The 45,073-nt window shown below is 32.6% G+C and carries 43 protein-coding genes and 1 pseudogene; 13 read left to right on the forward strand and 31 right to left on the reverse strand.

Going from position 1 to position 45,073, the window contains the following annotated elements; all coding sequences use genetic code 11:
* From DW761_RS13635 to DW761_RS13645, 3 genes are all read right to left on the reverse strand, one after another.
* On the reverse strand, positions 1-587 hold a 587-nt coding region (locus DW761_RS13635; RefSeq protein ID WP_199485635.1), incomplete at its 3' end, for an integrase DNA-binding domain-containing protein.
* 78 nt (positions 588-665) lie between these two features.
* Complete coding sequence (locus DW761_RS13640) at positions 666-869, reverse strand: excisionase (RefSeq protein ID WP_117518467.1); 204 nt, start codon at positions 867-869, stop codon at positions 666-668.
* Positions 869-1,879, reverse strand: a complete 1,011-nt coding sequence (locus tag DW761_RS13645) for a replication initiation factor domain-containing protein (RefSeq protein WP_008790132.1) — start codon at positions 1,877-1,879, stop codon at positions 869-871. Before DW761_RS13645 ends, DW761_RS13640 begins: the two co-directional genes overlap by 1 nt.
* 537 nt (positions 1,880-2,416) lie before the next feature.
* Here DW761_RS13645 and DW761_RS13650 point away from each other — a divergent pair.
* The 5 genes from DW761_RS13650 (at position 2,417) to DW761_RS13675 (ending at position 6,207) form a co-directional block, all read left to right on the forward strand.
* Positions 2,417-3,088 carry a helix-turn-helix domain-containing protein gene (locus DW761_RS13650; RefSeq protein ID WP_009587591.1) on the forward strand — a complete coding sequence of 224 codons (672 nt, stop codon included), beginning with the start codon at positions 2,417-2,419 and terminating at the stop codon, positions 3,086-3,088.
* A 277-nt stretch (positions 3,089-3,365) separates the two neighbouring features.
* Entirely contained in the window at positions 3,366-4,142 is a 777-nt protein-coding gene (locus DW761_RS13660; protein WP_009587605.1) for a hypothetical protein, read from the forward strand.
* Between the two features lie 55 nt (positions 4,143-4,197).
* Complete coding sequence (locus DW761_RS13665) at positions 4,198-4,800, forward strand: Type 1 glutamine amidotransferase-like domain-containing protein (RefSeq protein WP_010775385.1); 603 nt, start codon at positions 4,198-4,200, stop codon at positions 4,798-4,800.
* A 62-nt stretch (positions 4,801-4,862) separates the two neighbouring features.
* Positions 4,863-5,606: a hypothetical protein gene (locus DW761_RS13670; protein WP_009587569.1), complete on the forward strand. Its 744-nt coding sequence runs from the start codon at positions 4,863-4,865 to the stop codon at positions 5,604-5,606.
* An 82-nt stretch (positions 5,607-5,688) separates the two neighbouring features.
* Entirely contained in the window at positions 5,689-6,207 is a 519-nt protein-coding gene (locus tag DW761_RS13675) for a hypothetical protein (RefSeq protein ID WP_119217062.1), read from the forward strand.
* A 183-nt stretch (positions 6,208-6,390) separates the two neighbouring features.
* Here the strand turns inward: DW761_RS13675 and DW761_RS13680 are convergent, their stop codons facing one another.
* The 8 genes from DW761_RS13680 to hrcA form a co-directional block, all read right to left on the reverse strand.
* The gene (locus tag DW761_RS13680) at positions 6,391-7,875 is read right to left on the reverse strand and encodes a DEAD/DEAH box helicase family protein (RefSeq protein WP_117518468.1); all 1,485 of its coding nucleotides are present in this window, start codon (positions 7,873-7,875) and stop codon (positions 6,391-6,393) included.
* Positions 7,876-7,879: 4 nt separating this feature from the next.
* The gene (locus tag DW761_RS13685; RefSeq protein WP_117518469.1) at positions 7,880-8,569 is read right to left on the reverse strand and encodes a hypothetical protein; all 690 of its coding nucleotides are present in this window, start codon (positions 8,567-8,569) and stop codon (positions 7,880-7,882) included.
* An 11-nt stretch (positions 8,570-8,580) separates the two neighbouring features.
* Complete coding sequence (locus DW761_RS13690) at positions 8,581-9,822, reverse strand: hypothetical protein (RefSeq protein WP_117518470.1); 1,242 nt, start codon at positions 9,820-9,822, stop codon at positions 8,581-8,583.
* 197 nt (positions 9,823-10,019) lie between these two features.
* Positions 10,020-11,135, reverse strand: coding sequence for a molecular chaperone DnaJ (gene dnaJ / locus DW761_RS13695; RefSeq protein WP_117518471.1), 1,116 nt, complete (start codon positions 11,133-11,135; stop codon positions 10,020-10,022).
* 14 nt (positions 11,136-11,149) lie between these two features.
* On the reverse strand, positions 11,150-12,400 hold the full coding sequence (locus tag DW761_RS13700; protein WP_233513101.1) for a polysaccharide deacetylase family protein: 1,251 nt from the start codon (positions 12,398-12,400) through the stop codon (positions 11,150-11,152).
* A complete protein-coding gene (gene dnaK / locus DW761_RS13705) occupies positions 12,384-14,195 on the reverse strand; it encodes a molecular chaperone DnaK (protein ID WP_117451963.1) in 1,812 nt (603 codons plus the stop codon). The genes DW761_RS13700 and dnaK overlap by 17 nt, the downstream gene beginning before the upstream one ends.
* A 15-nt stretch (positions 14,196-14,210) precedes the next feature.
* Entirely contained in the window at positions 14,211-14,846 is a 636-nt protein-coding gene (gene grpE / locus DW761_RS13710) for a nucleotide exchange factor GrpE (RefSeq protein WP_117451961.1), read from the reverse strand.
* A gap of 9 nt (positions 14,847-14,855) precedes the next feature.
* Positions 14,856-15,869, reverse strand: a complete 1,014-nt coding sequence (gene hrcA, locus DW761_RS13715; protein WP_117451959.1) for a heat-inducible transcriptional repressor HrcA — start codon at positions 15,867-15,869, stop codon at positions 14,856-14,858.
* A 308-nt stretch (positions 15,870-16,177) separates the two neighbouring features.
* Here hrcA and pgeF point away from each other — a divergent pair, with 308 nt between their 5' ends.
* On the forward strand, positions 16,178-16,948 hold the full coding sequence (gene pgeF / locus DW761_RS13720; RefSeq protein WP_117518472.1) for a peptidoglycan editing factor PgeF: 771 nt from the start codon (positions 16,178-16,180) through the stop codon (positions 16,946-16,948).
* Positions 16,949-17,048: 100 nt separating this feature from the next.
* The gene (locus tag DW761_RS13725) at positions 17,049-18,503 is read left to right on the forward strand and encodes a M81 family metallopeptidase (RefSeq protein WP_117518473.1); all 1,455 of its coding nucleotides are present in this window, start codon (positions 17,049-17,051) and stop codon (positions 18,501-18,503) included.
* 144 nt (positions 18,504-18,647) lie between these two features.
* On the opposite strand, the gene DW761_RS13730 is transcribed toward DW761_RS13725, so the two are convergent.
* A complete protein-coding gene (locus tag DW761_RS13730) occupies positions 18,648-19,832 on the reverse strand; it encodes a cation diffusion facilitator family transporter (protein WP_117451953.1) in 1,185 nt (394 codons plus the stop codon).
* A gap of 69 nt (positions 19,833-19,901) precedes the next feature.
* On the opposite strand from DW761_RS13730, the gene DW761_RS13735 reads away from it, so the two are divergent.
* Both DW761_RS13735 and DW761_RS13740 read left to right on the forward strand, forming a co-directional pair.
* Positions 19,902-20,840, forward strand: a complete 939-nt coding sequence (locus DW761_RS13735; protein ID WP_117518474.1) for a hypothetical protein — start codon at positions 19,902-19,904, stop codon at positions 20,838-20,840.
* Positions 20,841-20,867: 27 nt separating this feature from the next.
* A complete protein-coding gene (locus DW761_RS13740; RefSeq protein WP_117518475.1) occupies positions 20,868-21,725 on the forward strand; it encodes an NAD(P)-dependent oxidoreductase in 858 nt (285 codons plus the stop codon).
* Between the two features lie 6 nt (positions 21,726-21,731).
* Here DW761_RS13740 and DW761_RS13745 read toward each other — a convergent pair whose 3' ends face one another.
* The 4 genes from DW761_RS13745 to DW761_RS13760 form a co-directional block, all read right to left on the reverse strand.
* Complete coding sequence (locus DW761_RS13745) at positions 21,732-22,976, reverse strand: DUF6179 domain-containing protein (protein ID WP_117518476.1); 1,245 nt, start codon at positions 22,974-22,976, stop codon at positions 21,732-21,734.
* Positions 22,969-23,367, reverse strand: a complete 399-nt coding sequence (locus tag DW761_RS13750) for a DUF6323 family protein (protein ID WP_117518477.1) — start codon at positions 23,365-23,367, stop codon at positions 22,969-22,971. The genes DW761_RS13745 and DW761_RS13750 overlap by 8 nt, the downstream gene beginning before the upstream one ends.
* A gap of 288 nt (positions 23,368-23,655) precedes the next feature.
* Positions 23,656-24,081, reverse strand: a complete 426-nt coding sequence (locus tag DW761_RS13755) for a transposase (protein ID WP_158553811.1) — start codon at positions 24,079-24,081, stop codon at positions 23,656-23,658.
* 70 nt (positions 24,082-24,151) lie between these two features.
* Positions 24,152-24,496, reverse strand: a complete 345-nt coding sequence (locus DW761_RS13760; RefSeq protein ID WP_147323327.1) for a hypothetical protein — start codon at positions 24,494-24,496, stop codon at positions 24,152-24,154.
* A 31-nt stretch (positions 24,497-24,527) separates the two neighbouring features.
* Here DW761_RS13760 and DW761_RS13765 point away from each other — a divergent pair, with 31 nt between their 5' ends.
* Positions 24,528-24,749: a hypothetical protein gene (locus DW761_RS13765; protein WP_117518480.1), complete on the forward strand. Its 222-nt coding sequence runs from the start codon at positions 24,528-24,530 to the stop codon at positions 24,747-24,749.
* 561 nt (positions 24,750-25,310) lie between these two features.
* A pseudogene (locus tag DW761_RS13770) lies at positions 25,311-25,532 on the forward strand (glutamyl-tRNA amidotransferase); the annotation flags it as partial.
* 63 nt (positions 25,533-25,595) lie between these two features.
* Here the strand turns inward: DW761_RS13770 and DW761_RS13775 are convergent.
* From DW761_RS13775 to DW761_RS13785, 3 genes are all read right to left on the reverse strand, one after another.
* Positions 25,596-26,966 (reverse strand): hypothetical protein, encoded by a 1,371-nt coding sequence (locus DW761_RS13775; protein WP_117518481.1) that lies wholly within the window; start codon positions 26,964-26,966, stop codon positions 25,596-25,598.
* A gap of 440 nt (positions 26,967-27,406) precedes the next feature.
* Positions 27,407-27,931, reverse strand: coding sequence for a nitroreductase family protein (locus tag DW761_RS13780; protein WP_117518482.1), 525 nt, complete (start codon positions 27,929-27,931; stop codon positions 27,407-27,409).
* A 74-nt stretch (positions 27,932-28,005) separates the two neighbouring features.
* Positions 28,006-28,386 carry a desulfoferrodoxin family protein gene (locus DW761_RS13785; protein WP_117518483.1) on the reverse strand — a complete coding sequence of 127 codons (381 nt, stop codon included), beginning with the start codon at positions 28,384-28,386 and terminating at the stop codon, positions 28,006-28,008.
* A 141-nt stretch (positions 28,387-28,527) separates the two neighbouring features.
* On the opposite strand from DW761_RS13785, the gene DW761_RS13790 reads away from it, so the two are divergent.
* A complete protein-coding gene (locus DW761_RS13790; protein WP_117518484.1) occupies positions 28,528-29,409 on the forward strand; it encodes an RluA family pseudouridine synthase in 882 nt (293 codons plus the stop codon).
* A gap of 5 nt (positions 29,410-29,414) precedes the next feature.
* Here the strand turns inward: DW761_RS13790 and DW761_RS13795 are convergent, their stop codons facing one another.
* The gene (locus DW761_RS13795) at positions 29,415-30,755 is read right to left on the reverse strand and encodes a sensor domain-containing diguanylate cyclase (RefSeq protein ID WP_117518485.1); all 1,341 of its coding nucleotides are present in this window, start codon (positions 30,753-30,755) and stop codon (positions 29,415-29,417) included.
* 266 nt (positions 30,756-31,021) lie between these two features.
* Between DW761_RS13795 and DW761_RS13800 the strand changes: the two genes are divergently transcribed.
* Positions 31,022-32,344 carry a class II D-tagatose-bisphosphate aldolase, non-catalytic subunit gene (locus tag DW761_RS13800; protein WP_117451935.1) on the forward strand — a complete coding sequence of 441 codons (1,323 nt, stop codon included), beginning with the start codon at positions 31,022-31,024 and terminating at the stop codon, positions 32,342-32,344.
* Between the two features lie 186 nt (positions 32,345-32,530).
* On the opposite strand, the gene DW761_RS13810 is transcribed toward DW761_RS13800, so the two are convergent.
* From DW761_RS13810 to DW761_RS13860, 11 genes are all read right to left on the reverse strand, one after another.
* The gene (locus DW761_RS13810) at positions 32,531-33,730 is read right to left on the reverse strand and encodes an ATP-binding protein (protein WP_117518487.1); all 1,200 of its coding nucleotides are present in this window, start codon (positions 33,728-33,730) and stop codon (positions 32,531-32,533) included.
* 213 nt (positions 33,731-33,943) lie between these two features.
* The gene (locus DW761_RS13815; protein ID WP_117518488.1) at positions 33,944-35,821 is read right to left on the reverse strand and encodes a hypothetical protein; all 1,878 of its coding nucleotides are present in this window, start codon (positions 35,819-35,821) and stop codon (positions 33,944-33,946) included.
* Positions 35,822-35,844: 23 nt separating this feature from the next.
* Positions 35,845-36,423: a hypothetical protein gene (locus DW761_RS13820; protein ID WP_117518489.1), complete on the reverse strand. Its 579-nt coding sequence runs from the start codon at positions 36,421-36,423 to the stop codon at positions 35,845-35,847.
* A gap of 82 nt (positions 36,424-36,505) precedes the next feature.
* Positions 36,506-37,306 carry an ABC transporter permease gene (locus DW761_RS13825; RefSeq protein ID WP_117518490.1) on the reverse strand — a complete coding sequence of 267 codons (801 nt, stop codon included), beginning with the start codon at positions 37,304-37,306 and terminating at the stop codon, positions 36,506-36,508.
* Between the two features lie 21 nt (positions 37,307-37,327).
* Positions 37,328-39,208 (reverse strand): leucine-rich repeat protein, encoded by a 1,881-nt coding sequence (locus DW761_RS13830; RefSeq protein WP_233513102.1) that lies wholly within the window; start codon positions 39,206-39,208, stop codon positions 37,328-37,330.
* Between the two features lie 31 nt (positions 39,209-39,239).
* On the reverse strand, positions 39,240-40,034 hold the full coding sequence (grpE, locus tag DW761_RS13835) for a nucleotide exchange factor GrpE (protein ID WP_233513103.1): 795 nt from the start codon (positions 40,032-40,034) through the stop codon (positions 39,240-39,242).
* Between the two features lie 65 nt (positions 40,035-40,099).
* Positions 40,100-41,599 (reverse strand): Hsp70 family protein, encoded by a 1,500-nt coding sequence (locus DW761_RS13840; RefSeq protein WP_117518493.1) that lies wholly within the window; start codon positions 41,597-41,599, stop codon positions 40,100-40,102.
* Between the two features lie 71 nt (positions 41,600-41,670).
* Positions 41,671-42,405: a hypothetical protein gene (locus DW761_RS13845; RefSeq protein WP_117518494.1), complete on the reverse strand. Its 735-nt coding sequence runs from the start codon at positions 42,403-42,405 to the stop codon at positions 41,671-41,673.
* 4 nt (positions 42,406-42,409) lie between these two features.
* On the reverse strand, positions 42,410-43,057 hold the full coding sequence (locus DW761_RS13850) for a hypothetical protein (RefSeq protein ID WP_117518495.1): 648 nt from the start codon (positions 43,055-43,057) through the stop codon (positions 42,410-42,412).
* A 132-nt stretch (positions 43,058-43,189) separates the two neighbouring features.
* Positions 43,190-44,611, reverse strand: coding sequence for an LCP family protein (locus DW761_RS13855; protein ID WP_117518496.1), 1,422 nt, complete (start codon positions 44,609-44,611; stop codon positions 43,190-43,192).
* 43 nt (positions 44,612-44,654) lie between these two features.
* A complete protein-coding gene (locus DW761_RS13860) occupies positions 44,655-44,984 on the reverse strand; it encodes a hypothetical protein (protein ID WP_117518497.1) in 330 nt (109 codons plus the stop codon).
* Between the last annotated feature and the right edge of the window lie 89 nt (positions 44,985-45,073).

A 45,073-nucleotide genomic window follows, 5' to 3' on the forward strand; every position in this document is an offset into this window, starting at 1 on the left:
TCCTGTTCCTCTGTCAATGCGACTTTCTCTTTGGTATCATTTTCTAGGACTTCACTTAACTTGAAATCAAAGGGATTTTTCCTTACACAATCGTCTTGTATGGCGATATAGAATGACGCTTTTAATGAGCGTTTATGATTGTTAATGGTATTGTAGGAAAAGCCTTTGTCTTTCATGCGTAACGCCCATTCTTTAGCGTCAGAGGGTTTGATTGTATCAATGCTCCTAGCACCTAACTTGTCCTCTTTCAATAACCGCATGAGTTGTTCCCGTTGTTTCTGTGTGCTTTTCTTCACATTTGCCCTCTGTGCGTTCTGTTTGGCATAAAGTTGGCAAAGCGTCATTTTCTTGCCTGTGCTGTCGATACCGTCCTCAATATCCCGTCTTATCTGCTGTTCCAGTTCTCGAAGTGAGGGTTTTTCCCGCTTTCCCTTTGGTGTCGGGTCTGTTGGTGTCAATCTCCAAGCATACACATATTTTGTGTTTCCAAATGCGTCTACATATTTATATAAGTATTTTCCGTCTGTTCGTTGGCTCTCTCCAGTATGCAGGATACGACCTTTGTTATCCCGTCTTTTTTCTTTCATGGTGTCTGCTCCTTTCCTTGTTGGAAAGAGCCTTGATATGACTTGTGTTCATCATAACACATACAAGGCTCATTTGCATTAGATTGCGTCCAATTTGTCGATAACCTGTTCAAACTGTCGGCGTTTAATCTGTATGCGGTTGCCATTCATAATGAGCCAGCCAGCGTCCTTGTTTTCCTCTGCCAATCGTCTTAACTTGTTTTCTCCGATACGGAAATCCTTTGACGCTTCTTCAATGGTAAGGGTGTATTTTTCCCATACGGGGATATCGTTGTTATTCATCAGATACCCCCTTTCCCATGTTTCGTGTCATACTGGATATAAGGGATAAGGTCGGTACGGTTTATCCTCTGTAAATGGGCGGTTAATTTACTGGAAAGGGAATTGCTGTATCTTGCCTTATCAAGCATAGTTCCCACTTTTTCCAGTCCACCTAATGCGTCATGTTCTTCCAAGAAGTAAAAACTTTTGACAGCGGAAATCACGCCACCCTCTGTGAGCCATTGCTGTGTTTCCTCAAGGGAATTTTGCTGTTTTGGTACTTGCAGTTTTAAGACTTCCACAGCCCCTAAAAAGCGTTCCCAAAACCGACAAGTTTTCCACCTGCTCTTATTGCTTTCGTTTCTGTTTGGTACGACAAAGCGTAGGTTGTTTGCCAATAGACCGAAAGCCAGTTCTCCAAGTTCCAGCGGTCTTTCCTTGAATGTCATGGCAAAAGCATGAGCCTTATCATCACGCAGTTGCATTTCTGTCCGTTTCCAACTGCCGACTTCATCAAGTGTCTTATTATGTTTTGAACAGACTTCCTTATCCTTATCATAAAAGCGGTAGGACAATCCCGATTTTCCAGCACCGATATAAACAGTCTTTGCGGTGTCGAAATCATCAAACTTACTTTCATCAAAGTGGTAGCCCTCACTATTCGAGATAAATTCCTCTTTTTCGCATTTCTTCTTTATCTGCTCTATGGTAAAAAATGGTTTTTCGTTCTTATCATCAATGGCAATATCAAGTCTTGTGAAATGGAAATTATCCCGTCCGTATCTTCGCTCACAGCGTCGGAACATATCCCCAAAGGTATAATTCCTACTGTCGAGAATACGGAAAATATCATCACAACCTCTGCCAGTCATAACAAGATAACAGCCTAACCCTTGTGGGTTGTCCTCTGTTTTTCTTGCGTCCCCCGATACATAAATATCTCCAATCTGCCAGCGTGCTTGATAGGTTTTGTATTTAATGCTTGCCGGATAGACATTGAAAATATCAGTCGGTAAACCTAAAATGTGCATGATTACATCTTCAGTGGTTGCAGTATCAAATACAATGCTGATGTAATCAATCTTAACGGATAAATTTTTGTGTGTAGTTATAGTGCATTTCTCCTTTCGTACTTCCCGTTTTTTTGCGGAGTAAAAATCGTGTTTTTTCCTTTATTTATCACAGTTTCTAGGTACTATGACATGTATGCGCAGGGCGGTGTTACATATACGCCCTTTACGAACGCCTAAAGGCGCTCCCTTTCCAAAAGGAACTGTCTGTCCGAACACGTCTGGGGGACGTGCCCCGTCCAGCCAGCCCCTTTTGGAAACCACTATTTTCGGTCTGACAGTCCATGCTTATTCATGCTATCAAAGTGAAAATATATCTTCTCTATGCTTACTCAAGCGTGTGATTGACCCTAGCGTGCTTAATCACTCCATCTGATACGATAATAACGCCATTAGAATTACTTGTCAAGAAGTTTTTGTTGACTTTTGGATATATATTAAGTATGATATGCTTATAAATGCCAAGAGAAGCAACGAAAGGAGCGGTTATACTAAGTTATGGAGCATTATGAAAAGAAAATCAGTTTCTTAGGAGAAAACATACAGACCATAAGAAAACACAGAGGAATGAAACAACAGGAACTTGCGGACAAAATCGGTATCAATATGCAGAGCCTTTCCAAGATTGAACGTGGTGTGAATTATCCTACCTTTGATACATTAGAGAAGATAATGGACGTGCTGGGTGTAACGCCCAATGAATTATTGTCGGGAGAATGGAAGTATATCGACCATACCGAGCCATATATTATGGATATTATTAAACGGGAACAGGACTTCAATGTTTCCTTAGATTATCTGTCTGAAAATGAATTTTTCGATGATGAAAACGAATACAAATTTTACATGGAAACCATATTGATTAGGTACATCAGCAATTATCTTTCTAATGAGGTTGTAGAAGTGGAAGAACTTATGGAAATCAAACAGTTGATACAGCGTCAAAAAATAGAACGCATGATGAAAGTACATAAGGAAATGCGAGGTTTAGACCGATACAGAGAACAACCGAAAGAGTATAAATATCACAACCCTTATGATGACTGGATATTCCGTCAACTTGCAGATGTAGATAACAGAAAAAACATTCCTAATACTTCTCCACAAGTAGACTTTAACGAGGGAGATTATGAAGATTATCTAAAGGCGAAATGGAACAGAGGTCTTTAATTTCCTCTTGAATGGAAGATACAGCAAACAAAAAGCCCAGTAAAGAGTGCAAAGCACCACCATTGGTGGCAAGGCTCTTGACAGGGCTTTTTCTTTTCTGTGGTGGGTAATCAAGAGGAAGAAAGAAAAAGTGTGTATGTTCAATGCAGAAAATATTCAAAGGGTATGCTGATTTTTATTGTGGCGGATATATGGAACTGTTATAATATGGGTATGAAAAAAGCGACAAATTGGAATTTTTGAAAGAACAGTATTATTCATATTAAGAGGAGGCGAAATGATGAATGGACAAATGTTTCAAATTGCATCTATTGTAGCGACGAGCAAAAAAGCGTTGCAATTATCAGAACCAATTAGATTTTCTCAATTAGAATATGAGAATAAAATTGAATTTATCTTTTTACCTCAAAAGAAATTTTTAAGGACAGAAAAATATACCGCTTCTAATGTTTCATTGTGGTTTGAACAAATAAAGAAAAGTGGGATACAGGATATAAAGTTGCTATGTCCATATTCAGTAAAGGATAGACAATTTTTAGGATTTTCAAATACAACAGAAAGTTCCATTTTGTGTTTTTACAAAAGCGGAAAAGTAACATACTTTACTGCTGATTGGCAATTTGACTCTATGCAAAAAAAATGGAATATTCTATATTCAGAGCATGAGTGGACTAATCCACCATCAAAAAAACCATATTTTGAGAATAACATTAACTCATTTCGAGATGTATTATTATCGATTAAAGAATTGGCTAAAAAAATTGAGTGTGAAAATTTTGCTAATATTTTTACTTCTGCTATAAACCTTTTAGATGGCTATAGCGAATATCCAGATGAAAAGTATGGTTTGAGTTTACCACCAATTCCACAGCAAAATCTTCAAATGTTCGAAGCTGCAAGTATTTCGGATGTTTTTGGAGCAATGGGTTCGTGGAATGATAGCCCAGCATATATGGCTCACAAAAAAGGGTTATCTGAAGAATACGAAACTCTATCTTCTGAGTTGTTAAAAAATGTAAGACTTGCTATTTTGTATGCCATAAATGAATGGTAAGATTATAAACCTATATTTCATATGTGTAAATTAGAATTTATAAAGGAGAATATTGATGAAACTATTTTTATGTTCGCACTTTTCAAGTGTGGGAAGTCTGATAAAGGAAGAAATTGAAAATAAGAAAGTCGCATTTATTCCAACAGCTTCACTGCGTGAAGGCTACATCGGTTATGTCGGCTCGGCTCGAAAATTATTCAAAAAGTTGGGAGCAATCGTAACTGAAATTGATATTTCAACGGAGGCTTATTCAACGATACAGTCTGTTTTTGAAGAAGCAGATGTGATATATTTTACCGGCGGAAATTCTTTCTTTCTTATGGACCAGCTCCGTAAAACGGGAGCTGATGGGCTACTGAAAAAGGAATTGGCAAATGGAAAATTGATGATCGGCGAGTCGGCAGGCGCAATTATATGCGCTCCAAGCATCCAATATATCGAGCAAATGGATGAAAAGCCAGAGGACTACTCACAAGAAGATGATGCAGGGCTTGATTTGATTGATTTCTATGTTCTTCCGCATTATCTTACAGCACCATTTAAGAAAGTTACCGAGAAAATAATGGCTGAGTTTTCGGATTTGAATCTATGCCCAATTAACAACCGTCAGGGAATTGTAATTGATGGTGAAGGTTCAAAGGTTATTTGCAAAGACTAATTTGAAAATTCAAGTTTGTAGAACTGTATTAAATCATAAAATCACATTGGGGGGTGGCAATTATGCGATATAAAAAAATTGTATTGAGTATTATAGCAAGTGTGCTTTGTCTGGGACTATTAAATGGTTGTAGTTGCTATTCGCATGATTTTAACTCTAGTGAAGAAGCACAAAAATATATCTTATCCAAATTAAAGGGCAAATACAATGAAGAATTTATCATTACAGAAGTAAAGGAGTACAAAGAAGAAAAAATAGGATTAAACTGGATTAGGGCAAATGTTTCTAGTAAAGAAAATTCTTCTCAAATTGCTACTGTATATGCACGAAATACTGGATTTTTTGAGGATAGTTATCATGTTTATTACTATTCTGATGAAATAGAAGAACTTGCAACTCCTTTATTTCAAGATAAACCTTTTATAAGAAATTATCAACTTGAAGTACAAGGGCATACAACAACGACAGAATGGAATGGTAAGGAAAGTGTAGAAGAATATCTGAAAAAAAGAGAGTATGAAATAGAAACAAGTATATATCTTAATGAGGGAAAAACGGACGAGGAATATGCAGAAGAAATTTCCTATATCATGCAGGAAATTATAGAAAGTGATTTGGTTTTTAATATTTCAGTATATACAAATGATGATAACATTATTTTCTATTCTCTACCAGAACAGCACAGTCAACCAGATGTAGAAGCGATTTTAGAAAAAATGGAAGATGTTAAAAGACAACAAGAAACAAAAAAAGATTATAAGGAATGGAAAAAACAAAATCAAAATAATGAAACAAATTCTGATTGAATGTTGTAATAGGAGTGATTAGACAATGAAATTTTTTCTTTATTTTTTAACAATAGCATTTGGTATAGTATGTTTTGTAATTATGAAAAAGAAACGCTATAAAGTCATGCCACTTATCTGTTTGATTATGTTTATTTGTTTCATTGGCTTTGGAATTATTTCCTTAGTATATTCATTTGTTCCATATGGGGAGATATTTGTGATGCCATTAGGATCTATTGTCTTTGGTTTGATATCTATTTTGGTTGGAGTAAATGATTTGTATTCTTTATTGTGTTGTAGAAAAAAAGTGGACGGCGTGTATTGTGGCTACAACACATATTATGGTGGCAATGGTATTTCTACACAAGCTCCAGTATTTGAATATACATATAACGGAACATATTATCGTGAGCAAACAACACAGAATATATCTCATAAACGATTAAATAAGGGTATGACGCAAGGAAAAATGTATAGCATATATATTGACCCAAAACACCCAGCAGTATTTGTTCTGACTAAAAGAATTAGAATAGGAACAATAGTCGCAATAATATTAGGGTTATTTCTATTTACTGGTGGAATTGATTTCTTCTTGCCTATGCTATCGGGTCGGTAGGAGACACCTTGTTGGTAAATTGTCTGATAACTTCATATCCCTACATACAAAGCAGTTAGTCTTATGATTGACTGCTTTTTAAAAAGACACCATTTAGGTGTAATGATGTCTTTTGGGTGTTATTTTATAGTCATATCAAGGCTCATTCAATCGTGGTAAATTAGTGGTAAAATGAATGGTTTTCTATACTCCAAAATGCTTGAAAGTATAGTGGTTATGCGAATAATCCAAAATTAGATATAAAAATTGAGAAAACTTTTTATATTTTTCCATTTCATTTTCTGTCAAATCTACAAAAATTGGTTTATATAAATATCTATTTAAAAACGGTTTACCTGTAATAGGATTTATCGTGTTAAGTGCTTCAGCAATTGTAAATTCAAATGATTTATTTCCGAAATATTTTCTTATTAAATTAGTCCCATCATCATCAAACATTCTTTCTGGTGTTGCACTCAGACCAATACGATAATTATATATTGGTAATAATGCATTTCTTTGTTTCTCTGAACCAATTCCATGTACTTCATCACAGATAAACAAAACATTTAGATTCGAACTATTATTTATAGCTTTGATAAATTTGGAATCAGAAGCTGTAGCATGAGTAGTATAAATAATACCTGTAGAATACATTCCTAAAGAAAAATCTAAAATAATCTTTTCTAATTCTGTAACCCATTTATAATTTGAACCATCAATAATCATTTGAAAATCTACATTGATTTTTAACTCTTCAACATCTATCTTCCATTGTCTTGATAAAGTTCCTTGAGGTGTTGCAATTATAGTTAAAAATGATTCATTTTCCTTTAACAATTCGGTCATACATCCTAAAGCAGTTCTTGTTTTACCAGTACCAGTGGCCATTTCCATTAAAATAGATCGATTATTATTTTTCCATGCTTCAACAGCTCTTAATTGATGAGGAAATAAAGATAGTTTTAATTCATTACTATTTCTTCTTTTCACAAATCTCCTCATTATTGATAATTCATTAATATCTTTAGGCTTTCTTCTAATTATCTCATCTTTCAGAGCAGTAGGAATATCATAAACAATAGCATAATCACTTCTGTCATTATTCCAAAATTCTACAAATTTCTTCAAATCATCGTGTAAATACTCACTTTGACCATCTACCCATGACTTAAAAGTTTTAAATTCTTCAATATTATTTAACCAAGCTTGTGCTGTTTCATTAATAGAACCACTAAACGAAACCATATTGTTTTCATTATCCATCATAATACCTACTTTCTGGTGAAATAAGCTATGTTGAATATTTTTGTTAACTACTATTTTAATCTCTAATCTATCATTAGCCAAAAGCCAAGCAAATAAGCGTAAATGATCATTTTCATTGATATCATTTAAGTCAAAATTTTTATATAATATATTCGTATTTTTAAACTCACTTTGTTTTAAAATATTATAATCGTCATCTGATAATTCTGGAGAAATTAATAATTTAATTTTACCACCATTAGAAACAATAGCCTCTACACCACGCAATGCTATGCACAAACTAGAACTACTAAAAAAGCCTGCTATTCTATAATACTTAATTGAATTTTCCAATATAGGTAAATAAAAATCATTAATTAACTCATTTTCCTGTGGTCCTGTTTCATAGGATCTTTTTATTTCTATATCTTTTAAGCTCATAGTACTACCACATTATGTTATTAATAAATGAATCAGTATTACCTTCGAATATTAATTCAAATAATTTTTTAACATTACTCCTTCTTCTAATTCTCGTACTCTCAGATAAACAGTTGCACTCATCCATATAATAAACAATTCCTTTTTTGGAATTTGCAATCAAATTTTTTATTACAGGATCTCTTAATCCTAAAACTTTTAAAAGTTTAATTTGCTGATCCCTTTCTAGAAAAGCAAAACATTCTCCAAACACTGTATTTTTCACAATTGAAGGTTTGCTATCAGTTATAGTTACCAATTCAAAGTCTCGACCTAACTTTGAATGATTTTCACCGTATTTTGTTGCTGCATTAGTCTCTTCGCTTCCTACTAATGCTCTACCAATCTCAGGATATGATAGTCCCTCATTATGACCATACAATACTCTTACTAAGTTATATGTTCCATTTTCAAGATTACTAAATTGAATAACTTTTGAGCAATTTAACTCTGATATATAATTATCATCTATCAAATCAATAATTTTTTTGAAATCATAATTTAAAAGTATTCTACAAAACACTTCAACTTGTTCATTATTTCCAGAATGTAAAATTCTTAAGGTATAGTCTTTCTTTTTTAAAAACGCTTCTAAATAATCAATGTCATCATCACTATTTTTTATCGCATCTAACCAATCATCATAAAAACTCATAATCATGTCTCCTAATAACACTTCATATCTTCATATCGCATATCAAAATATTTTCTTGCAATATCAGGAAATTCCTTTTCAAAGCCTAACATACTTTTCATAGAAGAACATAAAGTTCCTTCTGTTTTATGTAGTGCTTGATTTGCTTCACAAAACTGTCTAAAGCTCATTTTCTTAATAATACTTGGTTGATTAGCCCATCTTGCAATTGTAACATATAAAGATCTATATTTAGAAACTTTCCAAGGAGCTTCATTTTTGTTTTGATATCTCATTACATAAGGTAAACATTGATATCTAAATAATAATTCAATACGCTTAAAACAGTTTTCAATATCAACATAATCCGTAGACTCAAAACCAACTAGAACATAAAATTTTATACTATGTCTATTACTTTTTTCATTATATCTAATCATTTGCAGTTTTTTATGTATTAAATCATAGTCAGATATATTATCAAAAGCAAAAGTATAATCTCCATCATACTTAGAGCCAAATAACATATCAATTTTCTCTTGAGTTAATAATCTTTCATCTAATCCTTGTTTAAATTTAAATGGTCTTTTAGTATCAATTAATTGTTGCAACATTTCTTTCCAATTAGGACACCCAAAGAAATTATCATCCAATAAACAAATTTTCTTTCTAGATTTATCAAAGAACTCTTCTAATGGACTGTGATTAAACACATGGTCATATTTTTGATTTACGCAAAATGGACATTTTCTAAAACATCCTCTTGTCATAAAGCCAATACTATATTCTTGATATTCTCGAAATTGAGCCAGAAAAGCAGTTTTATCGAATTCTTCGTTTTCACTAATAGTTTTTTCTTCTGCTTTAACTAACTCATTATTAATCCAGTCATCATATAAATGATAATCTGGCATATGGTGTTCAATTTCATCAATTAAATTTGGTGCTTTTGCGAAGAAAAAGCCTGTACCTCCAACATGAATATTTGAAGGCAAATCCGTCTTCACATTCTCCCTATCAATTCCTTCCTCAATCCATCGAGGAACAGGAGTATCTGTGAACACTTTTGAAATATAAACTGCATCATATTCTTCAAGATTATCATAATCTAATTTTAGTTCAACTTCAGCTCCTTTTTCTTTCCAATATGCAGATATTTTTTCACAAACCAAGTTCGGAAACCTATGTTTTTTTCGTCCTAATAAATCTGCATCAATAATACCTATTTTTTTCTTTTGCATAATACTTCTTAACCCTCTCATTTTATTAACCATACATTTTTAAATTTTTTATAAGAATAAATCAGCAATCATATAATCCCTCACTTTTAAACATCATGTTTAGATCATTATAATACATTATATCTTATATTTAAATGGATCCCTTTACATTTTCTTATTTTTATTAAATATATTCGAATTACATCTCCAAAATCAAAAAAAGAACCCATACCCTGGGTTCTCAATCTCACTTATTTAAACGCATTCTTAAACTTCTCAAAAGGACTCTCATGTTCCTTCTTATTCTTGATCTTTTCATACAGTTCACGCTCATCACGGCTAATCTTTGTAGGAATCTCTACCTTCACTTCCACATACTGATCACCCTGACCACCACGTGGTGATTTCACACCTTTGCCTTTTAAACGGAACTGTTGACCATATTGCGTACCTGCTGGAATGGTCAATTCCACATCACCATAAACGGTTGGCACATCCACCTTACAGCCAAGTGTCGCATCAATTGCACTGATAGGAATGGTGATACGAATATCATTTCCATCGCGTGTAAACTGTTTGTGACGGCTTACCAGAATTTCGATATATAAATCTCCATTTGGCCCTCCATTCACACCACGTTCTCCTTTATTTGGCACACGAACCTGCTGACCAGATTGAATACCTGCAGGAATCTTGATATTCAGTTTCACACGTTTATGTTCATAACCTTTACCATGACATTTTGGACATTTATTAACAATTGTCTTACCTGTACCATTACAATCCGGACAAACACTTTGACTCTGGAATACGCCAAATGGTGTACGCTGCTGTGTCGTCACATGTCCTGTACCACCGCATCGACTACATCCCTTGATATCGGATTTACTGCGTGCGCCTGTACCATTACATTCATTACATAATTCATCTACATCAATATTGATTTCTTCTTCTTTTCCAAAGATGGCATCCATAAAGTCGATTCTCATCTGCATGAAACGATCATCGCCCTTACGTGGACCATTGCTTTGACGACGGCTTCCACCGCCTCCAAAACCTCCGCCAAAGAAAGAACCGAAGATATCAGAGAAGTCACCGAATCCATCAAAACCACCAGCACCTCCGCCAAATCCACCGGCACCATCCATGCCCGCAAATCCAAACTGGTCATAAGTTGCTTTTTTCTGAGGATCACTCAGCACTTCATATGCTTCATTTACTTCTTTAAACTTTTCTTCAGCACCCGGTTCCTTGTTGACATCCGGGTGATATTTTTTTGCCATCTTACGATATGCACGTTTTATTTCATCGTCGCTTGCCCCTTTTTGAATACCAAGGACTTCATAATAATCTCTCTTATCACTCATATCGGATCACCTTCCTACTCATCAAGACTGTATATAAACTGCGATAGCCCTGATTCCCCAAAAATACGGACTCTTGGCAACTGCAGCTTATCCATACCGGGTTCTATTTTACCATAATTTGTTGTAAAAGCCATACGTACGCCGCTATCTTTCATAATTTCTAACGCACTTTCTGTCACATCACCATAAGGATAACAATATACAAAGCCTCCACCTATAATGGAAAAAGACTTTTTTGTATCCTTGATACCCGTATCCAGATCAACACAGCGAAGTGCTCCACCATGTCCACCATCACATCCACCAGTATGCATCGCATAGGAGTGTGATTGTAATTCCATACCATTTTCCTTCATTTCTTGAAAGGTATCAGGCAATGTGCCATCTTTGAATTTATTCGTAATCAGAAACAGGGTTGCTTTCATATCATATTTTTTCAACAATGGATAGGCATATTGATAAATGCTTTTTGTTCCATCATCTACTGTTAAGGATACACTTTTCTTCGGTAAACGGATTTTACCATCTAAGAAATACTCTAAATCCTGCATATAAACAGTTTGATACCCTTTTTCCTTTAAATATTTTAACTGATCTTCAAAATCATTCACTTCCAGCCAGTTCCCATTTTCTGCCTTTTCTCCATTCGCTTTCGAATAGAAATAATGATACATAAATACAGGAACATCTTTTGCGACTTCTTCTTTTGTATTTTCTACCTGCTTTGTTTCTTTAATATCCTGCTGGTCAATAAAATACATCTGATCATCAATCATAACACCAATTCGATCTTTATCTTTCATATAAATTGGATATATGTGTGCCTGATGCATCACCACTAGGTTTTTGTTTTCCATATCTTTTATAGTATAAGTATCTTTGGTTATGATAGATTCATTAAATGGAAGATACCTGCTGGTCATTTTTTGTTTAGTAAGTGCACCTGCTTCTTTTACATCTTCTGCTTTTACATAAACATCCTGATTTTTTAATTTAAAATATGCGGTATGCATATCCTGTTTATCCTCATCTTCCAGTTGCATGGTTACATTAGGATAAACTTTCGCAAATCCTTCGTATTCATCCTTGTTCAGTTGATACAATGCCGCTTCCTTGTTTACTTGAACATATGGATGATAGAATTCTGTACTATCCATGGTTTTATGCGATGTATACACATAAAACGCAAGTAGACCACAACATACAAAACCTAGCGCAAGCACTAGGATTTGTAGTCGTTTCGTCGTTTTATTTCTTTTCTTCAAATTCTGCGTCTACGACATTGTCATCGTTGTTGTTTCCAGCATCTCCACCTGGATTACCAGTATTTTGCTGCTGCTGATACATCTGGGCACTAGCTGCCTGAGCTGCTTTTTCCAAAGCTTCCAGTTTTGTCTTAACAGCTTCCATATCGTTTTCATCTAATGATTTCTGTAAATCATCACGCAGTTTCTGAGTTTCTTCTTTCTGGTTAGCATCAATCTTATCACCATTGTCTGCTAACATAGAGTCGATCTGAGCGATAAATCCTTCAGCACGGTTACGTAAATCGATTTCTTCTTTACGTTTTTCATCTTCAGCTTTGTGTTCTTCAGCTTCACGAACCATACGATCGATTTCTTCATCACTTAAACCACTTGTATTCTGAATTGTGATAGACTGTTCTTTACCTGTTCCTTTATCTTTTGCAGATACGTGAACGATACCATTAACGTCAATATCAAATGTAACTTCAATCTGAGGCACACCACGACGTGCAGGAGCGATACCGTCTAATTTAAACATACCTAACTCTTTGTTGTCGTTTGCCATTGGTCTTTCACCCTGTAATACACGGATATCTACAGCAGGCTGGTTATCAGCAGCAGTTGAGAAAATCTGTGATTTACTTGTAGGGATTGTTGTGTTACGTGGAATTAATACAGTCATCACGCCACCCATTGTTTCAATACCTAAGCTTAATGGTGTAACGTCTAACAATAATACATCTTTTACATCACCAGCGATAACACCACCCTGGATTGCTGCACCCATAGCAACTACTTCATCAGGGTTTACAGAACGGTTTGGTTCTTTACCTAATGCATTCTTAACAGCTTCCTGTACAGCAGGGATACGAGTAGATCCACCTACTAACAATACCTGGTGAATATCGTTCTTTGTTAAACCAGCATCACGTAATGCGTTACGTACTGGTTCCATTGTACGTTCTACTAAGTGTTTTGTCATTTCATCAAATTTTGCACGTGTTAATGTTGCTTCAAAGTGAAGTGGTCCATCAGCTCCAGCAGAGATAAATGGTAAGGAAATCTGTGTCTGTACCATACCTGATAAATCTTTCTTAGCTTTTTCACCAGCTTCTTTTAAACGCTGCATAGCCATTGTATCTTTTCTTAAGTCTACGCCGTTTTCTTTTTTGAATGTATCTACCATCCAGTCAACAACAACGTTATCGAAGTCATCTCCACCTAAGTGAGTATCACCATTTGTAGATAATACTTCAAATGTTCCATCAGCAAGTTCCAGGATAGAAACATCAAATGTTCCACCACCTAAGTCATAAACCAATACTTTTTGTTCACTGTCTGTCTTATCAATACCATAAGCAAGTGCTGCTGCAGTTGGTTCGTTGATAATACGTTCTACTTCCAAACCAGCAATTTTACCAGCATCTTTTGTTGCCTGACGCTGTGCATCGTTGAAATATGCAGGAACTGTAATAACAGCCTTTTCAACTTTTTCACCTAAGTAATCTTCTGCATAACCTTTCAAATACTGAAGGATCATTGCACTTACTTCCTGTGGTGTATATTGTTTGCCTTCTAATTCTACTTTTTCATTTGTACCCATTAAACGTTTGATAGAACTTACTGTGTTTTTGTTTGTTACTACCTGACGTTTTGCAGCATCACCAACGATACGTTCTCCGTTTTTGTATGCTACGACTGATGGAGTTGTACGGTTACCTTCTGGGTTTGTAATAACCTTGCAGTCCCCACCATCCATGACAGCAACACAGCTGTTTGTTGTACCTAAGTCAATACCAATAATCTTACTCATAATCGTTTCCTCCTTTTATTCGCTTACTTTAACAAGCGTTGCACGCAATACGCGGTCTTTTAACATATATCCTTTTTGTAAAACTTCGATAACCATACCAGGTTCTACGCCTTCTTTGGCTTCCTGCATCAATGCCTGATGGAAGTTTGGATCAAATGGCTTATCTTTTGCCTCAATTTCCTTTACGCCTTCCATTTCCAGAATATGCACCAGCTGCTGGTAAATCATTTCAAATCCTTTTGCGTAATTTTTTACGTTAGGATCATCTACCTTGACATCCAGTGCACGCTCTAAGTTATCAATAACCGGTAGCACTTCTGTGGCAAATCCCTGAATACGGTATTTACGAACGTTGTCAGCTTCACTTTGCAGACGTTTCTTTAAGTTTTCAGCATCTGCATATGCTTTAAAGTAAGCATTCTTACTTGCCGCAAGTTCTTCCTTCAGTTTTGCATTCTCTTCTTCTAATTCCTCGATGCGCTTTTTCTTGCCGAATTTTGCGCCTTTTTTGTCTTCTTTTTTGTTTTCTGTTTCTTCCTGTTTTTCTTCAGGAGTAGTTTCTTCACTGACCGTTTCTTTCACGTCTTCTTTTACTTCTTCACACGTTTCTTCTGCGGTCGTTTCTTTTTCTTTTACATTTTCTTCCTGCATGTTGACCTCCTATTGATTTTCTTCCCGATACAAGTCTTCGATCACTTTGCTCATATATTCCATTAAAGCAACAACTCGGTTATATTGCATACGTGTTGGACCGACAATCATCAACTCACCCTGTTCTTCATTGTTCAGCTTGAACTTACTGCTGACAACTGCAACATCATCAATCTGAATCAGGTCATTATCTCCACCAATCTGGATAGCGACATTTCCATCATGATTGGCAATCTGACGAAATAGTGAGCTGTCCTCTAACATTTTCATCAGTTCTTTCAGCTTTTCGATATCCGCAAATTCCGGTTGATACAACATGTTGGATTGACCACTGCAATATACGTTATCACTCGCAAATTTCATAAAGGCATTTACGAATGCTTCAAATAGCACTTCATGTCGTGCAACATGACTTGCTAACAGCGGTTGGATTTCCTTCATCTTATTCACAACTTCACCAATTGGCGTACCACTTAACTTATCGTTCAACAAATCACAGCATGTCTTGATATCCTTGACACTGACATCTTCTCCAAAATGGAAAGTTTTATTCTCTGTATGTCCATGATCTGTAATAAAGATGGCCACAGCACTACGTTCATTTAAGGGAACTAGCTGGATATGCTGTAAAGTCTGATACTTGCTGTCCGGTCCTAATACCACCGATGTTAACGATGTCATCTGTGATAAAATATCACAGCTTTTCTTAACGATTTCATCCATGGAATAATGGCGTTCAGAGAACACAGCTTGCAGGGAATGTTTGACACCTTCATCAAGCTGTTTCTCCATCAGATGTTCAACATAGAAACGATACCCTTTACTGCTTGGGATTCGTCCACTGGAAGTATGTGTCTTTTCCAAAAGGCCCATTTCCTCTAAGGCAGCCATTTCGTTTCGAATAGTAGCACTTGAACAAGTGAAATCCAAAAGATCTAACAGACGCTTAGAACCAACTGGCTCTGCTGTTCTTGTGAACTCATCTACAATTGCTTTAAATATTGCAATCTGTCTTTCTGTCATCTCTGGTCCACTCCTTTCTAGCACTCCACTTCTATGTCTGCTAATAGTATATGACAATATTTTAGCACTGTCAACACTTTAGTGCTAAATTACCAATAAATTTTCCTGTTGTTTGAAAAAATGCCTGTTCTATCCAGTATTTTGTACTATATCACTCATAAAAATTATCAAAACCTTAACAAACGCCTTGCCTTTATCCTTTATAATGTATATGGTTTGCATAACCGCACAAAATTTCATATACTATAGATATCAAATATTCATCGTTTGACATAGTATAATATGATAAAGAAAAAGGAAGGTAATTTATGAAAAAAATAGACTGGAATGGTGACATTCATATTCTGGCTGGGACCACATTACGTGATCTTGAAGCTTTAGAAAATAATAATATGGCGTTGCATGTTGGTGGAAACTTAGATCATGTCATAGAAAATCGAAAACATCTGTGTGATGCTTTAGGCACAGATTTGCAACATTGTGTATTCGCAAAACAGACACACAGTGATCATATTCATTGTGTAACCTTTGATGATTTAGGCAAGGGTGCTTATGAACAGGCAAGTGCCATTGATGATTGTGATGCTTTATATACAAGAGAAAGCAATGTTTTACTTGGTGTATTTCATGCGGATTGTGTTCCTGTTTTGTTATATGATCCCATTCAAAATATCATAGCAGCGATTCATAGTGGCTGGCAGGGTACGGTAAAAGAAATCACACGTAAAACCATGGAGCATCTGATCACACAGGAGCATGTGGACCCATCGCATGTGATTGCCTATATTGGGCCTGCTATCGCTTATCGAAGCTTTGAAGTAGGTCGTGATGTTATTGATCAAATTTTATCTATGAGTTTTGATACATCCGGTTATATCACATATTTATCAGATGAAAAAGCCCTGGTGAACAATCGTGGATTAAATAAACAGATGCTGCTTGATGCCGGAGTACCAATGGAAAACATCACCATCAATAAATCTGATACATTTTCACCAAATGATGCTTTGTTCAGTTATCGAAGAGATCATCACTGTGGCAGACATTTAAGCTATATTATTCGTAAAGACATCGATTAACGTCGATGTTTTTTTCTTCCTAATGGCTAGGATAGTTTTTTCTCAATTCCCCTTTTGGTTTATCCTATAATGAAGATAAGAAAAATCGAGGAGGTAGTTTATGAAGGTTTTAGTAGCGCGTTTCAGCTCAGAATCCAATGAACATTCCCGTTCATTGATGTCATTTGACAAATTTGTTTTTAAATTCGGGGAAGATTGTGTTGATTCCATGTATACCAGAGATATCTTTGAAGGGGCTGGTATTGAAATGATTCCAAGTATTGCGGCAATTGGACATCCTCATGGCCCAGTCACAAAGGATGCTTTTGATTTTATCCTAGCCAGATTAATACATGATGTGAAAGAACATTTACATGAAATTGATGGTATCTTTTTATTCTTACATGGTGCCAGCAAGGTTATTGATTTAGAAGGTGGTTCTGCGGAGCATGCATTCTTACGTGAAATCCGTAAGATTACCGGACCATATCTTCCAATTGCACTTGTGATGGACCCTCATGGAAATCTTTCACAGGAGTTGGTCGATCATGTTAATATTTTACGTTGTTATCGTGAATCACCACATACAGATACAGTAGAAACCTATCGGATCGTTGCGAAGATGTTTGTGGATTTATTAAAGCATCGTCGTCATATCAAACCGGCATATGTGAAAGTTCCTATTATCATTGGCGGAGAAAAGAGTGTTTCCAGCGATGAACCAATGGTATCCATCAATCATTTCTGTGATGAACTTGAAAAAGATGCTCGTATCATGAGTGCTTCTTTCCATATTGGATATTTACGTCATGATGGAGATAAATTAGGATGCAGTGCTGTTGTTGTGCCTAACAGTGAAAAGGATCAGGCTTATGCACAGGAAATGGCAGATAAATTATGTAAATATGCATTCTCAAAACGTCATGAATTCCACTTCCATGGTAATGTCGCTGAACCAGAGGATGCCATAAAACAAGCGGTAGAATTTGATGGTTCTCCTGTCTTTGTGACAGATTCTGGTGATAATGTTGGTTCTGGTGCTGATGGATTCAATACCTATATCTTACATCAAGTATTGAATTTAAAAGATACTCATGGAAAACAGTTTTTATTCAGTGGTATCGTAGATAAAAATGCTTACGCTTATCTATACGATAAAGAAGTCGGTACACATGTAGACTTTACATTAGGTGCCAACCTGGATGAATTATGTAAGAGTGTAGAAGTTCATGGTACCATCGTTGCCAAAGGTATCGCACATAAATTATATGAAGATCGCAAAGATATTGGAACTGCCATCACTGTGAAATTTGATGATGCGCCAGTGAGTGTCATCGTTGAATATGATGCTATCCAGTATACAGATTTAGACCAGTATCCATGTAGTCATTTAAATATTGATGATTATGATGTCATCATTCCAAAACAAGGGTATATTTCTGATGATTTCAAGAAATATGGCAAGTTATGTATCATGTCTTTGACGCAAGGTCCTACCTACCAGCGTAGTGAAAAGCTTGAATTTAAACGTATCTTACGTCCTATGTTCCCTTATGATGATTTTGAATTAGATTAATTTTTGACGAAACAGGGTATAAAAAAGAGGTTACTTCAATGATTGTATTTTAACAACCATTTGAAGAACCTCTTTTTATTATTTGTTCAAGTAGGAGCCTTTTATGACGATATCTATAAAAAGAGCCGAATATTTTCTTCAGCTCTAATCACTTATTTTATCACTTGTATATGCACGATCAAATGTCACAACCACAAAATAGGTTGGATAGCTCGCCTTTACCTTTTCTTCAATCGCTTTTAAGATATCTGTATTGCTTAATTTGATTTGAAATGGTACCACAACATCAAAAATCAGATTGCTATGTGTTACCCCTGGTACCATACGAAAATCATGCATAGACAAACGTTCATCAACACTGTGTACGGTTTCCTTGACAAATTCACGCAATTCATTTGTTAATGGATCATCTATGACAATCGGATCCATATGAATCACCATTTCTATACCCAAAGATTCTTTGATATCTTTTTCCATATTATCAATCATATCATGACTTTTTAATACATCCACTTTATGATCTACTTCCACATGCATACTAGCAAATGTTGAATGGCTTCCATAATCATGAATGACCAGATCATGCATACCAATAGCACCCGGATATGCTTCTACTTTCTTTTGAATATTTTTTACCAGTTCTTCATCTGGTGCCTTCCCCAACAATTCATCTAATGCAGATTTGATAATGCCAAAGCCTGCGATAATAATAAAACATGCCACAATAACCCCCATATATCCATCCAGATTGAAATGAATCAATGGTGAAATAATCGTAGACAATAAAACAGCACCAGTAGCCATAACATCAGATATACTGTCAGCAGCAGTTGCTTCCATGATACTGGATTTTAACAGCTTGCCATAATGTTTGTTGTAAGTATACATCCAAAGCTTCACACTGATAGAAAAAGCTAAAATCACAATAGATAACCAGCTGAATTCAATGGCATCTGGAGAAATGATTTTGGTAATACTGGATTTAATCAATTCTAAACCTAATATCAAAATAAGAGCAGCGACAACCATAGAGGCAATACATTCATATCGGGCATGACCAAAAGGATGCTTTTCATCTGCGGGTTTACTGGACAGCTTAAAACTGATAAGTGAGATAATAGAACTACCAGCATCCGAAAGGTTATTAACAGCATCCGCTGTGATGGAAACACTTTGTGCCAATGTTCCTGCGATAAATTTAAACGCAAACAGGATAATATTATTGACGATGCCCACGGTACTTGTCAGATTTCCATATGCACGACGTACATGTTCATTGTTTATATCTTCATAGTTTTTAATCATTTTTTTTGCGAGTAATGATATCATATCCAACACCTCATTTTTTCTTATCGAGTACATAGTTTAACATATTTTTGAAAATAGGAAAAGACCTTCATGTTTCTTTCTTTTCCAGCATATGGTAAAAACGGTGATGTTGTGAAAAAAATTCTGCGCTATTTCCTGTTAACAGCTTTATTATTATGTTTATGCTATGGCAGTATCTGTATCAAAATCAGTTCCCAATCTTTGACACTCTGGTTTGAAAACTTAGTGCCAAGCATGTTTGTGACTATGGTACTGATTCGTTTATTATATAAACAACAGATGTTACAGCACCTGGTTCCAGATATGATATGTCGCATGTTTGGATTAGATCAGGCATCTTTTGCGTTGGTGATCAGCAGTATGCTGTTAGGCTTTCCTAATGGTTCTTTATTTATTGAAGAAGCCTACAGGCGAAAGGAATTAGATCTACAGAGTGCGCAGCGTTTATTTCTGATCTGTTGTTTTCCTACACCTGGATTTGTGATATTAAGCTGTGGTGTTGGTTTATATCATAACGCAAAGACTGGATTTTATTTATATGTATCCTCTGTTCTTTATGGCTTTTTTATGTTGTGGCTCACAAGATCAAGAAGTATCCATACCCATCATGTAAAGCATCAAAGCACCAACAGCTTCATGCAGGATTTTAGTGCATCCTTATTAGAAAGTGGGACTTCTTTATTTATGATTGGCGGGTATTTGATGATATTTATGAGTGTCACAGGCATTGTTTTTTCCTTTTTGCCTCAACTTGTTTCTCTGCCACTTCGTATCTGTGCTGAATTTTCCAGTGGTGTCTTTCTGATACAGGCAACATCCTTGTCTACGATATGCAAATTATTGTGTACAAGTGCATTGTTAGGTTTTGGTGGATTCTGTGTGCATATGCAGATATATTCTATGTGTGATAATTGTAAAACAAAATATCGTACCTTTCTTATTTATCGTATCCTACAAAGTCTTTTATCTTGTCTGATCTTTTGTATTTTCCTTTATCTTTCTGTATAATATAAACAAAAGAAGGAGGAATTTATAATGAAGATTGCATGGATAGGAACAGGTGTCATGGGCAGTGCCATGTTAATGCATCTTGTAAAGGCAGAGCATGAGGTACATGCTTATAATCGAAGCTATGAAAAAGCTGAAAAATTAGTATCCTGTGGTGTAGCAGTACATCAGACAATAAAAGATTGTGTGAAGGATTGTGACATGGTGTTCACAATGGTAGGATATCCAAAGGATGTAGAAGAAGTCTATACATCAAAAGATGGTATTTTTGCTCATGCGAAAAAGCATGCCATTCTGATTGATATGACTACATCATCTCCAAAATTAGCGCAAACGTTATCGATAAAGGCCAAAGCACTTGCTTATCAAATGATGGATGCCCCTGTATCAGGTGGAGATAGTGGCGCAAAAGCTGGTACATTATCTATTATGTGTGGAGGCGATCAGGAAACATTTGATCAATGTAAAGCTATCTTATCACTTATGGGAACCCCGCTATATATGGGAGAAGCCGGAAGTGGACAGCATACCAAAGCATGTAATCAGATTGCAGTGGCAGGTGCTGTAGCGGCAATGAGTGAAGCCATTGTATATGCGAAAGAAAATCATTTGAATGTAGAAGCCATGCTTCAAGCAATCGCAGGTGGTGCGGCTGGCAGCTGGCAAATCAACAATACAGCACCACGTGTGTTAAAGAACGATTTTGCGCCTGGTTTTTATATCAAGCATTTTATTAAAGACATGCATATTGTACAGGAAGAAATGGGTAAACAGCATTTGGATATGCTGGATACGGTTTGCCATATGTATGAAGAACTGGCAAAAAAAGGAGAAGAAAATGCTGGTACACAGGCTTTGATTCATTACTATGAAAAGCACGAATAGTGCTTTTTATTTACGCACAGCCCCATCTTGCAAGGATATCAAACAATTCTTTATTTCCATTTTTCGATCACATGTAATCAAATACTGTATGAATACTTCCTCCCAATCCTGCATGATCGAAACCTTTTGATATAATGTATCATCCAATTCAATACGTTGATGAAACACGCAAGCTTCTTCAAAGTGGATATAAAATAAATATGCCAAAGACATGGAATCAAACATTTGAAACAACAGAAAATACTCATCTTTCGACAAAATCTGCATATCAAACAAATCGATATAATCATAGAACCCTATTTCAGAATGTAAAACAGCTTCTATCCGTTTCTGTGTATCACATTCTTCTAAATGCTTCAACAACGTAAAGAAATGCTCTGGTTCATTGAAAGCATGAATATTCACTTCAATTTCATTTCTACACATTTCATGAACGATCAATTGATCGAGCATATCCTCTTTAAGTGCCCATGTGATTTTGTTTATAAGTATCTGCCCATAGCCTGATAGATATTGTTTTATATCTGTATCAAAGATGGACAAGAAAGCCTGATACAGCTTAAAAAGATCATCTGCTTGTTTTATTATTTGTATGATCTGTTGTTTTTGTTCGTGTGATATCAAAAGCTCATAGCGATGTTTTAAGCTAAAAGAAAAGAATGCCTGCGTAATGATCAGCTCACAAAAATTAATACCTAATTCTTCAATCTCCACGCCATAAAAAACAGCATACGATGTCAGAAAATCAGACAGCTGTTCATGAAAAAGATGTAATATCCGCTCTTCCATACAAAACATCGATAAATAATATGCCACAAGATCAATTCCCTGTTTATGATACATGGCATGTTCCAAGGGCAAACCATATAATAATGGATAATCGAAATCTTCTTTACAAGATGTCGCATGGTAATGCTCATCATATGATGATAAAAAATCAGGAAGCTGTTGAGTCAGAATACTGCGATACCGTTCATTGGGCAATGGGCGCTGTTTTTTTAAATATATGTCTGCCTGTTGTCGTGTTTCTTTCACTAAGCGCTCTACTTCCTTCAAGCCAGAAGCATAGCGTATTTCAAGTGTTCCCTGTCTTGTCGCATGATCACATATAAAGGAAATACTTTTTAAAATTCTTTGATAATCTTTGATAGATATCGCTGTGGAACGATGCTTGTTTTTTTCTAAACTTAAACGTTTGGATAAAGCATAAACTTCTTTATTTTCATAAACTGATGTTGTTAAATTATTCATTTGTTTTCACCGCCTTGATACAATCCTGAAGCAATGCAAGATCAAAGATCCCATGATGTGCTATATATTGTTCATACATGATTACCACAATTTCATGATCATATCGTATGTGATCACGTCGTCTGACACCATAGTAAATATAAAGTGCCTCTTTGATACAGTTCACAAAAGAATCGTAACGGATATAAGGAGATTTTTGAAAGGTGTTTGCGATATCAAACAGAATATGGGAATCAAAATCAATCATCTGATGGATCTTACAGGCCTGTATCTGTTGCTTGCGTAAATAACTGATATCTTCTTCACTTAACCAATATCCACTTGCCTGTAGACCCCCATTGATTTGTGTGCACAACTTGTGTATTTTGTTCGTTTTTTCTATAGCATTCATAACATATCTCCTCTCGTGGATATATGTTATACCATAGACAGCTTAGAAGGTATAGTCTTGAAAAAATTGCCATTTTGTGGTATGATATAGACAAGATGAAGAGAAAAAAGTGGAAAAAATTACACTTCAGACTGTTGACATACAGAGTTATTTCCAAATTTAACATTTTGGATTTACTTCTGTTTTTTTATACTTCCTTTGATTTATGATGATGATTAAAAATAAACAGCTTTTACTCTGCTTTCCAATCCCTTATTGCCATCTTTTTTAAATTCATCGCCGCAAAAACTAATCTTGTCTCATTAAGACCTTTTTTATTCCTTTATATCTCGTGAATCGCATTCCATGTCTTTCTTTCGCATCAGCAAAGACACGTTCTATTGTACGGCTCCTCTGTGGATAATATCGTTGCCAATATTCCATTAAGCGTATCCGTTCTGCTTCATCTAAACTTTCTTGCCATATATGTTTTACTACTATCTTTGTAGTTACTGTTATACTTAAACATTTTCCTCTCGTTTGACATGTATCACATTTCTTTTTTTCACTTCGATAGGTTATATATCCTGTTTTTCTATCGATTCCTCTTAGTGTGAATATACAGCCTTGTGGTCCATGGAATACATCTGCCGCTTCATATTCAAAATCTTTCTCCCCATATTTTGTTGTGTTTTCTTCATTGTTCTTTTTCCCCTTTGGTCTCGTATAGGGCATAAATGGGGTTACTCCGCTTTCTATTATTTCCTTTGTCGTTGCTTTATACACCTCATGGAACATCGTGCTCTCATGCAGATTTGCCGGTACGATCCCTGTGTTCAATACAAAACATCTGTTTTGTCACTTTTTTCTTATTTGCATTTGCTTTTATATGTGTACTGTCCATATAGATATGTCCTAGGTATATGTAGTTACATTCCATTGCTTGCTCGATAACTTCATCAAATAGTACAGTGAAGATACTTTTCTTTTCAATAATATTTCCTTTGTCATCTTTGATTTCAATCTCTTTTGAAAATTTCCTTATATATGTTTTTGAAAAATCTGAAAAATGCGGTGTCTTTTCTTCTAATCCATAACCTATAAACCATTTGATGCTAGATTTACTTGTGCTTCTGCGCTTGTTCATCATATGTTTGGCTTTTCGTACTGGTCTAAAGAAGATGCGAAAAAAAAGCATTGATATTGATGAAATTTTCCATAGCCCTGGAGGAAAAGAAAAATATTGGGATGAAGTATCATTAAAAGAGTGTATAGATCATTATCAAATCATGGTACGCCCTGTAGAAAAAGACGATGTTATTGAAATCGATACTTATAATGAATTAAAACAAGTTAATCCATCAATAATGTTTAAAAAGAAACCTATTATAAATGAATTGTAACAGTCTGAGGTGACTCAATGTCACTTTTTTTAATTTCAAAAATTGCCTAATAATATGAAATGCTCTAGTAAGATTACAAATAATGAACATGTTTCCAGATCGAATCACATATTCAAAAGAGTTAAATGATTTATAACCTCTATCAGCGTTAAAATTGAATGAATCCTTTGTAACGGCTCAACTAATTCATTAGATGCTTATTTTCATTCATTTTTGCTTCTCCTTGAATAATAACATCATGATACATGTGAGCAAAAATATCATAATGAAAGGCTTTATGACCTTTGGCACTCTTTTGATCTACATATTGTTAGAATCATAAGAAATATAGGCAGTATCACCATCAACTGCCAATAAATGATATCCTTTATAAGTAAATTGAGTATAGTCCATAGTATCATTAAATGCATGAAACAGAAAACTAAATGCATCAACCTTGATTTTAGAGCGTTGTTGGTTAAATGTAGAAGAAGGCTAATCATTTTCAATAGATAGAATATCATCTTTAAGAGATCCTGCTACCATTTATAAAATGAACTTATGATTACATCAAAGGCAACCTTTGCCGCCAATGATCCTATTGCCGTGATCAACAGCCTTTCCGATTTTATTTTTTGTTTAATATGTACTCTCGATATGATTTTTCTTGGCTTTTGTGTAATGCAGATTGGACTCTTGCTCAAATCTCACGACACGGCACAGTGGACAAACAGTTTTCTGACCCTTACAAGTGGCGTCATCATTACCTTTGCAAAAGAGATTTTGACCCTTATCACAGGCTAATAAAAAGTTCATGGGTGGAATAGAAATCTGTACCTGCATTCAGTTATATAATCAATTTTGATGTCAACCAAAAAAATCAAGAGAGCGTTTGTCTTGAAATTTAGTATTATAAATATCAGTATATTTAAGAAAAACGGTTATTTTAGAAAGCTCTCCTCTAATAAGTGCTTTTACTTCATCATTTTCTAGATTGATTTTGAGTATTATCAATTGCCCACCAACTGGAATTGTCCAACCATCAACGCATTCAGTAAAAGCAGTCCATGATTGGTCTATAGATGGCATCATAGATATTAAGGTTGATGATTCTTTAGAAGAATTTTTAAATACTAATTTATTGATTATCAATGGACCAGTCCCAACATTTTGTATTTTAACAGTAATTTCGTTTTCGTAGTCATTAAACTTAATTGCAGATATGGGTTTCACACTATTTTTATTATGTTTAACTTGAAACATACTGAAAATAACAGTAAAAATCATTGATATAATACTGATAATTACAGCACAAATAGAAGTAATTGTTATTAAGTTATCACTACTAAAATTATTTAAATTTATTGTATTCATAGACTTATTATCCTTTGATGACATTAAAGTAAAAATACAAAAACCGCTTCCATCAGGATTTTGATTGAGAAAAGAAATATTAGCATATATGTGTATTATATCATTATATATTTTACCTTGAACATCTGAATAAGAAACAGCTAAGTAAAGTATAGGGAATTCTTTTATATCATTTTTTATATAGGTTTCTTTAATTAGCTCGTAATAAGCAAGTGGGAATGGTAAAGTATCATATTCTTTTGTTGAATTTAGTAAAAAATCAATTTTACTTTGGTCAGGTTCCCAAATACTATGTTCTATTGAGGAGGTTTTAATATTTATCATACCTTTTTCAAAAGATATATTTATATCATCATAGGAATTTAAAATATTCATAAATTGTTTTACATTTTTTTCTGTATTCCAAGCAAAAGTAATATCTTTAGCTGTTCCAACACCAATATTATAAATTTTTAGTTTAGGTAGTGCATTTATTTTAATATCATTATCTGTAATCATTTTTGAGATAATGGTCTCTACCTCTTCGCTTATAAAAGGTGATTCATTACTATCCCAAGAAATTGCTACTTCTGTATTTGCTAGAGATATATTAGGTAAATATGTTGCATTTCTGGCAGCTTGCATTTCAAACAAAGTAAGTAACACTAAAATAGTTGAAATTATAGAAATTATAATTTGGATAGTAACAATTTTAAAATTAGAACTTTTCCGTAAAAATGGATTCTGTTCTTTCAAATATTTTGTATATGCAGAATCTACAATGTCAATAGTTGTATTTACAATATCTGCAACCTGTTGATTTGTTAGTTTCCCATTTTGTATTTTTTTAAGATAGTATTTTCTTGTGTGCTTAAACAGTTTCATAAGAATATATCCAATCTGCAATTTGAATAATTTTGATAGCTCATAAATTATATCATCATTTGTCTTATTATTCAATAAATCTACATAAACTTATGATTCGTATATGATTCGAATATGATAATGTCTTAATGAAACCAAATTGATTTTGTCTTTAAAATCATTTATGATATGACCTTACTATGAAAGTGAGGTCTTTATGAGAAAGGTAAATTTAAGAATGAATGAACAATACAAATATGAGGTTATTAAAAAATTAGTTGATACACATGGAAACAAAAAGAATTACAAATAAATCTTTTTTATTTCTTGTATTCATTTAATTCTTTTTATTTTAATAAATGCGTTGGACTTAACAAAAAAAGTATAGTTTTGAAAAAATTGCCATTTTGTGGTATGATATAGACAAGATGAAGAGAAAAAAGTGGAAAAATTTCCACTTTTTATTTTACTTTGATAATGTAATCACTTTTTCTCTTTTTTGGACATGGATCTTTTTCTCTACTGTATCCAACAGCCAGTGCACCAACACCCTCATAACATCCATCAATTTTCCATTCCGCCATGAGCTGTTTTCCACGTGGTGTATCAAACATTTCCTTTTCCCGATTGATCCAGCAGGTACCAATATGTAAGCTATGTGCTGCCAGCATCATATTCAATAAAACACAGCTGGCATCCTGTATATGGGTAGCTTCCTCTCTTGGCGCAAATACCAGTATAATCACCGGCGCACCATAATATGGATCCATGACAGATTGCATAATTTCGGCATTCATGCGGCTTAATTCATCACGTATTTCTTTATTTGTGACAGCCACAATGATTGGTGATTGTCTGCCCATCGCAGTAGGTGCATAGGTTCCTGCCTCCACAATGGCATCTAGTTCCTCTTCTTTGATCATTTTCGGCAGATAAGAACGAATAGAACGGCGACTCTTTAATAACTCTAATAATTCATTTGACATAACGATCACTTCCTTACTTATATTGTAATCCTATCTAGCAAAGGACACAAGAAAAAAAGACAACCGAAGTTGCCTTATGCTTCAATATCTGTTTTCCATAATCCATGCAGATTACAGTATTCATATACGTGGATTTTACCTTTATAATCGCCTAATGCAATCACAGCTTCTGGTTTTTCACCTGGTGTTAAATTCACACGAACACTGCGTTCTCCAAATTCTGCGATAATCATCGTGATAAAGTGTTCTGGCAGCATTGGGTGTTCCATACTTCCTACCTTCACATGCAGATTGCCATCCACTACTTCTGCGACAGGTACATGTTTTTCCAGTGCACCATCTGATTCATTGGCATGAAGTTCTACCATTGGCTTGCCACAGCACATAACAGGTACGCCTTTGTCCTCTACCATTTCTACAATGTTTCCACATACTGAACATTTTAATAATTTCATATTTATTTCCTCCTTATTTTATGTTATCCTTTTCCAGGAAAGGATCATTGCTATTCTTGTGTATCCCTTGATACGCCCATAGTATAGCATTTCCAAAACCCTTATGTATATTCAAATGCTCATAAAAAAAGGAAGATCAAAATGAAACTTCAAAATCATATCTTAACGATTCCCATAAAAGAAGAAACAACAATGGATGCTGTACTTGATACATTCCATATCGCAAGAAAACAGCGTTATTTTTTATACCAGAAGCGTGTAATTCAAGTAAATGGCACTCCCCTGTATCAGTCAAAGATGTTAAAGCCTGATGATATCGTAACAATCACTTTATCACAGGAAAGCGACACGATCCATGCATGGAATACCTCCTTGTCCATCGTATATGAAGATGATATCTTCTTGATTGTAGATAAACCAAGTGGCATGCTCGTACACAGTGATGGCAATAATCAGAATCACACTTTATGCAATGCTGTAAAGGCTTATTATGATAAAACAAATCAGCAGCATCTTGTTCGCCCGATTCATCGTCTAGATGTAGAAACCAGCGGTCTGGTATTATTTTGCAAGGAGCCATTCTTTCAGCCATTATTGGATATGCAATTATCCCAAAAACAAATTAAGCGCGATTATCAGGCCATCGTACAGGGAGTCATGGAAAAACAAAGCTGGATGATACAGGCAGGCATTGCCAGAGATCGTCATAATGCTAAAAAAATGCGAATTGACAAGCATGGTAAAGCTGCCAAAACAAAAGTCAGCGTATGTCAGCAATATAAAGATTATGCACTTGTGAAATGTCAGTTGTTCACAGGAAGGACCCATCAAATCCGTGTACATTTAGCATCTATTCATCATCCTATATTATCCGATCCTTTATATGGAAAAAAAGACAAACGAATTAAGCGTTGTGCCCTGCATGCTTATCAATTAAGTTTTCCCCATCCACTTTTACAGGAAATCATCACTTGTACATGTGAGCTGCCAAAGGATATGAAAAACCTTCTTACGAATAAGTAAGAAGGCTATTTTAAGATACATACTTTGTTTCTACCAGCAAGTTTTGATTTATAAACACTGCGATCGGCTCTTTTCATTGCCTGATCAAAGGTCACATCACTATGGTAATAATAGGCAGCACCCATGGATACTGTCACATGTACTTTCTCTTTATTGAATGCAAATTCCGTGTTATCAATCAGTTTTCTTAAACGATCAATATACGCATAGATATTTTCTTTTGAAATACCTGTACAAATCAATAAGAATTCATCTCCACCCCAGCGACACAACATATCACTGTTACGGATTTCTTTTGTGATTACTTCACACACATGACGCAATACATAATCTCCCATATCATGTCCATAAGAATCATTGATACTCTTAAAGTTATCAATATCAAAGAAGATCAATGTATAGAAATCTTCACCATTCATAAATTTCTCAAAGCTACTGTGCAGTGTCATATCTGCAGTTCTTCGATTATAACTATTGGTCAAAGGATCTTTGCTGGCATTAGTTTTCAGGATTTCTTTTTCTGTGATATCCTCCATCGTGCCAATGATCATTTGATAACGTCCATGTTTATCCTTGATAGGTTTATAGTTTGTTTCAAATATATAATCCATGGGATTGCCTTTTGGCTTTACATGCACAATGGCATGTCCCGTAAGATTATCATCCATAATATGCTGTTTCAAATCATTTAATTTAGGCATGCCTAATAGATCTACAGCTTCTTCAAAACTATAAGTTCCTTCATCAATCTTTAATTTATGAAACAGTGAAGCATTTGCCAAAAACGTGTCTTCTTTTACATCATACTCCCATATAAACATATTAGATAAACTCATCAGTACATTGAATTTTTCTTCTTCCTGTACTGTCTGTCTTTGACTTCTGCTATACTTGTTATATAACTTACAGATTCCCATTACTTTTTTAATCTGACCATCCATGAAGGCACGACAGGAGGCTTCCATTTCATAAGTCAAATCACCATGTACTCTTTGAAACTGAAATACTTCTTCTCTGCTTTCCCCTTGCAGCAAATGTAAAAACGCATCGGAAATAACTTTCTGCTGATCTGTCGGTATTGCTTTTAATATCGTTGTGTATGATACGCTTACCGGCATATCCTGTGATGTTCTTCCCTTAATATAAAGGAATTGTATCATATTGGCGTTTGGATCAAATGTCCAATAGTAATCAGCACTCATTTCCAACAATTCTTTATAATTGATTGTTCCCATGGTATCCTGCTGATTTGCCTGTCCATTTTCTTTTGCGTCTATTTCGCTTTCTAGCTGGGCACATAAAGAACGTATTTTTCGAATCAGGTGTTGTTCTCTGTTTTCGATCATACCATTTCCCTCTTTCTATCCAGTCTTTCTCTATTATTATATCACGTTAAAGAATTTTCTCAACCGAAATCAAATCGCTTTCATTCCGATTTATACCTTATGATATCATATTTTTTAGATTTGTGGAGAATTATGAGATAATTTATATATTTTTGTAGATTTGTATTTTTGTGCAAATGTTTTATACAAACTAACAAGCTGATTTGAATTCGTTTACATTCGTTTGAATCGTGTTATAATTTGTTTATCAAAGGAGGGTAATTATTATGCCACAAACAAATCCATTAAAACAAATTGTTACAAAACAAAAGAAGGGAGAACCCGTTGGAATTTATTCCTGCTGTAGTGCCAATGACTATGTTATTGAAGCTGCATTGATGCGTGCCAAAGAAGAAAATTCCTGTGTGCTGATTGAAGCTACTGCAAATCAGGTTGATCAAAACGGTGGGTATACTGGAATGAAGCCTCAGGATTTCCATGACTTCGTTATGCATAAAGCTGATCAGATTGGCTTTGACAAGAGTCGTGTATTCTTAGGCGGAGATCATTTAGGTCCACTAACATTCGCTGGGAAGCCAGAAGCAGAAGCTATGAAAGATGCTGAAGAACTGGTACGCTGCTATGTAGCTGCCGGCTTTACAAAAATTCATATTGACACAAGTATGAAAGTCGCAGACGATGATCCAAACATTCGTTTAAGTGATGAAATCATTGCATCACGTGGTGCTCGTCTTGCCCGCGTTTGTGAAGATACTTATCAGGAATTATTAAAAACCAATCCAGATGCTGTTCGTCCTGTTTATATCGTTGGTAGTGAAGTACCAATTCCAGGTGGTGCACAGGAAGAAAATGCAGGTATGCAGGTGACAAAGGTTGAAGATTTTAAAGCAACTGTAAAAACATTTGAAGAAGCTTTCGCAAAAGAAGGGCTACAGGATACTTGGAAGGATGTTATCGGTGTTGTTGTACAGCCTGGTGTGGAAGAAAAAGATGCTGGATGTACAGAATATGATCGTGAAAGAGCAAAAGATCTAATGGCAAGCATCAAAGAATTCCCTAACCTGGTATTTGAAGGTCACTCTACAGACTATCAGACAAAATATAAATTAAGAGAATTGGTAGAAGATGGCGTTGGTATCTTGAAAGTAGGACCAGCTATGACATATGCAATGCGTGAAGCTTTATTTGCCCTTGCTTATATGGAAGAAATGATGTTACATGGTACTGGTAAAGAAACTTCTCACTTTATCGATACTTTAGAAGAAGCAATGCTTGCAGAACCTAAGAACTGGAACAAGCACTATCATGGCGATGACAATGCATTATGGTTCAAGCGTAAATTTAGTTTCTCTGATCGCAGCCGTTACTATATGCCTAAACCTGCTGTAGCTGCCGCAAAAGATAAACTAATCGCGAACCTGCGTGAAGAAGGTATCTCACTTGCCGTATTATCACAATTCATGCCTATCCAGTACACAAAAGTACGTGAAGGTGCATTAGAAAATGATCCTGAAGCATTGATTCGTGATCGTATCATCAACTGTATTGATGAATATCTGTTTGCTTCTCATCAGAAAGAATTATTCTAAATCATATAAAGCAAAAGAGTCGTAAGGATGGAATTCCATTTGTCCGACTCTTTTTTATTTGCCGTTTCCGGGTACTCTTTTTCACTTTTTTTGATTTTTAGTACCCGGAAACGGTATTTTACTCTTAATAGTGTAATTATAAAAAATAAAAATTCGATATTTTTAAGTTCTGATTTACTAAATTTTTCAGTATGCATCACACAACAAGAAATCAGCTACATGTACAATCTTAACTCCATTGATATTTCCACCAGCAAGTTCATCCAGTGTGACTACATATTTAGGATAATGATCTTTGATTTCCAAAAGATTTTCAATTTCTCTATCAGATTCTTCTGGCAGATTGCGACAAACTTGTACATAGATCCGCTCATCACGTTTCACTGCAACAAAATCAATTTCCTTTTTTTCATTTTTTCCAATATAAACCTGATATCCTCTTCGCCGCAATTCAAAATAAACAATATTTTCTAACATTGCAGCTACTGATTTAGGATTGAATCCCATGATACAATATTTTAATGAAGCATCCGCAAGATAAAATTTTTCTTGCGTTTTTAAAACAGATTTTCCCTGTAGATCATATCGAGGACAACGATAAATCACAAAAGCTTTTTCCAGCCATTCTAAATAATTATATACTGATTCAACAGATAACGCCCTTTTTTCACTCTTTAAGAACTTAACAATCGTATTTGCTGAAAAAGTTTTACCAACATTTTCAACAATGAATTTTACAACACGATTAAACAAATCAAAATTTGTAATATTATGTCTTTTTGTAATATCACTTGTAATTACTGAATTATATATACCTTCCACTATCTGATAGGATGATTGTTCATCAAAATCTCCTAATGCTACGATTGGAAATCCTCCCATACGAATAAATTCATTTAAGAGTTCTTTCTTTGTTAAATTACTATCTTTTTTGAATTCTATATATTCAGAAAAAGACAATGTGAACACAGGAATCGATATATATCTACCAGTCAAATAGGTTGATATTTCGCTGGACATCAATTTAGAATTAGAACCAGTCACATAAATATCAACATTTACATTCTCTAATAAACTATTGACAGCTTTTTCCCATCCATTTATTTCCTGAACTTCATCTAGTAGTAAATAATAACGCTGATCGTCAATAATTTGCATTTTGATATGATGATGCATTTCTTTATCATTCATTCCCTCGTCAAAATCTTCTGAAGTATAACGTATACAAATAATATGATCTTCTTTGATACCGTTATCAATCAAATCCTTCTTTAACATATCTAAAATTGTTGATTTTCCACAACGTCTAATTCCTACTAAAATTTTAACTAGCTGTATATCACGATATTTCCTTAAAGTATTTAAATATTCTTTTCTAATGATCATAGATGCATCCTCCTTTTTCTAAATTATATAGAAAAGTTTATTTAAGTACAATAGTTTTTATTGATTTTAAATAAAAACTACAAGTTTTCATAAAGTTTATCATCATATTAAAAAATGTGAATCAATTTTTCCCTTTAATATTTATATGCCTATTAGTTAATAAAAATTTAGGGATGAAGTAATCCCTCCATCCCTATATGCATTATGAAAATTTTATCTGAACTCATCATTTCTTGCTTTTTTGTGTGATTTTATATATTCAAATGTTTCTTCTCCTACAAAAACACAAAATAGTTTTAAAACAAAATTTTTTATTAATAAGAATATAGTTTTAAAAGTTTGTATAACTACAACCATAAAATTAAAATCAGGATTGAAAAAATACCTTAGCATTAAATAAGTCGCTACAAAAAATGTTTGGCAGGCACTTGTAATAAAATATAATTTATCATCAAAAGTATATGAATCAAAAACTTTAATAACTAATAGTACCACTAATACTTCTAAAATGAATTTTGGTAGATCAAATAAATAACAAAGACTTATTAACCCTATCATCAATACAACCTCAATTATTTTGAATTCAATTGGTATATCAATAATAAAAATGCCAAAAAACAAGAATACCAAAGCTCCTAATAAACATAAGTTCCATGGATCATTAATCGTACCCTTTTCTTCTAAAATATCCCCAATTAGTTTACAGCTTTTATGATGATAATAATTTTCAAATCTGTCCTTCACTACATTGAATAAACAATTATAATGATCTTTTTTTATCATTTTTTGCTTTTTCATTAATTCTATTGATTCTAATGTCCAAGGAATTATTGCAGAAAACTCACCATATAATGCTATGGCAATAAATAATAAAAAGAGATATAAATTTAAAGATAAATTACTACTTAATAATTCTGGAGCAAAAGCATATAGACCAATAAAAAAACGTAAAGGATAGCCTAAGCTTACAAATATAAATACCATTGCAGCATTATTTATTGTTTTTGATATTTCATATAATATTGATAAAACAAAAATAAAACTTATTCCTACAAGCAATATGAATTTCATATCATTACCATAAAATTCAATTAAAATAAACGCTAATAAAACCCTACTTATCAAAATCACTATAGAAAGAAAAATACCATTCACATCATTTTTGAAAAGTCCATGCAATCGATCATTTTTATCTTCTTCTTTATCGTTTTGTAATCCTCGTATATCATTCCATTGAAATCTTGCTTGATAAATTAAGAAATCTGTTATAAACCATATGAAGAATATTCTAAAGATATCAGAAATACTTAATAAAAAGTTTTGATTTTTAATAAGAATTGCACAGAAACTTCCTAAAATTATTAAAATACCTTTTTGAAAATCTTTTACTTTAGGATATACAAAATAGCTAATACTTCTTAAATTTATCTTTTTCTTTTCTTTATCTTTTTTAGATAATCTATTTTGTTTATTAATTAGTGCTTTCTTTAAAGAAATTTCAGACATTTTTTTTGCTTTTGTGGATGAATATATGTATATCACAAATGCTAAAGCCATATAAACAACAGTTGAACAAAATAAAAAAGTTCCTATATATGTAAAAAAGGTATTCGATTTTCCATCCATATTTATTAAATTTAAATATTGTACCGCAATCATAGTTAAACTAAAGAAAATAGCACAAAAAGTAGCAACTGAATAGTTAAAATAATTAATAATAGAATATCTGTTTTTTAAATGCTTTATATTTCTTGTAGTAACTGGTGAACTAAAACTCATCCACATCACAAAGTCCTTATAATCTTTAGTTAATTCATCTTCTAATTTTCTCATATAATGAAATCTTAAAACAGCCATAACTCCCAAGGATGTGATATATCCAAAAGCTGTACAAAAAATTGCTATACTACCTATTAAAAGAATTAACTGTTCAAATTGAGAAAACTCTGGATTGCGAAATATACTAATACCTAAAATCACACTCAATATAGTTCCAGCTGCAGATATAACTTCAATCATTTGTGATTGACCACTTCTCTCATCTTCCCTACATTGCTCTAATTCAGCTAGTTTTAAATCATTTATATCCATAGCATTATATCCCTTTCAATCAATTATCCCCCTTGTTCTTGTTTCCAACGATCCTTAAATAACTTCACATATTTATAATATGTAGATCGTTTCATTCCTATCTTTTCTCGATATACTTCATGGCTCATTTCTTTTCGCATGATAGCTTTTATATTCTCTTCAAAATCTTCTGGAAGATCTAGTCTAGGACGCCCATAAGCTCCTTCTCCAAGCTCTTTTTTCTTCAAAGCTTTCTCTATTCCCTCTCGCTGTTTAACGGCTAAACGCTCTTTTTTGATGCTTTCCACGTAATCTAGCATATCCAATAGCACATCAATGTCGATATCCTGATTTTCTTCAATCAGATGCAGTTTCGCACGTATTTCTTTTAATCGTTCCAAACGTACTTTTAACTTCTCCTCATCTGGTGAAAACATATAAAAAGATGGAACATATAACTTATCAAACTCATTCAATGTTTCCATCAATTCATTCCATACATTTCCTTTTTCATCTTCATCAATATAAACTTGTTGTTTCTTCATATTTAATTGATCTTCCAACATGTTTAATTGAAAATCTTTATTCTTCTGATTATCTATAAATGCATAAAAATATTCCATGATCACCTGTTCCTTTCTATTTTAATCATAAATATACTTTAAAGTTAATAACAATGATAAATTTATCACTTATAAGAAATTTTTATAAACCATTCTTTTTTATTTTCCAAACTCCTATATAAGTCATGAAAACAGATATTGTTATAAATAATAAGAAAACACAAACTATTTCAACAAAATGTTCTTGTGTATGAATAAAACATTCTGTTGTATTATATTTTATGTTAATCGTTTCATTGGAAGCAAGTTTCTCTAAATTTGCTATACTTCCTAATGCATCCATCCCCCATTTACTTATAGTGAAAAAAGAAAACTTTTCTAAAATTCCTTTTAGTTCAAATAATGTTCCTGGCAAAATCATTTGAATTACTAAAACAAAAGGCATTAATTCCATTGCAGTAACACTACTTTTAACAAAAGATGATAATATCAATCCTAATATATCAGACGAATAAATAATCAAAAAAATCATGATAAAATATTCAATAATAGATTTTGTTATAATACCCTCTTTGTTATAAGAAAAAGTAAAAGTGAAAACAATCATAACTATTAAAGTTTGTATAAAGCATATAAATATTTGAAAAATCAACTCTGATAAAACAAAAGATCCAACACGCATTTCATTTAAAAAATCATCAATTATTCTTTGCCTACAAGAACAAATTGTTTGTATTGAATTAAATATTCCTAACCATATACTTGCGCAGACAAGAGTAAATATACCTGATCTTGTTGCTGAATATGTTTTAAAAATATCTTCTTTTAACACAAATGACATTAAAGAAATCATTAAAAATGCTAACACTACAAATTTATATTGTTTAACATTAATCATTTCATGAAATCTAGTACTTAAAAGCGTTTTTGTTTGCTTACCCATTATAACCTCTCCCAAATTTATTTAGTTTTTTTTCATCACTTGCTGCCATCGATTTATATAATAATTAGATTGTTCTTGATTTTCTAAAATTTTGATGATATCACTGTATTTATCATTTTCTTTTAATTTAAAAAAATCTCTTGCATCTTTGGTTTCTCCAAAATATGCAACTCTGCCTATATCTTTTTCATCTACAGCTAATACAAGTAATTTATTAAAAACCTCTTCAAATTTAATTACTTGATCATTTTTCACAAAATCCTTTGGATGATGACTAACTACCGCTACAATACATCCTTCACAAGATTTTTCCCATAATTGTAAAAATAGTTGACTTGCAAATGGCTCATCTAATCCTGAATCTGGTTCATCCATCGCATATATGTAACAATTACACAAATCAGCAACAGCCATCATTAATCGTTTTTTTTCACCTCCACTTAAATTTGAAATTTTTTTATCTAAAAGATTTTCAAGATTATATTTAGCTATGGTCTTTGTATATACTTCTTTTTTTATATAAATATTTCTTAACTCCAGCTTTTTTTTAATTTCTTGTTTTACTTTTAAATTAGGATTCGATAGAGAAAATTGTGGACCATATGTAAGAAATTTCATAAAATTGCTTTTTCCTTTTTTCAAATGATATACTTTTTCATTTTTCCCATTTTTTATCTTTAATTCTGAATAAACTTTAGACTGTTTCGTTATTCCAAATATACTTTTTAATAGTGTTGATTTACCAGATCCAGAACACCCCATGATAAATACCATATCTCCAGAAGAAAAAGACAAATTAATATCTTCCAATAAGACTTTCCTTTTATAACCAGAACCATATACTTTTTTTACCTCAGTATAAAAAGTGACTTCCTTAATATATCTTTTCATTTTGATTAGAGGATTTAATAATTTTATTGTTCTACCTTTACTATACAATATATTATTTTGATTACAATAATTCTCAACTATCTTTGAATTAGATTCAATTAATATGTGATTATCTTTATTTTGACAGGCAAAAAAAGCATCTTGACCTATAAATTCAATATCATCTGGTAATTTTAAAAAGACTAATGGGTTTCCTGCAAATGCTCTTTCACCTATTTTTTTTATACTGTTTTTAAAATTCACGTCAATCAATGAATCATTAAAGAAAGATTCATCACCTATGCTAATCACATCTCCACGAAAGTTGCATGAAATTAAGTCAGAGCAATTACAAAAAGCACGACTATCTATTGTGATAATTCCACTTAATGATATACTTTTAAGGTTTTTGCAATTTTCAAAAGCAGATTCATTTATTACAATTATATCTTTATCAAAATTTATCGAGGTAATTATTTGATTATTTTTAAATGTTTCCTTTTCAATATAAACAATATCAGAATTAAATGTTAAAGCGCCATCTTCGTCGATATGATAATCAAAAATTCTATCAGTTAAAATCTCATATTTTATCAAATTGTTTTTACAATATTCGATAAAATACTTTTTTTCATAAAATTTTAAAACTATTTTGTTTCCTATTTGTCCGCAATCTTTGAATGCAGACTCTCCAATAAATTCTACACTATCTGGAAGATAAACTTCATTAATCAAACAACAAAAAAAAGCATAATCTCCTATATATTTTAACGATTCAGGAAATGTAATATTCTCAATTTTAGTTTCTACAAAAGCGTAATCTCCTATATATTCTAAATCACCTAATATTATAATTTTTCGTAAAGAAGAACAGTTTTCAAATGCCGACTCTTCTATTCGTTTTACACCTATAGGTAGTATAATTTCTTCTAATTTATCACAATTTTTAAAACATTCTTTACTGATTACTTTTATATTAGACGATAATATAGCTTTTTTAAAACTTTGATTTTTAAAATTTCCATCTTTCAAAAAAACTATATCATCTGAAATTATCAAACAATCATTTACTATGCTTATACCCATGATTTGATTCCTTTATCTTAACAAATGATTTTCTTAGGAGAATGTCTTTATATCTAAAACATGGACTTATTACTTCAATCACTTTATAATTCTTATTTTCGAAATCATAATTTACCCCAATATCAACTTCCATAATTTCTGGATTAAAAGAATCACCAATTTTCGGATTTTCTTCAACTATACTAAAATTTTTAATTTTTTGTTTTAATAATATTTTATGCCCATTTAATCTATCACATATTTGATCTGTTTCTAAAATACCTTCTTCAATATTTTTAGTTATAAGATCAATAGAATCTAGTAATTCTAATAATCCTTGCAGTTGCAATTCCTTATAAGAATTATCAATTTTAATAATATCTTGGACAACTGATTTTATACAAATTTTAAAAATATTCTCATCTATTTTTTCACAATTAGCTAAATTTTTAATGAGATCCAAACTAGAATTAATATATTCTTTTTCTTTATTGATACAATAAACTTTATTTTGAAAAGAAATTAATGATTTAATCATATTAGTATATTCATCAATATATTCTATTTTATTTTTCTCTTGTCCATTATCAATTTTATTTTCATTATCACAATTTGTTGATAACTTCTCTTTATTTCTTTCTAGTTTATTATCTGCTTCATTAATTCTTAATTCTAGATTACTATTTTCTTCATTATTCTCATTATTATCCAGTTCTAGAACCACTTGTTCTTGTTCAGATTTTTTTTGTTCTACTATTTTCTCTTTTGATTCCTCGATATACTCGTTTTTCATTGTGTTCACTTTTATAATCATCCTTTTTATTAGTCTAATGAATTTCTTTATACATTTAATCATTATTATATACCATCTTCAAATACCTTTACACTAAAATTCTGGTCTAGATGATTATCACTATGAACAGATAAAGTCAAAATCCCCATTTCATCTAAAGTATAAATCACATCCATATTAGTCCCTTTTGGAACAATATAATTAAATACAAATCTGAACTGTTTTAATAACTTTTGACTTCTGATTTCACTATAATCTTCCTCACCTTCTTTAATATTTCCTTCATAAACTGTATAAATTACTGAATCAGTAGCAGTATGTGTACAAAAATTTTTTGATTTCACAACAGGTAAATATTCATTATAGTATATAACATTACTAATCTTTTCAATTTCTGAATTTCCTATAAAACATCTTGTACCATAGCTGTGATTTGTTTTTAATATTGTTGATACACTTTCGTTTTCTTTATACAATATATCTCCAAATGCTATTGCCGATTCAGGATAATGTAGATTTATACTCATTGTAGGAAAGACTCTTGAAAGATTTTCCTTTATCATAGGCATATATGTACTTCCACCACATAATATAATTTGAGATATTGGATAATCGCTATTATCATTGATTAATGTTTCACATACTGTTAACGTTTTTTCTATTAATTGCTTTGTTTCTTCTTCAAAATCAGTTCTTCTAATGATAATACTATAGCCACAATTTAATACAAATATTGATTCATCAGCTTCACTTAATCGCATTTTTAATTCTTCAACTTTATGCAAAAATTTTATATAATCTCTTTCTTTTTGCTTTATTTTTTTTAATTCATTCAATCCATCGTCACTTAAGTTTTCATATTCTAAGCGTTTTATAATGTGATTTCCTAATAATTCATCCCATTGATCTCCACCTAAATTTTTAATTCCCTGATGATCAATAACAGTTAAGTCCCCTAAAATACCTTTATGTACAATAGCTGCATCAAAAGTTCCCCCACCTAAATCATATACAAGAACATTATCATTTGTCTCTATATTTTTTTCCTTCATAATATAAAAATAATGAATTGCAGCCGCTACAGGTTCCTCAATCATTGCAATTACTTTTATAAATTTATCTGTTCCTTTTATGCTTATATTTTCTACTGCCTTTTTAATTTTACTTTTATATTTTTCAGAAAACCCTACTGGAAAAGATAAAACAACTTCATCTACTGCATCTTCATAAATACTCTCAAGTTTTATATTTACTATATCATTTATTAAATGCTCAATGTATTTTTGTACAATATACATTTTTTCAAATGATATTCCATCTATTACTACATTTTCTTCTTCATTATCTAAAACTACCTTTATTGATTTTATGAAATTATTGGGAAAAACATCAATATAATCTTTACATCTACTCCCATAAATTTCTCCAGTATTTGATTTATAAAAAAATAAAGATGGTTCAGGCTGATTGTTTTTCATGATATTTATTAATTTACCATCCCCTTCAATACTATAGAATGCGCAATACGAATTTGTTGTCCCAAAGTCAATTCCTATTCTTGACATAAAATTATCCTCCTCTATTTTTAATTTTATGATAATTCCTATTTCTATCAGCTAAACGATTATTAATTGTTTTATTTTCTGTGATTTATATTTTTCTCATACCATTCTCTTCCTCTTTTTCCACATTCATCTCTTATTTTATCCCTTAGTTTGGCAGTATTAGTTTGCAACTCTACCATTTCCTCATATAACTTTTGCGATGCTTCTCCTAATAATTTTGCTAATTTTTTATATTCTTGTAACTCTTTATTTTTCACTTTTTTATTTTTCTTTTCCAATTGATTAATAGCTTTTAAAAGATCTTTTTGTTGCTTTTTTGAAACTTTATAATCATCGTATGCTTGGTTTCCTAGCAACATACATCTAAAATGTAAATTTGTATATCGATGAAATTTACTTTTTTCTAAATGCTTTTTAATTTCATATTCTAAATTTGCTTGCAATATGTTAGATAATTCATTTAAATCATTAAATCTTTTTCTCCACGCATTATTTACAGTAATATATCCTTTTATTTCAGCTTTTCTTATTATATCTTTACTATAGTTAAGTTGTTTATTGATTTTCGTAATTTCAGAATCATATCTTTTAATTTTTAGATCTTGTTTACTTTTACATTTTCTAATTACTTTCTTAATTTTATATTTCTTGTATACCTTAAGTATAATCATTAGAACTAAAAAGATAACAATAAGCATAAAAGTAATTACTATATATTCTTTTTTTATATCAAAAGTATTACTTAAATAATCTAACATTTGTAAAATTTTGAATTTTATTGTATTCCATATTTCTTTTGCCCACATAATTTTAGTCCTTCATATAGATTTCATATAGCTTAATATATTTATTAGAATAATCCTGAGAAATTTTCTCTCTCAAGTGTAATAAGAATAAATACTCAGTTTTATATTCTCCAAATAAGGGTTCATTATTTGTTTTTTGTATAATCTTTTTTAAACTTGTTTCAATTTCTTGTAAAAAATATTGTTCTTGCTCTTTAAACTCTTTCATTAATTGATCATATTTCCTACAATTCTCAGCAAACTTTTTATCTTTTTGAGTAAAAGTTTCTTGCAATTCTTTCAACTTAAGATCATAGTTTAATAGCAGTTCTTTCTCTTGATAATCATATTCACGATCGATTGCTTCTAATTTTGTTTCCACACTAGCTTCAATTGTCTTTACATAACATTTCTCCTTAGATTGAATATATTGTACTATCACATCAGCATCTAATTCTGCTTTTTTTTCATCTACTTTTAATCTTTTGCTATCCATAATTAGCTCTCCCACATCTTTTACAAAAGATGGTAAAATGGATAATCTAGAATAATTTAATACTTCATTGTTTTTACTATTTAGAAACTCAGATATTTCTGTAATTGTAGAAATATCAAAACAATTTGATATTGATTCGAAATTTTTTGTCATTAAATCGTTATCTTCAGCCTTCATATAACGAACCTCCTCATTGTTATAAACAATGTTTAAAATATATCATTGATCCTATAGTATAAATCAATTTAAAAAATACAAAGAAGAAATAATCTCGCTTAAAATAATCATATTTCTTCCTTAATATTTTTTTCATTCTATGATTTCATTTTTTTCTATTTTTCTCATCATCTCTACCGCTTCATGTACACTATCCATATTCGGATATGCCACATAGGCATTAAATCCATTGGCTGGTGTCCAATCACTTCCACCTGTGCCACTGACACTGATCTGTTTAATATTCCAGCCTGCCATATCATCTAATTGCATATTGATGATTGCTTTGATTTCATCCTCATTCATATTCGTTTGGAAAGTATCTGCGATAGCATCTAACACGCTAGAATAGTTTGTAATGATGGCAGGTGATGTGATCTTATTGATGATTGCAGTCAATACTCTCATTTGATCACGACCTCTTTCAAAGTCACCATCTACAAAAGAATATCGCTCACGAGAAAACGCTAATGCCTGTGCACCATTTAATTGGATATCTCCTTCTTCAAAATGAAAACCTCCAGCATTAAAATCATGAGGATTGCTTACAGTGATTCCACCTAAAGCATTAACAATTTTCTCCAAGCTAGAGAAATTTACTCTTGCATAATAATTCAATTCTATATCAAAGAAATTCTCTACAGATGTTAAAGTACAACCAACACCAAAGAATCCTGTATGGGTTAGCTTATCTTTTTGATTTCCCTGACAAGTTTGTTCAATGTAATAATCACGAGGAATACTTGTTAGTAATATCTGTTTAGTTTTAGGATTGATGGTCGCAATCATATTCACATCACTACGACCTGTTGTGCTGATTTCACCATATGTATCAATTCCTGTAATATACACATTAAATGGAACACTTGTGACCTTCACATTCTTACTTAAATCTTCTTCCTCTATCTTATATTCAAATTGTGCGATGACTTTGGTTTTCCTGCTAAAGTCTGGATGTTCATCTTCAATCGTTGCACGTGTACTTTCATCTAGTAATAAAGCATCTACTTTATTCTCATAAAAATCTTCACTAAAGGTATTCATAGATTTATAAGAAATCAATGATACATCATCTGATATCTCTTTCTTCACATCACTTAAAGCTCGATATACGTAAGTTGTTTCTCCAGTATCTGAATATCCTAGTCTTTGTCCTTTTAATCCTTTTAAATTTTCTGCCTCATTATCACTTTTCACAATGACAGATACGATAGCATATCCATCTTTTTGATTTGATATCTTACGTAAAGTACCATTGCCTTTGTACATTGCATAATCGCCAAACAACAATAGAATAGATACTAAAAAAATCAATACTTTTCCTAACTTTTTGCCTTTATTTTTTATCTGTGTATAAATAAGAACACCACATATCACAATTAATAAGATGATTACTGGAATACTGTATTTCATTGGCAATACATTTAATCCTAATATAAGATATAATGTTATTAAGGTGATTACGCTCATTATACTTGTAAATATAATTGCTTGTTTATTTTCTTTCCATTTCATTTATTTTACCTATTCAATATCTGATTGATTCTTTCTATTTGATTTAATAATTATAAATTTCTGCAGCACTACTTCTCTTTAATGTACCATCATTTTGGATAATAAACTTTATATTCTCAGCATCTTCTCTTATTTTAAAACTCCCTTTATAAGTTTTCTGATTATAATATATTTCAACATTAAATCCATTTCCTTTTTCTCCAAGAAAATCATACATGCAAAAGCCATCATCTAACGTCTCTGCACCAAGCTTTATTGAATCTCCATCTCGCCAAAAAGAACAATCAGCCTTACTTATTGGATTTAGATTTTCATCCAAAAATTGCATATTAAAGCCATAGAATGTTGATGTATCATTCGCTTCTAAAGCCATACTGTAATTTAAAAAACCATCCTCTACGTTTGAAGGTTTAAAGTGTACCCTTTGTCAAGGACAATTAAAAAAAAACCAGTGTAAATCTT

Origin of the sequence: Absiella sp. AM29-15, from assembly GCF_003434225.1 — a bacterium.
GTDB lineage: Bacteria > Bacillota_I > Bacilli_A > Erysipelotrichales > Erysipelotrichaceae > Hoskinsella > Hoskinsella hominis.

Bases quoted from the DNA above. Each gene is read 5' to 3' on its own strand.
- DW761_RS13640 (WP_117518467.1), bottom strand. From the start codon at position 869: ATGAATAACAACGATATCCCCGTATGGGAAAAATACACCCTTACCATT.
- DW761_RS13645 (WP_008790132.1), bottom strand. From the start codon at position 1,879: ATGCACATTTTAGGTTTACCGACTGATATTTTCAATGTCTATCCGGCA.
- DW761_RS13650 (WP_009587591.1), top strand. From the start codon at position 2,417: ATGGAGCATTATGAAAAGAAAATCAGTTTCTTAGGAGAAAACATACAG.
- DW761_RS13660 (WP_009587605.1), top strand. From the start codon at position 3,366: ATGATGAATGGACAAATGTTTCAAATTGCATCTATTGTAGCGACGAGC.
- DW761_RS13665 (WP_010775385.1), top strand. From the start codon at position 4,198: ATGAAACTATTTTTATGTTCGCACTTTTCAAGTGTGGGAAGTCTGATA.
- DW761_RS13670 (WP_009587569.1), top strand. From the start codon at position 4,863: ATGCGATATAAAAAAATTGTATTGAGTATTATAGCAAGTGTGCTTTGT.
- DW761_RS13675 (WP_119217062.1), top strand. From the start codon at position 5,689: ATGAAAAAGAAACGCTATAAAGTCATGCCACTTATCTGTTTGATTATG.
- DW761_RS13680 (WP_117518468.1), bottom strand. From the start codon at position 7,875: ATGAGCTTAAAAGATATAGAAATAAAAAGATCCTATGAAACAGGACCA.
- DW761_RS13685 (WP_117518469.1), bottom strand. From the start codon at position 8,569: ATGAGTTTTTATGATGATTGGTTAGATGCGATAAAAAATAGTGATGAT.
- DW761_RS13690 (WP_117518470.1), bottom strand. From the start codon at position 9,822: ATGGTTAATAAAATGAGAGGGTTAAGAAGTATTATGCAAAAGAAAAAA.
- dnaJ (WP_117518471.1), bottom strand. From the start codon at position 11,135: ATGAGTGATAAGAGAGATTATTATGAAGTCCTTGGTATTCAAAAAGGG.
- dnaK (WP_117451963.1), bottom strand. From the start codon at position 14,195: ATGAGTAAGATTATTGGTATTGACTTAGGTACAACAAACAGCTGTGTT.
- grpE (WP_117451961.1), bottom strand. From the start codon at position 14,846: ATGCAGGAAGAAAATGTAAAAGAAAAAGAAACGACCGCAGAAGAAACG.
- hrcA (WP_117451959.1), bottom strand. From the start codon at position 15,869: ATGACAGAAAGACAGATTGCAATATTTAAAGCAATTGTAGATGAGTTC.
- pgeF (WP_117518472.1), top strand. From the start codon at position 16,178: ATGAAAAAAATAGACTGGAATGGTGACATTCATATTCTGGCTGGGACC.
- DW761_RS13725 (WP_117518473.1), top strand. From the start codon at position 17,049: ATGAAGGTTTTAGTAGCGCGTTTCAGCTCAGAATCCAATGAACATTCC.
- DW761_RS13730 (WP_117451953.1), bottom strand. From the start codon at position 19,832: ATGATATCATTACTCGCAAAAAAAATGATTAAAAACTATGAAGATATA.
- DW761_RS13735 (WP_117518474.1), top strand. From the start codon at position 19,902: ATGTTTCTTTCTTTTCCAGCATATGGTAAAAACGGTGATGTTGTGAAA.
- DW761_RS13740 (WP_117518475.1), top strand. From the start codon at position 20,868: ATGAAGATTGCATGGATAGGAACAGGTGTCATGGGCAGTGCCATGTTA.
- DW761_RS13745 (WP_117518476.1), bottom strand. From the start codon at position 22,976: ATGAATAATTTAACAACATCAGTTTATGAAAATAAAGAAGTTTATGCT.
- DW761_RS13750 (WP_117518477.1), bottom strand. From the start codon at position 23,367: ATGAATGCTATAGAAAAAACGAACAAAATACACAAGTTGTGCACACAA.
- DW761_RS13755 (WP_158553811.1), bottom strand. From the start codon at position 24,081: ATGCCCTATACGAGACCAAAGGGGAAAAAGAACAATGAAGAAAACACA.
- DW761_RS13760 (WP_147323327.1), bottom strand. From the start codon at position 24,496: ATGATGAACAAGCGCAGAAGCACAAGTAAATCTAGCATCAAATGGTTT.
- DW761_RS13765 (WP_117518480.1), top strand. From the start codon at position 24,528: ATGCGAAAAAAAAGCATTGATATTGATGAAATTTTCCATAGCCCTGGA.
- DW761_RS13775 (WP_117518481.1), bottom strand. From the start codon at position 26,966: ATGAAACTGTTTAAGCACACAAGAAAATACTATCTTAAAAAAATACAA.
- DW761_RS13780 (WP_117518482.1), bottom strand. From the start codon at position 27,931: ATGTCAAATGAATTATTAGAGTTATTAAAGAGTCGCCGTTCTATTCGT.
- DW761_RS13785 (WP_117518483.1), bottom strand. From the start codon at position 28,386: ATGAAATTATTAAAATGTTCAGTATGTGGAAACATTGTAGAAATGGTA.
- DW761_RS13790 (WP_117518484.1), top strand. From the start codon at position 28,528: ATGAAACTTCAAAATCATATCTTAACGATTCCCATAAAAGAAGAAACA.
- DW761_RS13795 (WP_117518485.1), bottom strand. From the start codon at position 30,755: ATGATCGAAAACAGAGAACAACACCTGATTCGAAAAATACGTTCTTTA.
- DW761_RS13800 (WP_117451935.1), top strand. From the start codon at position 31,022: ATGCCACAAACAAATCCATTAAAACAAATTGTTACAAAACAAAAGAAG.
- DW761_RS13810 (WP_117518487.1), bottom strand. From the start codon at position 33,730: ATGATCATTAGAAAAGAATATTTAAATACTTTAAGGAAATATCGTGAT.
- DW761_RS13815 (WP_117518488.1), bottom strand. From the start codon at position 35,821: ATGGATATAAATGATTTAAAACTAGCTGAATTAGAGCAATGTAGGGAA.
- DW761_RS13820 (WP_117518489.1), bottom strand. From the start codon at position 36,423: ATGGAATATTTTTATGCATTTATAGATAATCAGAAGAATAAAGATTTT.
- DW761_RS13825 (WP_117518490.1), bottom strand. From the start codon at position 37,306: ATGGGTAAGCAAACAAAAACGCTTTTAAGTACTAGATTTCATGAAATG.
- grpE (WP_233513103.1), bottom strand. From the start codon at position 40,034: ATGAAAAACGAGTATATCGAGGAATCAAAAGAGAAAATAGTAGAACAA.
- DW761_RS13840 (WP_117518493.1), bottom strand. From the start codon at position 41,599: ATGTCAAGAATAGGAATTGACTTTGGGACAACAAATTCGTATTGCGCA.
- DW761_RS13845 (WP_117518494.1), bottom strand. From the start codon at position 42,405: ATGTGGGCAAAAGAAATATGGAATACAATAAAATTCAAAATTTTACAA.
- DW761_RS13850 (WP_117518495.1), bottom strand. From the start codon at position 43,057: ATGAAGGCTGAAGATAACGATTTAATGACAAAAAATTTCGAATCAATA.
- DW761_RS13855 (WP_117518496.1), bottom strand. From the start codon at position 44,611: ATGAAATGGAAAGAAAATAAACAAGCAATTATATTTACAAGTATAATG.
- DW761_RS13860 (WP_117518497.1), bottom strand. From the start codon at position 44,984: ATGGCTTTAGAAGCGAATGATACATCAACATTCTATGGCTTTAATATG.